The organism is Streptomyces sp. NPDC050617, from assembly GCF_040654795.1.
GTDB lineage: Bacteria > Actinomycetota > Actinomycetes > Streptomycetales > Streptomycetaceae > Streptomyces.
The window spans coordinates 552,776-608,555 of sequence record NZ_JBFAIS010000001.1; the positions used below are offsets into that span (position 1 = coordinate 552,776).

Consider the following 55,780-nt stretch of genomic DNA (forward strand, 5'->3'; position numbering starts at 1 on the left):
GCGCGCCGGGCCAGCAGTTCGTCGCGGCGCGGCGAGAAGCGGCGGTGCAGTTCGGCGACGAACGCGAGGGCCGCGTCCGTCAGCACCTCCTCCTGGCGCGGGAGGGGCTCGGCGTGGACGACGGCCGGCGGAGGCGGCGTTGACGCGGACATGAGCGGTCACTCCTTCGGCGAGCTTCGGCGCGCTTCGGCGAGCGGTGCCGGGCGGCCGCCGGGCTGCGGCCTGATGTCACGATACTTCTGACCAGTGGAGAGTAATTTTCTCATGGTGGAAGTTCAATGGTCTGTTGATGCTGCATCGTGGAGCGCCCCGGCGGCAACCGCGCGTCACTCCAGCAGCGCCAGATCCTCCGGCGTATCGATGTCGTCCGGCGTCGCGACGTCCGCACACTCGACGAGAACGATCTCCTCGGCATGGGCCCGCAGATACGCGCGTGCCCCGCGGTCGCCCGTCGCACTCGCCGCCACCTCCGCCCAGCGCGCCGCGCCGAACAGCACCGGGTGCCCCCGCCGTCCGTCGTAGGAGGCGGCCACCAGGTCCGCACCCGCCCGGTGCGCCGCCAGCACCCGCGCCACCGCCGCGGCCCCCATCCCCGGCTGGTCCACCAGCATCACCAGTACCGCCGACGCGCCGCACCCCTCCAGCGAACGGAGCCCGGCGCGCAGCGACGACCCCATGCCCTGCGCCCAGTCGGGGTTGACCAGCGGCTCGTGCCCGGTCAGCGCGGCCAGGTCGGTACGGGCCCGTACCCGCTCGGCCGCCGCGCCCAGCACCACCCGCACCGGCGCGCAGCCGCCTGCCAGGAGCTCCCGCGCCGCCCGTTCCACCAGCGGCCTGCCGCGGTGCTCCAGCAGCGCCTTCGGCCGGCCCCCGAGCCTGCGCCCGCCGCCCGCCGCCAGCAGCAGCCCGGCCACGGGTGTCCGCTCGTCCTCAGTCGTACGTGCCATGGACCCTGCATACCGCATGCCGGCGCCCGTACGCTCGTACGCCCGTACGGACCCGCTTTCCGTACGGGCCCCGACGGGGGCGCCGCCAACAGCTTCGCGCCGAAGTCCGGCGGCTGTGATCACGCTGCGTGGGGCCGTCCGTCACCGTCCGGCGCGGTGTGGCACATGGCATGCCGGTGGCAAGCCATGGCCTTCGCTTCACTCTCGGGCGGTCCTCCTGCGGTCTGATTTTCGCTCAGAGTGTGGCGTGTCGCACGCAAAGTGGCGTTAACTGATCCGCGGTCACGTGCACGCTCCAATCAACTCTCGGAACGTGCGCGGGAGTCGACGAGCACGAAGGGGAGGACTGTGCCGGTAAGTCATCGGACGGGGCAGGGCGTGCCTTCGGGCGCCACGCGGGCGGAGGGCGCCGTAATCGTGGAGCAGAGGCGGAGGGGCGGTGCCGTCGCGGACCCGAGGGTGCGGGGGCTGGGCGCCGCCGTATCGCGGCTGCGGCGTGAACTCGCCGTACATCCGGCCGAGTTGTCGGACCGGGCCGTGGCCGAGGACGAACTGGCCGTGCTGGCCGCGATGGCCCGCTCGGGCGACCTGGAACAGCCCCGGCTGCACCGCTCCCTGCTCCTGGTGGCGGGAGCCCTGGGCTCGGTGAGCGCCTTGGGCCCGGCCCTGCGGGACGTCCGCGACGCGGTCGACCTGTGCGGTCGGCACACCGGTCCGCAACAGGGCGGCTGACGGGCGGACGGCGGGCGGGTGGCGGGTGGTTGACGGACGGTTGTTGGGCGGCTGCCGGTCGGCTGTCAGTGACAGCCCGTCAGGATCGTGCCGAGCCGGCCCGTGAGGCGTGGCCCGGGAGGTGCGGTCCGTGAGGCGCGGCCTGTCATGTATGGCCCGTGAGGCGCGGGCCGTCACGCGCGGCCTGCGCCGTTCCGTGTCGGGCCGTCAGCCCTGCTCCGTGCTCGTCAGCTCCGTGGCGAGCTCGCTCGCCACCTTCTGAAGGAGCGGCACGATCGTCTCCGTGGCGGCGTCCGTCACGCGGCCCGCCGGACCCGAGATCGAGATGGCGGTCGCAGTGGGGGAGCCGGGCACGGGGACCGCCAGGCACCGGACGCCGACTTCCTGTTCGTTGTCGTCGACCGCGTACCCGGTTTCGCGGACGCGGCCGAGCGCTTCGAGGAAGCCCTCGGGCGTCGTGATCGTCTTCTCCGTCGCGGCCGGCATGCCGGTACGGGCGAGGAGCGCGCGCACCTCGTCGTCGGTGGCGTGCGCGAGGAGCGCCTTGCCGACGCCGGTGGAGTGGGGCAGCACCCGCCGCCCGACCTCGGTGAACATCCGCATCGAATGCTTCGACGGCGCCTGTGCGACGTACACGACCTCGTCCCCGTCGAGAAGTGCCATATTGGCGGTCTCGCCGGTGCCCTCCACCAGCCGCGCCAGATACGGGCGGGCCCACGTGCCGAGCAGCCGGGACGCGCTCTCGCCGAGCCGGATCAGGCGCGGGCCGAGGGCGTAGCGGCGGTTGGGCTGCTGGCGTACGTAGCCGCAGGCGACGAGCGTGCGCATCAGCCGGTGGATCGTCGGCAGCGGCAGGCCGCTGCTGGTCGCCAGCTCGCTCAGCCCGACCTCGCCGCCGGCGTCTGCCATCCGCTCCAGCAGATCGAAGGCGCGCTCCAGCGACTGCACGCCTCCGGTGGGCGCGGTTTTGGGCTCGGCGGACGAGGGCACGAGACGGGTCCTTCCGGGACGGGTGACAGCAGCCTACCGGGCCTGGGCGATCTCCGTACCGGCCGTGCGGAAGCCATTGTGGCCGGTCAGGGCCCGTGTGCCGGTCGGGGTCTTGACGGGTTCGGGCGCCGACTGGAGACTGCGCCCCAAGCGGACTTCTTCAACAGAACGTTGAAGAATGCTGGGTCGAGAATGACGTCGGGAGACGTACAAGATCGATGCGCGAGTGCAAGATCGACGCACGAGGCCGGCGCACAAGCGCGAGACCGACGCACGATGCCGGCGCACAAGCACAAGGCCGACGCACGAGGCCGGCTTACAAGCGCAAGGCCGGCGGTCGAGACAGGCACACAAGCGCAAGGCCGGCGGTCGAGACAGGCGCACACGGCAGACGTACGAGACAGGGGACCGGATGCCCGAAACGGAACTGCTGCTCCGCTCACAACGTGTCGTCACCCCCGACGGAACGCGGGCCGCGGCCGTCGCCGTCGCCGGCGGTCGGATCACGGACGTACTGCCCTACGACGCCCCCGCCCCGCCCCGCGCCCGTACCGAGGACCTCGGCGACGCCGCCCTCCTCCCCGGCCTCGTCGACACCCATGTGCATGTGAACGACCCCGGCCGCGCCGAGTGGGAAGGGTTCCGGACCGCCACCCGCGCCGCCGCCGCGGGCGGCGTCACCACCCTCATCGACATGCCCCTCAACAGCGTCCCGCCCACCACCACCCCCCGGCACCTCACGGTCAAACAGCGGGCCGCGGCCCACGCGGTCCACGTCGACGTCGGCTTCTGGGGCGGCGCGATCCCCGGCAACACGGGGCAACTGCGCCCTCTCCACGACGCGGGCGTCTTCGGCTTCAAATGCTTCCTCTCGCCCTCCGGCGTCGAGGAGTTCCCCGAACTCGACCGGCGCGGACTCGCCGCCGCCATGACCGAGATCGCGGACTTCGGCGGCCTGCTCATCGTGCACGCCGAGGCCCCCGACCGGCTCGACCGGGCGCCGCGGCGCGCCGGGCGGCGCTACGCCGACTTCCTCGCCTCCCGGCCGCGCGCCGCCGAGAACGACGCTGTCGCCGCCCTCGTCACGCTCGCCGCCCGGCTCGACGCCCGGGTGCACGTACTGCACCTGTCCTCCGGCGACGCGCTGCCGCTGATCGCCGGGGCGAAACGCGCCGGAGTCCGGCTGACCGCCGAGACCTGCCCGCACTTCCTGACCCTCGCGGCGGAGGAAGTCCCGGACGGGGCAACGGAGTTCAAGTGCTGCCCGCCCATCCGCGAAGCGGCCAACCAGGACGCGCTGTGGGCCGGGCTCGTCGACGGCACGATCGACTGCGTCGTCTCCGACCACTCGCCCTGCACCCCGGAGCTCAAACACCCCGACACCGGCGACTTCGCCACCGCCTGGGGCGGCATCTCCTCCCTCCAACTCGGCCTGCCCGCCGTCTGGACCGCCGCCCGGCGGCGCGGCCACACCCTGGACGACGTCGCGCGCTGGATGTCCACGGCCCCCGCCCGGCTCGCCGGGCTGCGCGGCAAGGGCGCCATCGAGGCGGGCCGCGACGCGGACTTCGCGGTCCTGGCGCCCGAGGCCGCCTTCACCGTCGACCCCGCCGCGCTCCACCACCGCAACCGGATCACCGCCTACGCCGGGCGCACCCTGCACGGCGTCGTACGGTCCACCTGGCTGCGCGGCCACAAGATCGCCGACGGCGGGACGCCCACCGCGCCCACCGGCCGGCTCCTCGAAAGGACGCAGCACGTATGAGCACCGGCAATGGCTCCGGCAAAGGCTCCGGCACGGGCGCTGACGCGGGCATCGGCGCGAGCGCCGACGCAGCCACCGGCTTGAACGCCGGCATACCCCGCTACACCGGCGACGCCTCCCCCTACCGCGGCGGCGACCCCTACGCCGACTACCGCACCCCCGCCGCGTTCCCCTTCACCGACCTGCCCGACCTCGCCGACCGGCTGCTGGGCGCGGGCGTCATCGCCGCCAACGACGAGTTCTTCGCCGAACGCGAGAACCTCCTCAAGCCCGAAACCCCGCGCTTCGCCCCCGAGCACTTCGGCCACAAGGGCAAGGTCATGGACGGCTGGGAGACCCGCCGCCGCCGAGGCGCCGCCGCCGAGGACCCGCACCCCGCCGACGAGGACCACGACTGGGCGCTGATCCGGCTCGGCGTCCCCGGCGTCGTACGCGGCCTCGTCGTCGACACCGCCCACTTCCGCGGCAACTATCCGGCCGCCGTCAGCGTCGAAGGCGCCGCCGTCGAGGGCGCGCCGTCCCCCGCCGAACTCCTCGCCGACGGCATCGAGTGGACCGTGCTCGTCCCGCGCACCCCGGTCGGCGGCCACGCCGCCAACGGCTTCGCCGTCGACGCCGCGCGGCGCTTCACCCACCTGCGGCTGCGGCAGTACCCCGACGGCGGCGTCGCCCGGCTGCGCGTCCACGGCGAACCCGCCCCCGACCCCGGCTGGCTCGCCGCCCTGGGCACCTTCGACGTGGCGGCGCTGGAGAACGGCGGGCGCGCCGAGGACGCCTCGGACCGCTTCTACTCCCCGCCGCTGAACCCCGTCCGCCCCGGCCGCGCCCGCCGGATGGACGACGGCTGGGAGACGCGCCGCCGCCGCGACTCGGGCCACGACTGGGTGCGTTACCGCCTCGCCGCGCGGTCCCTGATCCGGGCCGTCGAGATCGACACGGCCTATCTCAAGGGCAACGCCGCGGGCTGGGCCGCCCTGTACGTACTCGATGCCACCACCGGCGCCGACCCCGCCGACCACACCACCGGGTGGACCGAGATCCTGCCCCGTACCCGGCTCCAGCCCGACACCGCGCACCGCTTCCCGCTCACGGACGTCCCGGCCCCCACCGCCACCCATCTGCGCATCGACATCTTCCCGGACGGCGGCATCGCCCGGCTGCGCGTCCACGGCGCCCTCACCGCCGACGGGGCCCGCCACCTGACGGTCCGTCATCGTGAACTCGGCGGATAGATGGCGAAGCCGGCTCCTCCCCCCCTCGGAGCGGCCCAGCAGCCCCCGCTCGTAGTCGGCCGCCGCCCTTCCGCGGCCGGCCGCCGCCGTCACCATGACGTCACAGCCCCGCGAGCGTGTTCCAGAACATCAGCTCGTACGCCTGCAGGAGCCGGCCGTAGCGGTGCGCCAGCCGCTCCGTGACCCGGCCCGCGTCGAGCCCCGACCGCACGGCCGACAGGCACTGCTCGGCGGCCTTCGGATCGGGCTCGGCGAAGAAGTCGAAGAACCCGCACGCCTCGGCGTCGAAGCCGTAGTGCTCGCGCAGCGCGTCGCGCATGGTCGCGCAGTAGTCGCCCCACGCGGCGAAGTTCACGGCCAGCGCGATCACCACGTCCGCCGGCTCGGCGTGCAGCGCGAGCCACGCCGCGTACGCCGGGTACGCCTGGCAGCCCGCCCGCGGCTCGTACGCCCGTACCGCCGCGTCGTCCAGCCCGCAGGCGGCGGTCAGCGACCCCAGCCGCTCCAGGGCCACGGTCTCGCCCTGCGCCAGGGCGTCGAAGAACGGCACCACGGACGGGTCGGCCGTCGACCGCAGCGCCAGCTGATGGAAGCTGCGCCGGTCGCTGGTGATGATGTGGTGCTGCTCCAGGGCGAAGGCGGCGACGGCCTCGCGCGGCGCCTTGCCCTCGGCGACCAGCGGCACGAAGCGGTTCGCCGCGGTGTCCGGGGACAGCTCCCGCACCGCCTCCGCCACCACTTCTTCAGCTGTACGGACCATCGCTCCGCCTTCCTGCGCTGTGGACGGCAACCGGTCCTCAGGCTCCCAGAAGCCACTGACAATCCTCAGTACACCGGGCGAAAAAGCCGAAAGCTGTCGCGGCAGGGGAGTGAAGACCTTCTCTGTGAAGCCCCCTGCCACGACGGCGTCCGAGGCGGCACCGCTCAGTCCGCGGTGGAACCGCTCAGTCCGTGGCTGAATCGATCGCTCAGTGCGCGGCGGCCCCCTTGAAGCCGGCCGCGTCGTACTCCGCGACGGCCTTGTCCACGAAGGCGTCGAGGACCTTGTCGCCGACGACCACCGGGATCCGCTTCCCGTTCATGTCGACATAGACGAACGACTTGGCCGTCTCGACCTGCCCCGACAGCCGCTGCCGCAGCCGCTGTGCCGCGGCCTTGTCCCCGTCGCGTACCGCCTCGACCATGGCCAGCGCCGTACGGGCGGCCGTGCCCCATGCCTTCGTCGAGTCCAGCCACGGCCCGGAGTCGTCGATGAACCCGCGGTCCGACAGCCGGGCGCGGAGCACGTCGGGCGCCGACCGCAGCGCGCGCAGCGTCGCGTCCAGCCGCCACGCGCCGCCGCCCTGCCAGAACTTCCGGAACGCGGCGTCCAGCCCCGGTGACTGCTGCGGGTTGAGGCGGGAGCCGTAGTTGGCGTCGGCGAAGGCCCGCAGCGCCCGCTCGGTCCGCGCGTCACCGCCGGCGAGCTCGCGCAGCGCACCGTCCCACGAGGTGCGGGCGTCGTACGCCTGGTCGTTCCACGCGTAGTCCGCGACGGTGTAGAGCCCGATCTTCGAGGCCGCGGGCTGGACCATCGGGTTGGCGGTGATCCCGGCGAGGTCCCCCGCCAGCCCCTTCTCGCGCCCGTTGAACGGACCGAGCAGCAGATGGTCGGAGACATAGTCGTTGACCGGGTAGTTGTCCCAGGTCAGGATCTGATGCCCGAACAGGCTCCGGGCGGTCTTCGCCTGCGCGCGGGTCATCGTCGGCGCGATCACCCCGACGCCGGTCCACTCGACCAGGACGTCCTTGTCGAGCTGGTCGGCGATCGCCTTCTTGTACGGGGACGGCTTGATGTCGTAGTACTCCGTCGGCACCATCTGAAGGGGCTTCGCCCCCTTGTGCGCGGCGATGAAGTCGTGGTTGACGCGGTTGAGCAGATGCGCTTGGGCCGCCCCGGCCGCGCCCCCGCCCGTACCGAACTTCTTCTCGTCGGCGGCGCAGTTCCACTTCGTGTAGCTGATGTCGTCGAGCGGCACGGCGAACGTTCGCACCCCGATCTTCCACAGCGTCTCGAACTTGGCCGTGAGCGCCTTCGCCTCGGCGTCCGAGCTGTAGCAGACGGACAGGCCGGGGGAGAGGGCGTAGGTGAACTCCACATGGTCGGCGCGCGCCCGGTCCACCAGCTCCTTCAGCTCGGCCAGCTGCGCCGCCGGGTAGGGGTCGCGCCACTTCGCCCGCAGATACGGGTCGTCCTTGGGCGAGTACGCGTAGATGTTCATCTTGTGCGCGGCGTCGAAGTCGAGCTGCTCCAGGCGGGCCTGATGCGACCAGGGGGTGCCGTAGAACCCCTCGATGACCCCGCGCAGCGGCGTCGCCGGCCAGTCCCGGACCGTGACGCCCTGGACGTGGGCGTACGGGCGGCGGGTCTGCGGGAGCAGCTGGCGCAGCGACTGCGCGGCGTAGAACGTGCCGGTGGCGTCGGCCCCGGCCAGCGCGATGCGGCCGTCGCCGACGGCGAGCGCGTACCCCTCGGCGGGCAGCCCGGCCGTGCCGCGCGCCCCCAGGCTCCGCAGCGCCTTCGCCGCCGCCGGACCGTCCACGTACACGGCGAGGCGTCCGGGACGGGCCGTGGTCCGCTGCTCGACGCGGTGCGCGCCGGCCTGTTCGAGGGCGCGCCGTACGAGGCGGACTGCGGCCGGGTCGGCCTTGGGGCCGGTGATCAGGTCGACGGTGCGGGTGATCGTGACGCCGCCGCGGCGGGCGTGTACGGACTGGGGCGTGGGCGTGATCTTGTGCGCGGCAGAAGCGGCTGAGGTGGCGGGGTTGATCGATGCGGTTGATGCGGATGATGCGGTTGAGGCGGCCGGCGCGGGGGTCGCGCTCCCGCCGCCGCGGTCCGCCGCGCCGGCGGACGCGAGGGGCAGGGCGGCGAGGGAGAGAGCGAGGGCGGCGACCGCCGTCGGGCGCGTTCTGAGCATCCTGTGGTCCTCTCGGGTGAACGAGGCTTCCTATGACGCGTACGCATCAGACTCGGTGACTCGGTGCATGATTCATCGACATCACGCCGTGTGGCAATGGCTGTGCACGCCGTACGCGCCGATGTCGCCGGGCCGCGGAACCAAAACCGCCGCACCGGGCGTTTGAGCCGTTGGGAGGAGGCGCTCCGCTCGGGGCCCCGCGGACGGCTCGTCGCGTCCCCTCGGCGTCCGCCCCCTCCACGTGCTCGTACTCCTCTTCATGACCCGTCAGGAGAACCCGCTGTGACCTTGCGGCAAGAGATCGTCGGCAACGCCATGCAGATGGCCGTCTGCACCCTGGAACCCGGCCAGACCGTCTACTGCGAGGCCGGAAAGTTCCTCTTCAAGACGGCGAACGTGACCATGGAGACCCGGTTGTCCGGTCCGGGCGGCGGCGGTCAGCAGGGCGGCGGCGCGGGCGCGGGCGGCGGCGGGATCGGCGGCATGCTGCGGGGCGCCATGGGCACCGCGATGCAGGTCGGCCAGCGCGCCCTCGCCGGCGAATCGCTCGCCTTCCAGTACTTCACCGCCACCGGCGGCGAGGGCACCGTGGGCTTCGCGGGCGTCCTCCCCGGCGAGATGCGCGCCCTCGAACTGGACGGGAACCGCGCCTGGTTCGCCGAGAAGGACGCTTTCGTCGCCGCCGAGTCGACCGTGGAGTTCGGCATCGCCTTCCAGGGCGGACGGCAGGGTATGAGCGGCGGCGAGGGCTTCATCCTGGAGAAGTTCACCGGCCGCGGCACCGTCGTCATCTGCGGCGCCGGAAACTTCATCGACCTCAACCCGGCCGATTTCGGCGGCAAGATCGAGGTCGACACCGGCTGCATCGTCGCCTTCGAGGAAGGCATCCACTACGGCGTGCAGCGCATCGGCGGACTCAACCGCCAAGGGCTGATGAACGCCGTCTTCGGCGGCGAGGGCCTCTCCCTCGCCACACTGGAGGGCGACGGCCGCGTCATCCTCCAGTCCCTGACCATCGAGGGCCTCGCCAACGCCCTCAAGAAGGCGCAGGGCGGCGACAAGCAGGGACCGACCGGGGGACTGTTCTCCACGCACGCGGGCTAGAGCCGCCCCCCCCACACGGACGTGGCTCAGTGCGACCGCGCCCCGGCCAGATAGAAGATCAGGAAGAAGAAGCCGACGATGAAGTGGACCGCCACCAGGTAGATGAAGACCCGGATGGTGAAGGCCATCGGGGCCCGGTCCTCCTCGACCATCGTCTCGGCCGGCGACTGTACGGACCCGCCGACGGGCGTGGCGTTCTCAGCGGACTCGGCGGGCTGGGAGGGCTGGGCGCTCTCGGCGGGCTGGGCGTTCTCGGCGGGGGCGGTGCTCCCGGTGGGCCCGTCCGGAGCGGAGCTCTGAGCGGACTCGGCGACTCCGGCGGACTCGGCGTCCCCGGTCATCGAGCCGCTGGCCATCGGGCCTCCGGCCGTCGGACCGCTGGCCGTCGGGCCTCCGGTCGTCGGGCCTCCGGTCGTCGGACCACCGACCGTCGGGCCCCCGGCCCTCGCGCCCCCGGCCGCAGCGGCCGTTCCCGAGTCGGCGGCCTTCGGGGCCGCCCCGGACCCCGGAGCACGCTCCGTCTCCAGGTCCCGCGTGGCATCGCTCATGGCATTCCCCTCCTGGCCTGCGCGACGTCGCCGAGGCACAGCTCGGCCACCCCGCTCTGCATCAGCGTGTGAACGAACAGCAGCTCCGCACCGCCCGGCGAGGCGGCCGCGATCCGGTGCGGGGTCAGCGAATCGAAGTGCGCCGCGTCGCCGGGGCCCAGCGCGTAGACCGTCTCGCCGAGCGTCAGCCGCAGTCGGCCCTCGGTGACGTACAGCCACTCCTCGCCGGGATGCACCCTGACCAGCGACTCCTGCCGGCCCTCGCCCTGCGGCACCCGGAGCCGCAGGGCCTGCATCGCCCGGCCCGAGCCGCCGGCCCGCCAGTACGTCCAGCCGGCCGCCTCCTGCGGCTCCATCCGGTCGGCCCGCACGATGGGGTCCCGCTCCGGCGGGACTTCGCCCAGCAGGTCGGATACCGTTGTCCCGTACGTACGTGCCAACGCCAGCAGCATCGGCAGGGACGGCGTCCGCTGCCCCGTCTCCAGCCGGGACAGGTGCGCGGGCGACAGCCCCACCCGCTGGGCCGCGCGCTCCAGCGTCATACTGCTCCGCTTGCGCAGCGCGCGGAGCTGAGGGGCGACGGCGGGCACGTCGTCGGCGGGGGCTCCGGCCTCGGTGTCGGACTGGATGGTCATGTGTCCGGTATAGCCCCGCCGTGCCTCAGCGGCAAAAGTATTGCCTCAGAGGCAAAAGTGCCGAAGGGAATCAGCCGGGCAGCCCCCAGGGCGCCGAACCGCCGTTCGCCGGCACGTCGCGCGGGCCCGGACGCACGCGGCTGCCGTGCTCGCCGACCAGCACCGTCTCGCCCCGCCGGAGCTCCACCGCGATGCGGCCCGCGCCGACCCGCCGCCAGCGCGCCCGGCGGCCGTCCTCGTGGCGTACGTCCAGGTCACCCCGCATCCCGTGGTCCAGCACGAGCGGGGACCCGGCCTCGCTGTGCACCCGCACCCAGCGCGTACGGCCGCGGCTGCGGTCGGCGTCCACGAGGAACGCGCCCTGGGCGCGCAGCGACGCGAACGACGCGTCCGCCCAGCGCTCCGAGACGGACGGGAACACCTTGACCACGCCGCCATGGCTCTGCACCGCCATGTCCAGCAGCGACTGCGCGGCGGTCAGCGGGGTCTCCAGCGCGAAGTTCTTGCCCTCCCGGTACATCGTGTTCGGCAGCAGCTCGGTGTCCGCGACGACATTGCGGTCGGTGAAGAACGTCAGGAAGTCCAGGGCCTGTTCGGGTGCGTCCATCACCGAGCACATCGACGAGGCCGCCGCGAAGCTGTAGCCGTGCCACGCGTCGCGCATGCTCGTCCAGTGGTCGAACGTCGCCCGCATCACCGCGCGGTCGGCGCGCCGCTCCCAGACGGCCTCGCGCAGCGGGTAGAGCCAGAGCAGATGCGAGAAGTGCCGGTGCGAGCCGGCGAGCGGCACCCCCGCGCCGATCAGCACGCCGTCCTCGGGGTCCCGCGCGTACGGCACGAGCCGCTCGGCGATCGCGCGCCACTGCTTCGCGCGCGGGTCCGGGATGCGCAGCAGCCGCGCGGACCGGAGCAGGGTGGCGGCTCCCCAGCGGATGAGGGAGAGGTCGTACGTGCAGTCGGCGGCGTTCGCGTACTCCGGCGAGCGCGTCATCGGCAGGTGCAGCTTGCCGTCGGGGCCCTCGTGGAGGAAGCGCGCGTAGTAGTTCACGGCCTTCGCCAGGATCGGGAAGAGGACGTCGCGCAGCGCGCGGCGGTCCATGGAGTGCCGGTAGGCGAGCCAGACGTTGTGCAGGGCCCAGGTGAGATTGCCGAAGTTATCGGAGATGTGGTCCGTGCCGGGTACGCCCACGGTCCACGCGCCGGGGCGCAGCTGCCAGTCGGAGGGGTGGCCGAGCGCGTAACTGCGCCCGTCGCGGTACTCCTCGGGCACCGACAGTTCCAGGTTCTTCTCGAAGCGGCGGAACGCGCCGGTCACCGAGTCCAGTTCGAGGTGGTTGGAGCCGTACATCGGCCAACTGGCTATCTGCACATTGAGGTTCCACCACAGCGCGGTCCAGTTGTTGCCCACCGCCGGGAACCACGGGCCCCACTCCGACAGCGCCGGGCCCTCCGCGCGCGTCGCGGACGCCAGTTTGTAGAGCTGGATCAGGTAGAAGCTCTGGAGCCGCTTGTCGGGTACGGACAGGAAGCTGCGCCGGAAGTAGCGGTGCCACCAAGCACGGTGACTGGTGGTCAGGTCGTCCGGGTCGGCCGCGAGCGCGTCGGCGACCTCGCGCACGGCCCGGCGGGTCGTCTGCGCCGTGTCGCCGGGGAAGCGGTGCGCGAGGTGCGCGGCGAACAGCCGGCCCGTGCCGGTGCGCCGCTCGCGCCAGGCGGTCGTCCAGCCGCCGCCCGCCAGCAGCGGCTGCTCGGCGTAGTGGGTGGCGCCGGCCGTGCCGAGGCGCGGGTCGGGGTTGGGCGTGTACCCGGTGCGGTCGTCGGTGTTGCGGGTCGTGGCGGCGGTCAGCCAGGTGAACGTCCAGGCCGCGGCCTCCTCGCCGGGGCTCGGACGGGTGGAGATCAGCAGCGTGGAGCGGGAGTTGTGGACGAGCGCGGCGAACCGCAGGCTGCCGCGGGTGGTGGTGACCGTGCCGCGCAGCTCGGCGTCCCACAGGTCCAGCGTCCAGTCGACGGCGGTGATCTCACCGGCCAGGGTGAGGGTGAAGTAGCCGATGGGCAGGCGCGCGTAACCGGTGCCGGCCCGCCACCGGCCGCGCTCGTCCTGCGCCTGGGTGTGGCTGATCATCACCGTGAGCGTGCCGGGGCGCTCGCCCCGGTAGACCTGGCAGCCGAGGAATCCGTTGGCGAGGAACGGGCCCTCCCGCCAGTTTGCGGGCAGGGCCCGCCAGCGCATGGCGGCGGCGCGCACGGCGCTCTCGTGCACATCCTTGTACGAGCCTCCGGCGGCGTGGCCTTCGGCGCCCGGCGCGGCCCACGCGGTGTTCGGCGCGGCCGACGCGGTGCCCGATGTCGCCCACGCGGTGCCCGAACCCGTGGTCCCGACGCCCGCGGCGACGCCGAGGGCTGTGCCGAGGGCCGTGCCGACGAAGGATCTGCGAGGAAGTCCGGTCACGTATCTGCCTCCTGTTCGCACTGCTGAACCTTCCGGCATGGTGACGCCCGAGTGCGCCTCGCGCCTAGACCTCCGACGTCTCCGGTTTTCGTGTGAACGGATGGGAAACATCGATTACTTGGCATTGACATGTCCTGGTCTACGCGCGTCATGCTGGTGGGCATGCGAATCCCCCCACAGATCACCCGCATCGGCGCCGTCGCCGCCCTGGCCTCGGCCCTCTTCGTCTCCTCGCCCGCCATCGCGGCCACGTCGGCGGCCGGCCCCGCGACCGTCGCCGCCCCGGCGGCCCACTCCGCCGCCCTGAAGTCGGTCGGGACCGTCTGCTACAAGGCGCTGCCGAGCCAGGCCCACGACACCCTCGACCTGATCGAGTCCGGCGGGCCCTTCCCCTACCCGAAGGACGGCACGGTCTTCTCCAACCGCGAGGGGCTGCTGCCGAAGCAGTCCAACGGCTACTACCACGAGTACACCGTCATCACTCCGGGCTCGCCCGACCGGGGCGCACGCCGCATCGTCGCCGGCGAGAAGAAGCAGGAGGACTACTACACCTCCGACCATTACCGCAGCTTCAACGAGGTCGACTACAGCTGCTGACCGGCTGACCGGCTGACCGGCTGACGGGCTACCTGTCTGACGGCCTGACAGCTTCCGGCCGTCTGGTCGTCGGGTCGCCTGATCGCCCGTCACTCATTCGGCGGCCGCTTCGGATTCCGTTCGCGAAGCGGCCGCCGTCGCGTGTCGTGCGGCGCACGGCCTCGGTGTCGCGCCGTGTGCCGTGCCGAGCGCCGCGCCGGGTGAGCTGGGGGCGTTCCGCGACTCTTGACGCTTCATAAGCTCATGCATTAAATCAAGGCGTGAATTAAGCCCTCGACGCGGCGCAGCGCATCGAATGACCTGTCAGATGCATCCTGTCAGGTGCATGGCGAAGTGATCGGGGGCGTCGCCGCCCTGCCGAGGAGCCCGCCGTGACATTCCGACACGCAACTCCCACCCCACCCCGCCGGAGACGGGCACGCTTGCTCGCGGCCGTACCGGCGGCGGTGGCTATGGCCTGCGCGGCTCTGCTGCCGTCGCCCGCCGCGACAGGCGCGCCCGAGACGCCGTCGCCCGCCGCGCAGTCCTTCGCCTCCGGCTCCCTCGGTCAGCCGCCCGGCACCCCTGACCCCGGCTCCCTCGGTCAGCCGCCCGGCACCCCCGACCCCGGCTCCCTCGGTCAGCCGCCCGGCACCCCCGACCTCGGCCCGAATGTGAGCGTCTTCGACCCCTCGATGCCGCGGGCGGCCGTACAGGCCAAGCTCGACGGGGTCTTCTCGCGGCAGGAGAGCAGCCAGTTCGGCGGCGCGCGCCAGGCGCTGCTGTTCAAGCCCGGTACGTACGACGTGGACGCGAACGTCGGTTTCTACACCCAGGTCGCCGGGCTGGGCCTGTCGCCCGACGACGTCACGATCAAGGGCGCGGTGCACGCGGAGGCCGACTGGTTCCAGGGCAACGCCACCCAGAACTTCTGGCGCGGCGCCGAGAACCTGTCCGTCACCCCGGCCTCGGGCGCCGACCGCTGGGCCGTGTCGCAGGCCGCCCCGTACCGCCGTATGCATGTCCGCGGCGACCTGCGGCTGGACGACGGCGGGTGGGCGAGCGGCGGGTTCATGGCCGACTCCAAGGTCGACGGGAAGGTGCTGCCCGGCACCCAGCAGCAGTGGATCTCCCGCAACACCGAGTGGGGGAAATGGGCCGGCGCCAACTGGAACATGGTCTTCGTCGGCGCGAAGAACGCACCCGCCGGTAACTTCCCCAGCCCCGCGTACACCAGGGTGGAGCGCACCCCCGCCGTCCGTGAGAAGCCCTTCCTCTACATCGACAAGGCCGGCGCCTACCAGGTCTTCGTGCCCGCGCTGCGCACGAACACGCAGGGCATCACCTGGGCGGGCGGCACGCAGGCGGGCGCGTCGCTGCCGCTCAGCCGGTTCCACATCGTCAAGCCGCGCGCCACCGCCGCCGAGATCGACGCGGCGCTCGCCCGGGGCAAGGACCTGCTGATCACGCCCGGCGTCTACCACCTCGACCGGACGCTGAAGGTCACCCGGCCCGACACGGTGATGCTGGGGCTGGGCCTCGCGACCCTCGTCCCCGACCACGGCGTGACCGCGATGTCCGTCGGCGACGTCGACGGGGTGAAGATCGCGGGCCTGCTCATCGACGCGGGCCCGACCGAGTCGCCCGTCCTGATGGAGGTCGGCCCGCCCGGCTCCGCCGCCCGCCACACCGCCGACCCGACGTCGCTGCACGACGTGTTCTTCCGTGTCGGCGGCGCGGGCGTCGGCAGGGCGGCCAGGAGCCTGGTCGTGAACAGCTCCGATGTCATCGGCGACCACCTGTGGCTGTGGCGCGCCGACCACGGCGACGGCGTCGGCTGGAACACCAACACCGCCGCGAACGGCCTCATCGTGAACGGCGCCGACGTCACCATGTACGGGCTGTTCGTCGAGCACTACCAGAAGCACCAGACCGTCTGGAACGGCGACGGCGGACGCACGTACTTCTTCCAGAACGAGATGCCGTACGACCCTCCGAACCAGGCCGCGTGGACGAACGGGGCCGCCAAGGGCTACGCCGCCTACAAGGTGGCCGATTCCGTCACCCGCCATGAGGCGTGGGGGCTGGGCAGTTACTGCTTCTTCAACGTGAACCCCGCCGTGGCCGCGGAGCACGCGTTCGAGGCGCCGCGGGCGTCGGGGGTCCGGTTCCACGACATGGTGACGGTGTCGCTGGGCGGCACCGGAACGATCCACCACATCGTCAACGACACCGGCGGGCCGTCGAATTCGTCGCGCAACGTGGCGACCCTCGTCAACTACCCCTGAAGGTAGTGGTTTTACGCGGCTCATTTGATGGCGCCGGCGGTGAGGCCGGTGACGAGGTAGCGCTGGAGGAGCAGGAATCCGGCGACCACCGGCACGCTGACGACCAGTGAGGCGGCCATCACCTGGTTCCAGTAGACGTCGGTCTGGGTCGCGTAGCCCTGAAGCCCGACGGCGAGCGTGCGGGTGGTGTCGTTCGTCATGACCGAGGCGAAGAGGACCTCGCCCCAGGCCGTCATGAACGCGTAGACGCAGACGGCGACGATGCCGGGCACCGCCGCCGGGACGACGACGCGCAGCAGTGCGCCGAGCGGCCCGCAGCCGTCGACCAGCGCCGCCTCGTCGAGGTCGCGGGGGATCGAGTCGAAGTACCCGATGAGCATCCAGATGGCGAAGGGCAGCGAGAAGGTCAGATAGGTCAGGACGAGCCCGCCGCGCGACCCGTACAGCGCGATCCCCGTGGTGTTGCCGATGCCGACGAAGATCAGGAAGAGCGGCAGCAGGAAGAGGATGCCCGGGAACATCTGGGTGGAGAGCACCGTGACGGAGAAGAAGCGGCGGCCTGCGAAGCGGTAGCGGCTTATCGCGTAGGCGGCGAAGACCGCGACGACCACCGCGCACAGCGTCGAAGACACCGCCACGACAAGGGAGTTGAAGAAATAGCGGGCGAGCGGGACGGTGTGCCAGATGTCGACGTACGGGCGCGGGGTGAAGCCGCTCGGAATCCAACTGAACGCGCCCTGAACGTCCTTGAGCGGCTTGAGCGAGCTGCTCAGCATCACATAGACGGGGGTGAGCGCGAAGACGGCGAGCAGCGTGAGCACGATCCGCCGGGTCCACAGGAACGAGCGGGGCGGCGCGTTGGGCGACCGGCGCCGGGCCGCGTCGCGGACGGCATCGGGGGAGCGCCGCCGCCGCACGGCGCTCCGCGACTGATACTGCACGGTGTCACCCATCGGTTTCCTTTCTGCCGCGCGCGGTGGCCAGCAGATAGCCGGCCGTCACCACGAGGAGGAACAGCAGGAGCAGTACGGACATGGCCGCGCCGGAGCCGAAGTTCCATGTGACGAACGACGACTGGTAGATGTGGATGGAGACCAGGTCCGCGGGTTCGGGAGCGGACTTGCCGAAGAGCACGTACGGCGTGTTGAAGTCGTTGAAGGTCCACAGGAACAGCACGAGGACCAGGACCTGGTTGACGGGCCGCAGCGAGGGCAGGGTGATCCGCCGGATCTGCTGCCAGACGCCCGCGCCGTCCATGGCGGCGGCCTCGTACAGCTCGCGCGGGATGTTCTGGAGCCCGGCCGTCAGGATGAGGAACGCGAACGGCCAGGACCGCCATACGGACACGGTCACCAGCGCGGCGAAGCTGTTGTCGCCGATCAGCCAGAACGGCGGGCTGCCCAGGATGCCGAGCTGGTCGTGCAGCACGTGGTTCACCAGGCCCGTATCGCGCTGGAACATGAACGACCAGGTGATGACGGCCGCGTAGACGGGCAGCGCGTACGGGATGAGGAAGGCCGTGCGCAGCAGGCCGCGGCCGCGGAATCGGTCCTGCATCAGGACGGCCGCCGCCGTGCCGAGCAGCCACGCCAGGCCCACGGCGAGGACGGTGAAGCAGCAGGTGACCCAGAAGGAGTGCAGCAGGGCCGCGCCGACGGGGGCGTCGAAGTCGACGGCGACGCGGAAGTTGCCGAGGCCGGCCCAGGGGGCGGTGGTCCAGTCGCGCAGATACTGCTGGGTGAGGGCCTTGAACGCCATGGCGACGCCGACGGCCATGGGGACGAGGTGGACGAGGAGTTCGAGGGCGAGGGCGGGCAGCAGGAGGAGGTAGGGGAGGCCGACGCGGCGCAGCCGGGCGACGACGGGGCGGCTCCGGGCCCGGCCCGCGCCCTGATGACCGGTCCGGCTCCCGGCCCGGCCCGCGGCCCGGCCCGCGGCCCGGCCCGCGGCCTGGCTCGCGGCCCGGTTCTTGAGGCCCTTCACCGCGGGGGCATCTGCTGCTGGGCCTTCGCGAGGCGCTCCTTGACGCTCGCCTCGCCGACCTCGTGGCCGGCGGCGGCGTCCGCGAGCAGCTCCTTCATCGCCGTGCCCACGAGCGTCTCGAACTGGCTCTCCTCGGGCACCATGGGCAGCGGCGCCGCGCTTTTGGCCAGCGTCTCGCGGAGCACGGTGAGATCGGGCGTGGCGAACGCCTTGTCCCGCTGGGCCTCTTTGACCGGGGGCAGCGCGCCGAAACTGCTGTTGAGTCTCTTCTGCTCCTCGACCGAGGTCATGAACTTCACGAATTTCAGCGCGCCGTCGTGGTTGTCGGTGTTCTTGAACACGGCGAGATTGATGCCGGCGACCATCGAGTTGACGCCCTTTCCGCCGGTGGCGCCTTTGGTCTGTACGGGCACGGGAGCCACTCCGTAATCCTTCGGTGTCATGTTGTGCGCCTTGAGGGCGCCGGCCGCGGACTGCCACATCAGCATGGCCGCCTTTCCGGCGGCGAAATCCCGTACGCACCGCTGGGTGGCGTATTCGGCATTGCCCGGCGCCACGATCCGGTCCGTGGCGAGGAGATCGACGAACTGCCGTACGGCCGCCACCGCTCCCGGCGAATCGAAGCGGGGCCTGCCCGAGCTGTCGAAGAAATCCGCGCCGTGCTGTTTGCCGAGTACGAAGGCGTGGTGGGAGTTCTCGGAGTAGCTGGCGCCCTCGATCGCGAGCCCCCACCGGCCGCGGCCGGTTAGCTTCTTTCCGGCGGCCACCAATTCGTCCCAGGTGGCGGGCGGTTTGTCGATGCCGGCCTGCTTGAAGAGCTTCTTGTTGTAGTAGAGGCCGTAGGCGAGGGAGTAGAGGGGCACGGCCGCCGGGTCCTTGCCCGCCGCGCCGGTGGCGGCGAGCGCCGAGGGCACGAATCTGTCCTTTCCGCCGATGGCCTGGAACGCCGCGTCGTCGAAGGGCAGCAGCGCGCCCCCGGCCTGGAGCGAGGCCGACCAGGTGTTGCCGATATTGAGGACGTCGGGGCCCTGGCCGGAAATGGTGGCGGCGAGTACGCGGTTCAGGAGATCGCTCCAGGGGATCACTTCGAGTTTGACGGTGATGCCCGTGCGCCGCTGGAATTTCTTGAGCTCCGGGCCCAGCACCCGCTTGTCCTCCTCCACCGTCGCGCCCTGATTGCTGGCCCAGTACGTCAGCTGCTCGGGATTGTCGTTGCTGCTGCCGCCGCCTCCCGCGGACCCGCCGCCGCAGCCGGCGGCGGTTCCGGCGAGCGCGGCGGCGAGGGCGGTGGCGGCGGTGGCCCGGATTCTGCGCATGGTCGGTGGCCCCTTTCGAGGGTGACTGGGTCCGGTGTCCGATGGCATCGCTTGGCATCGCTTTTTCAAGAGCCGCATTCCGTGAGCCGAATGGTTCTGTGCGTCTTTCGTGTCCCTTTCGTGCCTTAATTCAAACCGTGAGTTAAGTAGTGAGAGAAGGTCGCGTCAAGACTCCGCGCAGCGATATGTTCAGGCCAGGGAGGAAGTCACGATGAGTGAACGCAACCAGCGGACGGTCCGGGACCTGCGCCGCGGCAGCAGGTCCGCCGTGCTGCGCCGGCTGTACTTCGAGGGCCCGCTGAGCAGACAGGAGCTCGGACCGGCCACCGGCCTCAGCTCCGGTTCGATCACCAACGTCGTCGGCGAACTCCTCGCGGACGGCCTCGTCGAGGAGGCCGGCTCCGTCGGCTCGGACGGCGGTCGCCCCCGTACGCTCCTGCGCGTCGCGCCCCGCAGCGGCTGCCTGGTCGGCGTGGACGTGGGGGAGACCCGGATCCGCGTGGGCCTCTTCGACCTGACTCTCCGTGAGATATCCCGCACGGACCGGCCCCTGGACGTCCCGGGCCGCCCCCGTGGCCCCGGCCATGACGTCGGCCTGATCGTCCAGCTGATCCTGGACGGTCTCTCCACGGTCCTCGGCGATGTCCCGGCGCATGCGGGGGCGGTGCTCGGGGTCGGCATCGGCGTGCCCGGCATCGTCGAGTACGGGACGGCCGATTACGGGTCCGCCGAGTACCGGACCGCCGAGGAGCGCTCCGCCGAGCTTCGCGCGGGCATTCCGCTCGCCCGCGACGGCGGCCGTACGGCGGGGAGTTCGCGCGACTCCGGCCCCGTACGAGACGGCGACCTCGTACGTAACCCCGGCCTCGTACGCGGCCCCGACCCCGTACGTAGCCTCGGCCCCGTACGTAACCCCGGCCCCGGCCCCGTACGCGAGTCGGGCTACGCGCCCCCCGGCGCCGTGGTGCACGGCCAGACGATCGGCTGGGACGCCGTCCCCCTCGAAGCGCTGCTGCGCCGCTCCACCGACCTCCCCCTGCACATCGACAACGGCGCGAAGACCCTCGGTCAGGCCGAGCTGTGGTTCGGCGCGGGACGGGGCGCGCGCAACGCGGTCATCGCGCTGCTCGGCTCCGGCGTCGGCGCGTGCGTGGTCATGGACGGCAGCCCGCTCGCCGGCGCGACCAGCGGCGCGGGCGAGTGGGGCCACACGACGCTCCAGGTCGGCGGGCGGCGCTGCCGGTGCGGCGCGCGCGGCTGCCTGGAGGCGTACGCCGGGGCCGCGGCGATCCTGGACCGCTGGCGCGAGGCGGGCGGCGGGCCGCCCGGCGGCTACGGCGGCCATACGGAGGAGAGCGCGCTCGCCGAACTCCTCGCCGCCGCGGACGCCGACGACCTCACGGCCGTCCGGCTGCTGGAGGAGACCGCCGAGTACCTCGGCGCGGGCATCGCCGATCTGGTCAACCTCTTCAACCCCGAGCGCATCGTGCTCGGCGGCTGGGCCGGGCTGCTGCTCGGCCCCCGGCTGCTGCCCGATGTACGGGCGGCAGCCGCCGCCTACGCCCTGCGCCACCCCTACGAGCGGGCCGCCATCGAACTCGGCCGGGCCGGGCCCGACGCCGTCACCATGGGTGCCGCTACGCTCCCCCTCGCACGCCTGCTCGCAACCGGCGGCTCCCCCCGGGGTCCGATTGTCGGCGCCTCCGGATAACGTTTCGCAAGAAACGGCGATCGGGGAGGCACTCGGTGACATCAGTGGCATCGGTGACAAACGCGCCCGAGGCGGTCACCTGCGGAGAGGCGATGCTGCTCATGCTCGCCGAGCCCGGTGTTCCGCTGGAACGGGCCGTACGGTTTCGGCGCTCGGTGGCGGGCGCGGAGTCCAATGTGGCGACGGGCCTGGCCCGGCTGGGGCACCGCACACGCTGGATCGGCAGGCTGGGTACGGACCCGGCGGGCGAGGCGGTCCTGCGCGAACTGCGCGCCGACGGCGTGGACGTCGGCCACGTCGACCTGGACGCGTCGGCCCCCACGGGCATGCTGCTGCGCGACAGCCACCCGCACCGCGCCATAGACGTGCAGTACTACCGGGCGGGCTCGGCGGCCTCCCAGCTCGCGCCCGAGCACATCCGCCCCGAAGCGCTCGAAGGCGCCCGACTGCTGCACATATCCGGCATCACCCCCATGCTCTCGCCGACCGCCGCAGCCGCCACCCAGCGCCTCATCGAGCTGGCGCGCGCCGCCGGGGCCCTGGTCTCCTTCGACCCCAACGTGCGGCGCAAGCTGGGCGGGGCGGCCCAGTGGGCGCAGATCGTCGGGCCGCTGCTGGCCGAGGCCGACCTGGTGCTGGCGGGCGACGGCGAACTGGAGACGCTCACCGGCCGCTCCGCCGACGAGGCCGCCGCCGACCTGCTGACGGGCCGGGCCCGTACGGTCGTCATCAAGCGCGCCGACCACTCGGCGACCGCCGTCACCGCCGAGGGCCGCTGGGACCGGCCGCCCTACGAAGTACCGGTCGCCGACCCGGTGGGCGCGGGCGACGCCTTCGCCGCGGGCTATCTCTCCGGGGTGCTGCGCGGGCTGCCCGAGCCCCGCGCGCTCGCCGAGGCCGCCTGCGTCGCCGCGCTCTGCGTGCAGACCGCCACCGACACCGAGGGGCTGCCCACCGCGGCCGACCGGGACCGGGCGCTCGCCGCCTTCACCGACGGCACGGACGCGGTGCACCGCTGACCATGGACCTTCGTCCCACGCCCCCGTCCCTCGACGGCCGGCCGCGCCCGCGCGGGCAACGGCCACCGACCACCGTAGAAACCCAGATCAAGAAGGGCGGCGAAACTGCCGTGTACCGCTGGGAGATCACCCGGGCCGCGCTCGCGCAACGGGTCTTCGCCATCATCCGCAGTGACAGCTACGACCACGCGACGGCGACGGCAGACACCCTGCTCTCCGCGGGCATCACCAGTCTGGAGATCTCGCTGACGACCCCGTTCGCGCTGGAGTCCATCACCACCCTGACCCGCGAGGTCGGCGACGACGTCATGATCGGCGCGGGTACGGTGCTGGACGCGCCCGCCGCCCGGATGGCCATCGACGCGGGGGCCCGCTTCCTGGTCTCCCCGGGCCTGGACGCCGAGGTCATCCGCACCGGCCACCGGTACGGCATCCCCGTCTTCCCCGGCGTCGCCACGCCCACCGAGATCATCACCGCCATGGAGCTGGGCGCGGACGCCCTCAAGCTGTTCCCCGCCTCCGGGTACAGCCCCCGCTGGATCAAGGACGTACGGGCCGCGCTGCCGCAGGCCGCGCTGCTGCCCACCGGCGGCGTGACCCTGGAGAACGCCCCGGAGTGGATAGCCGCCGGGGCCGTGGCCTGCGGCATGGGCAGCGCCCTCTCCGAAGGCGACCGCGACGCCGTGGCCAAGCGCGCGTCGGACCTGCTGGCCCGCCTGGCGGACGTCGAGATTCCGTAAGGGGCCGGGGCGGCCGGGTTCAGAGGGCCGGCCGGGGGACGGCCGGGATCAAAGGGCCGGGGACGACAGGAACCAAGGGGCCGGGGGCGGCTGCGGGCCCCTCCGGTCCTTCGGCCCGCCGCTCTACCACGGCACGGGCTCGCCGTGCCGGTCCAGGAATTGCAGGCCGGGGGCGCCGGCCTGGGCTTCGAGGACGTCGACCACGGCCGGGATGCTCTCCTTGGGGTCGAGCGGCGCGTCGAAGCCGCCGAGCTCGGTCCGGTTGTGACCGGGGTCGATGAGCAGCTTGGTGTGCCCGTCGTCGGCGTGCCGGGTGGCGTAGCTGCGCATCAGCTGGTTGAGCGCGGCCTTGCTGGCCTTGTAGAGCTCGTAGCCGTCCTCGGTGTTCCGCGAGACGCTGCCCTGCTCGGAGGACATGACCGCCACCGTCCCGCCGGGCACGACGAGGCCGCGCAGGGACTCCAGGACGCGCAGCGGGCTCAGCGCGTTGGTGATCATCACCTCGGTGAACATGTCGGTCGGCACCTGGTCGATCGACAGGTTCCCCCGGTTCACCGCCCCGTTGACGAAGAGCAGGTCGAACCGGCGGTCCGCCAGGCGCTCGCGCACCGCGGCCACCTGCTCGGGGTCGTTCATCTCCAGTGATTCGACGGTCAGCCGGCCGTTCGACGCGTCGGCGTCGGCGCGCAGCGCGCCGCCGTCCGTGCGCGCCGTGGCGACGACCTGCCAGTCGCGCCGGGCGAGCTCGTCGACGAGGACGAGCCCCAGCCCCCGGGAGGCGCCGATGACGAGGGCTTGGCGGTGATCGGGCGTGGTGGACACATGCGCTCCCAAGCGACGAGTGGTGGTGCGATTTAGAGTAGACGAGACGTCGCGTCTAGACAATGCCGCGGGAGGAATCCGCCGCCGGGTAGGGTGTCCCGCATGCCCGATACCAGCTCACAGCCCCGCAGGCCGCGGTCCGGCAGCCGTCGCGACGAGGCCGCGCGGCTGGCTGTGCTGCACGCCGCGGACGATCTGCTCGACGAGCACGGCTTCGGCGGCCTGACCGTCGAGGCGATCGCGCGGCGCGCCGGCGTCGCCAAGCAGACGATCTACCGCTGGTGGCCGTCGAAGGTCGAGATCCTCCTCGACACGCTCATCGCGGACAGCGAGAAGAGCCTGCCCGTGCCGACGGAGCGGCCCACGGCCGAGACCGTCCGCGGCTATCTGCGCGGCTTCGCGCGCTTCCTCACCCGCGACCCGGCGGGCAAGGTCCTGCTCGCACTGCTCGCCGAGGCGCAGCACCACCCCGCGACGGCGAAGAGCTTCCACGAGCGGTACCTCGGTCCGCGCCGGGACCAGGAGCGCGCCATGCTCGCGCACGCCATCGACGCCGGCGAGCTCTCGCCCGGCCTCGGGCCCGACGCCGCGCTCGACGCCCTCGTCGGCCCGATCGTCTACCGCGCCCTGACGGGGGCGAGCATCCCCGACGACCTGGTGGACACCCTTTTCGAGGACCTGCTCGGCCCGCGCGCGAACTGAGCTCCCGCTTCCGCTCGTTACGGAACAGGCGGCGGTACGGGCTCATGTCCGCCAAGGAAGGCACGGGCGCGACGGATTCCTAGGAGCCGTTCCGCGCGGCCTCTTCCGCCACGGCCACCGCCGTACGGACCAGCGCCGCCGTGGCCGTCGAGCGGGACTGCTGGGGCCAGGCGATGGACAGGACCGCGGGCGGCGTGTTCGGGACCGGGCGGTAGACGACGCCGGGGCGGGGGTAGCGGGCGGCGACGGAGGTGGGCAGCAGGGGAGTGGGGCCGCCCAGGGCCACGAGGGTGAGCAGTTGCGCGAGGTCGCGGCCCGCGGAGCGGGTCTCGTGGACGAACCGGGGCAGGTCCTCGGGGAGCAGGCCGAGGTCGGCGAGGGCCAGGTGGTCCCGGCCGGCTAGCGGGTGGGTGGCGGCGATGGCCGCGACGCACTGCTCGGCGGTCAACTGCTCGGAGTCCAGGCCCGTACGGTCGAACGGCTCGTGGACCAGGGCCGCGTCGGCTTCCCCGCGGCGCAGGAGCCGCGCGTGTTCGTGCCAGCCGCAGAGCCGGACGGCGACCGGTACGGCCTCGGGCTCCGTCGCGAAGCGCGCGAGGATCGGCGCCAGCAGTCCCGCGTCCCCGTCGGCCTTCATGGCCAGGATCAGCTTCGGCTCGGCCGCTGCCGCCCGCTGGGTCCGCCGTTCGGCCGCCTGGAGGGCGTCCAGGGCGATCCTCGCCTCCGTGAGCAGCACCGTTCCGGGCGGGGTCAGCGCCACGCTGTGGGTGTTCCGCTCGAAGAGCGTGACGCCCATCTCCGTCTCCAATTGGCGGATGGCGCGGGAGAGGGGCGGCGGGGAGATGCCGAGCCGCTCGGCGGCGCGGGCGAAGTTGAGCTCCTCGGCGACGGCGACGAAGTAGCGCAGCGGTCGGGACTCCACGCCCTCACCTCCCTGTTCGGCCCGTCGGTACGTGGCGGCGGCACGGTATTGCCCTGAGGGTAACAAGCCGGAGCGGGCGGGTCCTTCAGTTCGGGCCGCCCGCACAGCAAGCTCGACCACATCCCGTCAGGCACGCGCCCGTACCGGCTTCCGGCACGAGCGCTCGTCGGCGCGGGCATCACCCAGTCCGGCGCTCCTCGGCAGTCCCGGCATTCTCAGTGGAGTAGTTCATGATCGTCGTCACCACCCCGACCGGCCAGATCGGCCGGGAGGTCCTCGACCGCCTCCTCGACACCGAGGGCGGCACCCATGTCGGCGGCGCCAACGCCAATGCCGAAGGCGGCGGCGCGGCCGGCATCCGGGTGATCGCCCGCGACCCCGCCCGCCTGCCCGCCCGCGTGCGCGCGAACGTCGAGGTCGTACAGGGGTCGCACGCCGACCCCGACACGCTGGAGAAGGCGTGCCAGGGCGCCGACCGCCTGTTCTGGCTGGTCCCGCCGACCCCGGGCGTCCCGAACGTGGAGGGCCACTTCCGCGACTTCACCGAGCCGCTGCGCGAGGTGACCGGCGCGCGGGGCGGCGTCGAGCGGATCGTCGGCGTCTCCACCCTGGGCCGCGGCACGGCGAAGAACGCCGGCATCATCTCGGCCTCGCTCGCCATGGACGAGGCGATAGCGGGGATGGGCGTGCACTACCGGGCGCTCTGCGCGCCGTTCCTGATGGAGAACCTGCTGGGCCAGGCGGGGTTGATCCGCGACGCGGGCCTGGTCGCCCTGCCGGGCAGCGGTGTCCTGCGCACCTGCACCACCCGCGACATCGCCGCCGCGGCGGTCCGGCTGCTGCTCGACGACTTCTGGACCGGTTTCGAGGACGTACCGCTGGCCGGACCCGACGACCTGACGCCCGAGGACATGGCCGGGATCGTCTCCGAGGTGCTGGGCCGCCCGGTCCGCCTCCAGCCGGTCGACGGCGCGGCCTACCGGGCGCGGCTGCTGGAGGCCGGGGCGAGCGAGGACTGGGCGCGGGGCGCCGCCGACATGATGACGGCCCTCAACGAACAGGGCTTCTACGGAGCCGCCCAGCCGAGCACCCCCGGGACCACGCCCACCGGATTCCGCCAGTGGTGCGAGGAGGTGCTCAAGCCGGCGGTCCTCGGCTAACCGCTCCCCTCTCGCGAGCCTTGCGAGGGGAATCCGGGATCTCCAAGGGCAGTTCCGGTCGTATCAGCCGGAACTGCCCGCTCCGCAAGCAGAATTGAGGAAACTGGGGAACGATCGTGATCTGTCCGGGCGTTACCCCGGTGATATCCCGTCGAATGGGGGTCCCCGTGACAACCGAAGCATTCGAGATCATCGACCTGTCAGCGATGGGCGAGGACTTCGTGCGCAATCCGTACCCCGTCTACGCGGAGCTGCGCGAGCGCGGTTCCGTACACCGCGTGACGCTCGCCGACGACATTCCGGCCTGGCTCGTCGTCGGCTACGACGAGGTGCGCGCCACGCTCGGCGACGACCGCCTGTCCAAGCGGCTGGAGAACGCCTCCGAGCACGCCAACATCGGCTTCGAGCCGCTCGGCGCCCATATGCTCAACACCGACCAGCCGGACCACACCCGGCTGCGCAAGCTGGTGGTACGGACGTTCACCCCGCGCCGCGTGGCGGCGATGGAGCCGCGCGTGCAGCAGCTCACCGACGAACTCCTCGACGCGATGCTCGCCGACGGCGCGCGCGGCGCGGACCTCGTCGACGCGCTCGCCTTCCCGCTGCCGATGAGCGTCATCTGCGAACTGCTCGGCGTGCCCTACGCGGACCGTGAGGAGTTCCGCGCGTGGTCGAACTTCGTGGTCGGGCCCGCCCCGTACGCGGAGAAGATGACGGCGATGGAAGAGGTCCGCGCGTACCTCGGCCGCCTGATCGTCACGAAGCGCGACGAGACCGGCGACGATCTGCTGAGCGGCCTGATCCGCACCATCGACGAGAACGGGGACCGGCTCTCCCACGACGAACTGCTCGCCATGGCCTGGCTGCTGCTGGTCGCCGGGCACGAGACCACCGTCAACCTGATCTCCAACGGCGTCCTCGCGCTGCTCCGCCACCCCGATCAACTGGCGGACCTGCGGGCCGACTTCTCGCTCCTGGACAACGCTGTCGAGGAGATGCTGCGCTACGACGGCCCGGTGGAGACCTCCACGTTCCGTTTCACCGTTGAGCCGATCGAGATCGGCGGCACCCTGATACCGGGCGGCGGCGAGGTGGTCCTGGCGACGATCGCCGACGCCGACGCGGACTCGGGGCGCTTCGCCGAGCCCGACCGGTTCGACATCCACCGCGACGCGCGGGGCCACCTGGCCTTCGGCCACGGCATCCACTACTGCCTCGGCGCCCCGCTCGCCCGGCTGGAGGCGCGCGTCGCCGTCCGCTCGCTCCTGGAACGCTGCCCCGACCTCGCGCTCGACGCCCACCCGGCCGCGCTGGCCTACCGCGAGGGCATGCTCATCCGGGGCCCGCACCGGCTGCCGGTCACCTTCTGACCCCGGGGCGCGCCTCGCGGCGTGCCCCGGGCCGTAGTACGCGACACGTCCTTCTCCGCGGCGCGCCGCTCTGCCACCCTGAGCGCGTCGACGATTACGCACATCGGCCATCGCCCTCGCCGGCACCGGCCGGTGTGCGTACGAGCGCCAAGGAGAAGCCGTTCTCCTTCTCGGAGAAGGCGTATGCGCTGCCGCGCGGGGACGAGCAGTTCAAGCACTATGTCGACCAGTGGGTCCACTTGACCGCCGACGACATCACGTTCGCCAAGTTCCGGGACGAGTGGATGAAGTGACGGCAGCCGCACCGCCAGGCCGCCGCACTCTCAGGTCGCCAGGTCGCCAGGTCGCCAGGTCGCCGCGGACGGGGCCCGTACGGCCGGTGCGCCCGGGTCAGTGCACGCGCACGGTCTGCGGGGCGGAGGCGGGCCCCGCCTTCGGGCGCTTGTCGTGCGGCCCGGACAGGACGTAGAGCACGCCCCGGAACTGGAAGGTCCCCCGGTGCCGCCCCGTGAGCCGGGCGTCGACGCGGGCCCGGTGCGCGGTGACCTTTCCGCACTTCACGTTCCGCCAGCGGCCGTGGTAGCCCGAGCGCCCCTGCACACAGGCCCGCAGATACCGGCCGCGCCCGCCGCTCTCCGAACCGCTGACGCGGACTCCGAACATGTGCCCCACCCGCACCATGTGCTGGGATATCCGGATCTCGGCGCCGCCCTTGGCGAACGCCGGGGCGGCGGGGAGCGTCACCGCGAGGATCGCGCCGAGCGCGCCCACGACGGCGAGGCGCACCGCGCGCCCTCGTATGCCGTTCATCGAGCCAGTCCTTCCGGGTCGCCCGGTCCGGGCCGGGCGGCCTCGGACGCGATCATTAGACACCCCGCCCGACCGCCGTCCCAAGGCATCGGATCACCCGGCCCCATTTGTCCGGACAATCAGACCTCAGGACTTCCCGTCATCAGTTCATCCGGCTAGGCTCCCCGCGTGGCGAAGGACCGACCCCTCCAGTTCAGCGTGGACCGCAGCAGCCCGGTGCCGCTCTACTTCCAGCTCTCCCAGCAGCTCGAAGCGGCGATCGAACACGGCGAGCTGGCGCCGGGCAGCCTGCTCGGCAACGAGATCGAGCTGGCGGGACGGCTCGGCCTGTCCCGGCCCACCGTCCGGCAGGCCATCCAGTCCCTGGTCGACAAGGGCCTCCTCGTCCGCCGCCGCGGCGTCGGCACCCAGGTCGTGCACAGCCAGGTCAAGCGCCCCCTGGAGCTGAGCAGCCTCTACGACGACCTCGAAGCGGCGGGCCAGCGGCCCGCCACCCGCGTGCTGCGCCACACCGCCGAGCACGCCACCGCGGAGGTCGCGGCGGCGCTCGGCGTCCCCGAGGGCGCCGAGGTCGTCCTCGTCGAGCGGCTGCGCCTCGCGCACGGCGAACCCATGGCGCATCTCCGCAACCACCTGCCCGCCGGGCTGCTCGACCTCGACGGCGCCGCACTGGAGGCGACCGGCCTCTACCGCCTCATGCGTGCCGCCGGCATCACGCTGCACAGCGCCCGGCAGTCGGTCGGGGCCCGCGCCGCCACCGCCGAGGAGGGGGAGCGGCTGGGCGAGCCGGCGGGCGCGCCGCTGCTGACGATGGAGCGTACGACCTTCGACGACACGGGGCGGGCGGTCGAGTTCGGCTCGCACGTCTACCGGGCCTCGCGCTACGCCTTCGAGTTCCAGCTGCTCGTACGGCCGTGAGTCCTCGGTCGTGAGTCCTCGGCCGTGACCGCTCGGCCGTACCTCGGCGCGTACGCCCGTACGGCCCGGCGGTCAGAATGTTCTGACAAAGTCTTGACGCGGCGGTCCGTGCGCCGTTAGAACACCTCCAGCCGCCATCGGGCGGCCGCGGCGGAAGGCGGACCACGATGCGTAGGACCCGTACGGCAGCGGCTCCCGGTACGCGCGCCGGCGGCCCCGCCGCGGACCGCGCGACCTCCCCGATGGCGGGAAAGCGCTCCCTGCGGGCTCCGCCCCGTCACCGGTACGGACGTGCCGGCGCTGGAGGAGTTCGCCGCTCGCGGGACCCGCTGGCCCCTCGGCGAACACGGGTAACGGATACTTGGGCGGCCGGGCCCGAATCCTGATCGGGCCCGGCCGCACCGTGACAGACAGTGAGAAGGGCAAGTCCTCGTGGCAAGGGTTCGGACAGGGGTACGTGCGTTCAGCGCCGTGCTGGCAGCGGTGCTCGGCGCGACCCTGGCAGGGTGCAGCAGTACGGGCGGCAAACGGGCGGAGGAGCGGGCCGCCAAGGCCGCCCAGGGACGGGCCGCCGTGGACACGCCGCGCTGGACCTTCGCGATGGTCACCCACTCGGGCGACGGCGACACCTTCTGGGACATCGTGCAGAACGGTGCGAAGCAGGCCGCTGCCAAGGACAACATCAAGTTCCTCTACTCCCACAACAAAGAGGCGAACCAGCAGGCCCAGCTCGTGCAGGCCGCCATCGACCAGAAGGTCGACGGGCTGATCGTCACCCTCGCCAAGCCCGACGCGCTCAAGGACGTCGTGGCCAAGGCGGAGAAGGCCGGCATCCCCGTGATCACGGTGAACTCCGGCTCCGAGGAGTCCAAGCGGTTCGGGGCGCTGACGCACATCGGCCAGGACGAGACGATCGCGGGCGAGGCCGTCGGCGAGGAGCTGAACGAGCGCGGCAAGAAGAAGGCCGTCTGCGTCCTGCACGAGCAGGGCAACGTCGGCCACGAGCAGCGCTGCGCGGGCGCGAAGAAGACCTTCAAGGGCGACCTCACCAACCTCTACGTCGACGGCACGAACATGCCCGACGTCCAGGCGTCCATCGAGGCCAAGCTCCAGTCCGACAAGGACGTCGACGCCGTCGTCACCCTCGGCGCGCCCTTCGCCCCCACCGCCGCCAAGGCCGCCGAGCAGGCCGGCAGCAAGGCCGAGGTCGACACCTTCGACCTCAACGCCAAGGTCGCCCGGTCCCTCTCGGACGGCTCCCTCGGCTTCGCCGTCGACCAGCAGCCGTACCTCCAGGGGTACGAGGCCGTCGACGTGCTGTGGCTCTACAAGTACAACGCCGACGTCCTCGGCGGCGGCAAGCCGGTCCTCACCGGCCCCCAGGTCATCACCAAGGACGACGCCGCCGACCTGGAGAAGTACACGAAGCGGGGGACCCGATGAGCGCCCCGCCGACCGACACGCCACCGGCCGCGGGGGACGAGAGACTGGTGCACCGCTCGCCGGCGCGCCGCCTGATGGGCCGCCCCGAACTGGGCTCGGTCGTCGGCGCGATCGCCGTCTTCGTCTTTTTCGCGATCGTCGCCGACACCTTCCTCCAGGCGTCCAGCCTCAGCACCGTGCTGTACGCGTCCTCGACGATCGGCATCATGGCGGTGCCGGTGGCGCTGCTGATGATCGGCGGCGAGTTCGACCTGTCGACGGGCGTGATGGTCACCTCGTCGGCGCTGATCTCGTCGATGTTCAGCTACCAGATGACGGCCAACGTCTGGGTCGGCGTCGGGGTGTCCCTGCTGGTCACCCTCGCCATCGGGTTCTTCAACGGCTTCATGCTCACCCGCACCAAGCTGCCCAGCTTCATCATCACGCTCGGCACCTTCCTGATGCTCACGGGCCTCAATCTGGGGTTCACCAAGCTGATCAGCGGCACGGTCTCCACCAAGTCCATCGGCGACATGGAGGGCTTCTCCTCGGCCCGCGCCCTCTTCGCCTCGCACTTCTCGCTGGGCGACGTGGACCTCCAGGTCACCATCGTGTGGTGGCTCGCGCTGGTGGCGCTGGCCACCTGGGTGCTGCTGCGTACCCGCGTCGGCAACTGGATCTTCGCGGTCGGCGGCGGCGCGGACGCGGCCCGCGCGGTCGGCGTCCCCGTCAACCGCACCAAGATCGGCCTCTATATGGCGGTCGCCTTCGCCGCCTGGGTCTCCGGCCAGCACCTGCTCTTCTCCTACGACGTGGTGCAGTCCGGCGAGGGCGTCGGCAACGAGTTCCTCTACATCATCGCGGCCGTCATCGGCGGCTGCCTGATGACCGGCGGCTACGGCTCGGCCATCGGCTCCGCGGTCGGCGCGTTCATCTTCGGCATGACCAGCAAGGGCATCGTGTACGCGCAGTGGAACCCGGACTGGTTCAAGTTCTTCCTCGGAGGGATGCTCCTCCTGGCGACCCTGCTGAACGCATGGGTCCGCAAGCGTGCGGAGGCAAGCAAGTGACGGCTCTCGTCGAGCTCACCGACGTCAGCAAGTTCTACGGGAACATCCGCGCCCTGGAAGGGGTGTCCCTGGAGGTCCACGCGGGCGAGATCACCTGCGTACTGGGCGACAACGGGGCCGGCAAGTCCACTCTCATCAAGATCATCGCGGGGCTGCACCGGCACGACGCGGGCGCCTTCGAGATCGAGGGCGAACCGGCCGGCCTCGGCTCCCCGCGCGAGGCCCTGGACCGCGGCATCGCCACCGTCTACCAGGACCTCGCCGTCGTCCCCCTGATGCCGGTCTGGCGGAACTTCTTCCTCGGCTCCGAGCCCACCAAGGGCGTCGGCCCCTTCAAGCGCCTCGACGTCCGGCGGATGCGCGAGACCACCCGCGCCGAACTGCTGCGCATGGGCATCGACCTGCGCGACGTCGACCAGCCGATCGGCACCCTCTCCGGCGGCGAGCGGCAGTGCGTGGCCATCGCCCGCGCCGTCTACTTCGGCGCCAAGGTGCTCGTACTCGACGAGCCCACCGCGGCGCTCGGCGTCAAGCAGTCCGGGGTGGTGCTCAAGTACGTCGCCGCGGCCCGCGACGCCGGGCTCGGCGTGGTCCTCATCACGCACAACCCGCACCACGCGTATCTCGTCGGCGACCGGTTCGTGCTGCTCAAGCGCGGCGCGATGGCCGGCAGCCACGCCAAGTCCGAGATCGGCCTGGACGAGCTCACCCGGCAGATGGCGGGCGGCAGCGAGCTGGAGCAGCTCAGTCACGAGCTCGCGCGGGCGCCCGGTCCGGACGTCATCGGGGGGCGCGCGGTGGAGGAGCCGGACGAGGGGGAAGCCGGGGAGGACGCACCGCCGTCCGGCGAAGGGCGCGAGCGGCCGTCCGGCGCCTCCGCGGCGGACCGCGACCAGGAGTGACCGCGCGCCGCGCACCGCGTGTGAGGCACAATCGGCCACGGCGGGCCGAGCCCGCCACGCCCGACCGCAGGACCGAGGCGACGCGCCTCCCGAGACACCCGCAGGGACGACGACTCGTGCGACCACGCACCCCAGGCGAACGCACCGGCCGCGCGGTACGTGCGGCCCGCACCGGCCGCGCCGCGAGCGCGGCCCGCAGAGCGGCCGGCGCAGGACTCGGCGAAGGGGCCAGGCGATGAGCATGTACCGCGAGCGGGTGCACCGGGGCTCGGCCCGGGCGACCGTGCTCAAGACCGTCGGGACGCGCGAGCGGCGCTCGCACCTGACCGCGCCCCGGGTGCCGACCGTCGGCATCGACATCGGCGGCACCAAGGTGATGGCCGGGGTCGTCGACGCGGACGGCAACATCCTGGAGCAGGTGCGCACCGAGACCCCGGACAAGTCCAAGAGCCCCAAGGTCGTCGAGGACACCATCACGGAGCTGGTCCTGGACCTCTCCGACCGGCACGACGTGCATGCCGTCGGCATCGGCGCGGCCGGCTGGGTCGACGCGCACCGCTCCCGCGTGCTGTTCGCCCCCCACCTGTCCTGGCGCGACGAGCCGCTGCGCGACCGGCTCGCGGGGCGGCTGGCGGTGCCGGTGATGGTCGACAACGACGCCAACACGGCCGCGTGGGCCGAGTGGCGGTTCGGCGCCGGCCGCGGCGAGGACCACCTCGTCATGATCACGCTGGGTACCGGCATCGGCGGCGCGATCCTGGAGGACGGCCAGGTCAAGCGGGGCAAGTACGGGGTCGCGGGCGAGTTCGGCCATATGCAGGTCGTACCGGGCGGCCACCGCTGCCCGTGCGGCAACCGCGGCTGCTGGGAGCAGTACAGCTCCGGCAACGCCCTGGTCCGCGAGGCCCGCGAGCTGGCCGCCGCCGACTCCCCGGTCGCGCACACCATCATCGAGCGGGTCGGCGGCCACGTCCACGAGATCACCGGGCCGCTCATCACCGAGCTGGCCCGGCAGGGCGACGCCATGTGCGTCGAGCTGCTCCAGGACATCGGCCAGTGGCTCGGCGTCGGCATCGCCAACCTCGCCGCCGCCCTCGACCCCTCCTGCTTCGTCATCGGCGGCGGCGTCAGCGCCGCCGACGACCTGCTGATCGGCCCGGCGCGGGACGCCTTCCGCCGCCACCTCACCGGCCGCGGCTACCGGCCGGAGGCCCGTATCGTCAAGGCCCAGCTGGGCCCCGAGGCGGGCATGGTGGGCGCCGCCGACCTGGCGCGGCTCGTCGCCCGCCGCTTCCGGCGCGCGAACCGCCGCCGCGTGGAGCGGTACGAGCGGGCCGGGGTCACGGTGCGGCTCGCGCCGCGCGGGCAGGCGGGCCGGGGATGATCGCCGCCGACCGCACCGCCGCCTCCGACCCGCCGCACGACTCCGCCGGCGGCGGGGGCGGTGGGGGCGGCGGTTCCACGGGCCCCGCCCGCCGTCCGCCGCGCCGCTGGCTCAAGCCCCTCATCGTCTTCCTGCTGATCGCGATCCCGGCCGGCTACCTCTATATCTCGGCGATGCAGAGCCGCGGCGGCGGCGACGCCAAGCAGGAGCAGGCGGCCAAGAAGGGCCTGGAGGAGGGCTGGCCCTCCCGGCTTCAGCGCCGCGTGTACGGCGTCTGGATCCCCCCGTACTCCGCGGACGTGGCCAGTTACGAGACCAACTCCTGGAAGCACAGCTCGCTCTACCTCCAGTTCACGACCTCCGCCGAGGGGTTCGAGACCTTCCTGAACAAGGTCGGCAGCGCGCCGGACGAGCTCAAGGAGGGCGAGGTCACCATCGACGACGACCAGGCGGACGAGGTCGGCTGGACGTTCCGGGGAACCCACAAGTGGAGCGGCACCGTCCACACTCAGAAGAAGCCGCTTCCGACCCTCCAGATCACGGCGAACCTGGACGACCCGGAGCACCCGAGAGTCTTCACGGTCTCGACCAGCACACCGTGAACCGGTCCGGGGCGGGCGAAGCGGCCCGGCCGTTGTGACAGATATATGAGAGATGAGAGCGTGCGGAGCGTGAGCGAGACGACGACCGAAGCCCTGCAGTACCGGTGCGACGGGCCGGAGCAGGCCCCGGTCCTGATCATGGGACCCTCCCTCGGAACCACGTGGCATATGTGGGATCGGCAGATCCCGGAGCTGACGCGGCACTGGCGCGTGATCCGGTTCGACCTGCCCGGCCACGGCGGCGCGCCCGCGCACCCCGCCACCGCCATCGGGGACCTCACCGACCGGCTGCTGGTCACCCTCGACCAGCTGGGCGTCGACAGATTCGGCTACGTCGGCTGCTCGATCGGCGGGGCCGTCGGCGCCGACCTCGCCCTGCGCCACCCGCACCGCCTCGCCTCGCTCGCCCTCGTCGCCTCCTCCGCCCGGTTCGGCACCGCCGACGCCTGGCGGCAGCGCGGCGTCGTCGTCCGTACGAACGGGCTCGACCCGATCGCCCGCTCCTCGCCCGAGCGCTGGTTCACCCCCGGCTTCGCCGCGGCCCAGCCCGCGATCGTGGAATGGGCCGTCCAGATGGTCCGCACCACCGACCCCGGCTGCTACATCGCCGCCTGCGAGGCCCTCGCCTCCTTCGACGTCCGCGCGGAGCTCGGCCGCGTCGGCGTGCCCACCCTCGTCCTCGTCGGCGCGGAGGACCAGGTCAGCCCGCCGGCCGACGCCCGCGTGCTGGTCGCCGGGATACCCGACGCCAGGCTCGCCCTGGTCCCCGGCACCTCGCACCTCGCCCCCGTCGAGCAGCCCGCCGCCGTCACCGACCTGCTGGTCCGGCACTTCACCACCTCCTGGCAGAGCGGCTACGAGCAGACCGGCCCCCACGCGATCACCCCGCCCGTGCCCAAGCCGCAGCTCACGCCCCCGCCGCCGCCCACCACGGCGCCCGCCGTGCCCAGCGGACCCGTCGCCGCCATCGCCTCCGCCGAACAGCCCGTCGCGACCGGCGGCCCCGCCGCCGAGGCGTACGAAGCGGGCATGAAGGTACGGCGCGAAGTGCTCGGCGACGCCCACGTGGACCGCGCCGAAGCGGCCAAGGACGACTTCACCGGCGACTTCCAGGACTTCATCACCCGCTACGCGTGGGGTGAGGTGTGGAGCCGCCCCGGACTCGACCGGCACACCCGCAGCGTGATCACCCTCACGGCGCTGGCCGCCCGCGGCCACCTCGACGAGCTGGCCTTCCACACCCGCGCCGCGCTCCGCAACGGCCTCACCCCGGAAGAGATCAAGGAAGTGCTGCTGCAGACCGCCGTGTACTGCGGGGTGCCGGCCGCCAACTCCGCCTTCGCCGTGGCACAGCGCGTGATCCGGGAGGAGACCAGCCCGCACGCGTAGCAGGATGGAGGCATGAACCTCACCAAGCACAGCCACGCCTGCGTCCGGCTGGAGAAGGACGGCCGGACCCTCGTCATCGACCCCGGAGGCTTCAGCGAGCAGGACGCGGCCGTCGGCGCGGACGCCGTGCTGGTCACCCACGAGCACCCGGACCACTTCGACGAGGGGCGGCTCCGGGCCGCCCTGGACGCCAACCCGGCCGCCGAGATCTGGACGCTGCGCAGCGTCGCCGAACAGGTCTCCGCGGCCTTTCCGGGCCGCGTCCACACCGTCGGCGAGGGCGACGCCTTCACCGCCGCCGGCTTCGACGTCCAGGTCCACGGGCAGCTGCACGCCGTCATCCACCCCGACATTCCGCGCATCACCAACGTCGGCTATCTCGTGGACGGTTCCGTCTTCCACCCCGGCGACGCGCTGACCCTCCCCGGACAGCCCGTCGACACCCTGCTGATCCCGGTGATGGCCCCGTGGAACAAGGTCGGCGAGATCATCGACTACGTCCGCGAGATCGGGCCGCGGCGCGCCCTCGACGTCCACGACGCGCTGCTCACCGGCCTCGCCCGGCCCGTCTACGACCGGATGCTCGGCCCGGACGGGCCCGGCGTCGCCGGGGCGGACCACCTCCGGCTCGACCCGGGCGAGTGCGTCGGGCTGTGACCTGAGCGGCCCCCGTGACCTGGGCGGCGATCCGCACCGGCACCGCCGGACGGTCACTGTCGGACCCGGGCGGTAGGTTTGCGGACATGCGCATCGCCACATGGAACGTCAACTCGATCACCGCCCGGCTGCCCCGGCTGCTGGCCTGGCTGGAGAGCAGCGGCACCGATGTGCTGTGCGTCCAGGAGACCAAGTGCGCCGAGGAGCAGTTCCCCTTCGACGCCCTCCGCGAGATCGGCTACGAGGCCGCGGTCAACGCGACCGGCCGGTGGAACGGCGTGGCCCTGCTGTCCAGGGTCGGCCTCGACGACGTGGTCGTCGGCCTGCCCGGCGGCCCGGAGTACGACGGCGCGCAGGAGCCCCGCGCCGTCTCGGCCACCTGCGGCCCCGCCCGCGTCTGGTCGGTCTACGTGCCCAACGGCCGCGAGGTCGACCACGCGCACTACGCCTACAAGCTCCGCTGGTTCGAGGCGCTGAAGGCGGCCGTCGCCGACGACGCCGCGGGGGAGCGGCCCTTCGCCGTCCTCGGCGACTTCAACGTCGCGCCCACCGACGACGACGTCTGGGACCCGGCCCTCTTCGAGGGGGCGACCCACGTCACCCCCGCGGAGCGCGACGCGCTCGCCGCCCTCCGCGCGACCGGCCTGTCCGACGTGGTGCCGCGCCCGCTCAAGTACGACCGCCCGTACACGTACTGGGACTACCGCGCCCTCGGCTTCCCGAAGAACAAGGGCATGCGCATCGACCTCGTCTACGGCAACGCCGGCTTCGCCAAGGCCGTCTCCGACTCCTACGTCGACCGGGAGGAGCGCAAGGGCAAGGGCGCCTCGGACCACGCCCCCGTCGTCGTCGACCTGGACCTGTGAGCGACGGGACGCCCCGCCCCGCCGCTCGCCCCGCTCACCCCACCAGGGACCGCAGCTCGACCGCGTCGGCGAGCGCCCGCATCCCCGCGTCGTTGGGGTGCAGATGGTCGCCGCTGTCGTAGGCGGGCAGCATCCGCTCGGGCCGGGCCGGGTCGCGGATCACGGCGTCGAAGTCCAGCACGGCGTCGAAGCGGCCCCCGCCCGAGCGGATGAAGGCGTTGACCTGCTCGCGCTTCGTGTTCGCCGCGGGCGTGCAGTACGTCTCGCCCGCGCACGGCGCGATCGTGGCCATCACCACGCGCAGGCCCCGCGCGTGCGCCCGCGCCGTGACGGCCCGCAGCCCCGCGACGACCTCCTCGGCCGGGGTGCCCGCGCGCACGTCGTTGACGCCCTCGAAGACGAGGACCGTACGGGCCGAGGTCTGGCCCAGCACATCGCGGTCCAGCCGGTGCTGCGCGCTCACCCCGCTGGCGATCGTGGAGACGCCGTCCCCCGGATAGCGGTCGGTCACCACGCGGTTCCCGGAGATGGACTCGTTGAGCACGCCCAGCCGCGGCACCGCGTGCTGCGCCGCGAGCCGGTTCCACAGCAGATCCGGCCAGCGCCGGTTGGCGTCGGGCGTCGAGTTCGCGCCGTCGGTGATCGAGTCGCCGAGCGTCACCACCGACCCCGGCCCGCCCCCGACGTCCACCCCGGTCAGCAGCGGCCAGGTGGTGAGCGACTGGCCGTACGAGCTGGCGGCGCGTTCGCCCGTGCGGTCCCCGCTGCCGTCGGCGCTCAGATAGGAGCGCTGTAGGGCCAGGGTGTGGGTCGGCAGCGCGCTCACCGTCCCCGGCAGGTGCACGCTCACCAGCAGATCGGCCCCGGCGGGCACCCGGAACCCCACCGGATCGCTGAACTGCTCGGCCCCCGCCGGGACTTCGACGCCCGCCCGGCCGCCGAACCGCAGGGGAACGGGCCGCCCGGCCGCCGCCGCGCCGCTCGCCCGGAGCGCCACGCTCGCGTGCCCGATCGCCAGCGGCCGCCCCGCGAAGGTGTTGGCCAGCCGGATCCGGGCCCGCGGCCCGCCCGCGCCGGCGTGCACGACGAGCCGCAGCGTCCGGTCCCGCCACGGCCCGACCGCGGTGTACCCGGACGCGGACGCCGCCCAGCTCCCCGTCCACCCCTTGGGCTCCGCCCGTACCGCCACCGCGAAGACATGCAGACCGGGCGCCTCGGGCAGCACCACGGACGCGAGCTCCCGGCCGCGCGCCACCGGCACGGTCACCACGGACAGCCGTGTCTTCTCGACGCGCTGCCCGGCGGGGGAGTTGAGGTGCGGCAGCGCGACCGCCTTCGTCGCGAGCGGGCCGGTCCGCCAGTCGGGCGCGGCCAGCGCGTACGTACCGCGCGAGCCGTCCCGATAGCGCACCGTGCCGCTGCCGGCCGCCGTGCCGCCCGTACCGGCGATGAGGAAGGAGACGGCGTCGCCGCGCCCGGTCAGCCGCACGCGCTGCCCGTCGGCGCGCACATTGTCCGGCGTCCCGGCGGCGGACCGCGGCAGCCGCAGCCGGGCCCCGTCGAAGCCGAGGGTGCGCCCCGGCGTCCAGCCCGCGGCGGCCAGGTCCTGGGCGGAGAGCGAATTGCCGTCGCCGTCGAAGTCCGCCGCGCCGGGCCGGGCGTCGTCGCTGACGGCCGTATTGTCGAAGAGCCGCTCCAGCGGGAGCGGCTCGGCGGGGCGTGGTGCGGCGAGGGCGGGCGCGGCCGGTACGGCCAGGGCCAGCGCGGCGCCCGCCGCGAGCAGCCCGGCCGCGAGCCCGGCCGCGGGTCTGTGCCGGCCGTCCCCGCCGCGCGCCGCGCGGAACATGTGTACGAGCATGTGTGCTGCCTCCCGTGTCCCGTCGACGCGCGTACCGGTCCGTACGGCCCGTGCGCGCGCCGGTCCATGAAGCCGTGCGTGAAAAGGGGGAGCTTCAGAGGCCCCGGTGGCGGACCCTGCTATGGCGGGATGAAGGTAAAGAGGCGTCCAGGCGACGTCAAGGAGGCCCAATGGGCCAAGAGGGTATGCCGCGCGCCTGTGGTGAGGCCGTCCGCGCGGGTGGGAACCTGTGCGGTATGAACATTCCCTTCTTGGACAACTGGCGCAAGCGGCACGGACCGGAGCGCGCGACGGCGCCGGCCGAGGCGCTCGACATGGATCCGGAAGGCATCGCCGAACTGCTCTCGGAGTGCGAACTGCTGCGCGCCCAGGCCCAGTCGGCGGGGGTAGCGCTGGACGACTCGGCCGCCTCGCTCGCGGCGCTGGACCAGTTGCAGCCGCGCTGGCGCGAGGACCCGGAGCTGCTGCCGTGGCTCGGCAACGACGCCGGGCTGTATCTGGGCACGGTCGTCGTCCGCACGGTCGCCGGCGCGGGCTGGCACATCCGGCCCGACGGCCAGCCCGTCGTCCTGCTCGGCAACGGCCGGGAGATCGATGTGGTCGAGGCGGGCCAGGGGTGGGCGGCCGACGGCGCGCCGGAGCTGTCCCAGCTGTACGCGGAGATCGCGGAGAGCTGACGGGCGGCCGCGAGCTGACGGGCGGCCTCGGGGCCGGGGCCGGGGCCGGCGGCGAGCCTGGCCCGCCTCCCGCTAGCTGACGAACGGGATCGAGTACTCCAGCCGCCACCGGTCCGCCCGCACCACGATGTCGGCGGTCTCCACGGCCCGGTCGTCGGAGTCGAAGTGGGTGCGCTCGACGACCGTCACGCACTGCCCGACCGCACAGCCCAGCGCCTCCGCCTCACGGCTCGTGGCCGGCCGCGACCCGACCAGATCCTGCGCCCGTACGACCCGGATCCCGATGGCGGCCAGCCGCCCGCGCACCCCGCGCCGCGCGTACGGGCCGCGCTCCGGATGTGCGACGTCCGTGCCCTCGGTGACCGACAGCGGCTCCCAGCTCGTGGCGAGCTGCACGGGGCGCCGGTTGGCGAGGTACTCGTACTGGGTGCAGAGCACCCCGGTGTCCGGCGCCAGCCCCAGCCGGACGGCGATCCGGTCCGGCGCGGCCATCTCGGCGGAGGTGGCCTCCCAGGTCAGCGCGGTGTCCGCGGCGCTGCTCCCGAAGGCCGTCCGGCCGAGCGGCGGGCACCCGTCGGCGTCGCGCTCGCGCTCCGGGTCGTACCCCCGGATCACCGTGGCGAAGGGGGAGTCGACGGCTCCCGTGGAGCGCAGCAGCGCGCCGAGCGGCGCCCGGTCCCTGACGAACACCCCACGCCCGAACTGTCCTTCCGCGTATCCGGCGGCCTTGAGCACGCGCACCGCGCGGTCCACGGTCTGGTCGCTCGCCTCGTACGCGCGCTTGAGCTCGGAGCGGGAGGGGATGCGGTCGCCGACGTTCAGGGAGCCTTCGTCGATCCGCTGCCGGAGGTCGTCGGCGATGCGCTGGTAGACGGGCCTGAGGTCACACACCTGGGGTCCTTTCGCACGAAGTGCCCCTCAGGCTAGGTACCCAGGCCCGCTCTGCGTACCTAGGTCAAAAGTCGGTTAATCCCCGCCATGTGCGTGTCGTCCGGGAAGTCCCGTATTCGGGTGGATAGTTTGCGTTGACCGCGACACGGTTGAGAGTGGGTAGAGCTGGGTATGGCCGTCGATCCATTGATCGAGCTGCGTGATGTGAACAAGCACTTCGGCTCGTTGCACGTCCTGCGGGACATCAACCTCACCGTCGGCCGCGGGGAGGTGGTGGTCGTCATCGGCCCCTCCGGCTCCGGCAAGTCGACCCTGTGCCGGACCATCAACCGCCTGGAGCCCGTCGAGTCCGGCGCCATCCTCCTCGACGGGAAGCCGCTGCCCGAGGAGGGCAAGAGCCTCGCGCGGCTCCGCGCCGAGGTGGGCATGGTCTTCCAGTCCTTCAACCTCTTCGCCCACAAGAGCGTGCTGGCGAACGTCTCCCTGGCCCAGATCAAGGTCAGGGGCCGCAAGAAGGAACAGGCCGACCGGCGCTCGCGCGAACTGCTGGAGCGCGTCGGGCTCGCCTCCCACGCCGACAAGTACCCGGCCCAGCTCTCCGGCGGCCAGCAGCAGCGCGTCGCCATCGCCCGCGCCCTCGCGATGGACCCCAAGGCGCTGCTCTTCGACGAGCCGACCTCCGCGCTCGACCCGGAGATGATCAACGAGGTGCTGGAGGTCATGCGGCAACTCGCCCGCGACGGCATGACGATGGTCGTCGTCACCCACGAGATGGGGTTCGCCCGCTCCGCCGCCAACCGGGTCGTGTTCATGGCCGACGGGAGCATCGTCGAGGACCGCGCGCCGGAGGAGTTCTTCACCGCGCCGGAGAGCGACCGCGCCAAGGACTTCCTGTCCAAGATCCTCAAGCACTGAGCGGGGGAGCAGAGATGAAACCGGCTTCCCGCCCCACGACCCGCCCCCGCCGGGCCGCGGCGGCCCTCGCACTCGCCGCACTGGCCCTGTCCGCCGCGGCCTGCGGCAAGTCCGGCAGCCCGCCCGTCAAGGGCCCGCCGGCCGGAGCCCTGCCCGTCTACCGGGTGGCCGACGGCTTCCGGCTGCCCGGCTCCACCACCTGGCAGCGCGCCCGCGCCCGCGGCCACCTCGTCGTCGGCGCCAAGGAGGACCAGCCCTATCTGGGCGAGAAGGACCCCGCCGACGGCCGCTACTCCGGCTTCGACGTCGAGATCGCCAAGATGATGTCGGCCTCCCTCGGCCTCGACCCGAAGACGATCCGGTTCAAGACCATCGCCTCCGCCAACCGCGAGACCGCGCTCCAGAACGGCCAGATCGACTACTACGTGGGCACCTACACCGTGAACGCCCTGCGCAAGAAGCAGGTCGGGTTCGCCGGCCCGTACTACATGGCCGGCCAGGGGCTGCTCGTACGGACCGACGAGAAGGACATCCGCGGCCCCCGCGACCTCGACGGCAAGAAGGTCTGCTCGGCCGCGGGCTCCACACCGCTCCAGCGCCTGGAGGCCGACTATCCCAAGGCCGACGCCGTCGCCTATGACACGTACTCGATCTGCGTCGACAACCTGCTGACCTATCAGGTGGACGCGGTCACCACCGACGACAGCATCCTGATGGGCTACGCGGCCAAGGTGCCCGACGAGCTGAGGCTCGCGGGCAGGCCGTTCTCGAAGGAGCCGTACGGCATCGGCGTCCCGCGCGGCGACACCGCGCTGCGCCTCGCGCTCGACGACGCCATCGAGGCGCACGAGAAGAACGGCGACTGGAAGAAGGCGTACGACGCGACCCTCGGCCTGTCCGGGGTCCCCGCCCCGAAGCCGCCCGCCGTCGACCGCTACCCGGCGAGCTGAGGCAAGGACCGCCATGGACGTACTCACCGAAAACTTCTCCCTGTACGGCAAGGGCCTGCTCGGCACCGTCGAACTCACCGTCTACGCCGGGCTCCTCTCGCTCGTGCTCGGCTTCGTGATGGCCTCCTTCCGGGTCGCGCCGGTCGGCTCGCTGCGCGCCTTCGGGACCGTATGGGTGGCCGTGCTGCGCAACACCCCCCTGACGCTGCTGTTCTTCGCGGTCCTGCTGGGGCTGCCGAGGTTCGGGCTCGTCCTGCCCTTCCAGCTCTTCGCCGTCCTCGCGCTCGGCTGCTACACCTCCGCCTTCATCTGCGAGGCGGTCCGCTCCGGCATCAACACGGTGCCCGTCGGGCAGGGCGAGGCGGCGCGCAGCCTCGGCATGACCTTCGGGCAGACGCTCGGCGACGTGGTGCTGCCGCAGGCGTTCCGCTCCGTCATCCCGCCGATCGGCTCGACGCTGATCGCCCTCGCCAAGAACTCGGCGATCGCCGGATCGTTCAGCGTCACCGAGCTCCTCGGCACGTACAAGACCCTCAACGAGCTGGGCTACAGCATCATCTGGTCCTTCGTCTGGATCGCCGTCGGCTATCTGATCGTGACCCTGTCCATCAGCGCGATCTTCAACGTGCTGGAGAAGCGCTGGGGAGTGGCCCGATGAGCGACACCGTGCTGTACGACGTGCCGGGCCCCCGGACCCGGCGCCGCCACCGCGTCTACGGGCTGCTCGCGACCGCCGCGATCCTCGCCCTGGTCGGCTGGGCCCTCTACCTCCTCTTCGACACCGACCAGTTCACCTCCCGCAAGTGGACGCCGTTCATCTACCAGGGCATCCAGGAGATGCTGCTGCGCGGCCTCGCCAACACGCTCAAGGCGTTCGCGTACGCCGCCGTGCTCGCCCTGGCGCTCGCCGCCGTGCTCGCGGCGGGACGGCTCTCCGAGCACCGGCCGGTGCGCTGGACGGCGACGCTGCTGGTCGAGTTCTTCCGCGCGATGCCCGTGCTGGTGATGATCTTCTTCGTCTTCGTGGCGCTCAAGGTGCAGCCGCTGCCCGCCCTGGTCACGGGGCTGACGCTGTACAACGGCTCGGTGCTCGCCGAGGTGTTCCGTACGGGCGTGCACTCCGTCGACCGCGGGCAGCGCGAGGCGGCCTACGCGCTCGGGATGCGCAAGACGCAGGTGATGACGCACGTCCTGGTGCCGCAGGCGGTACGGGCGATGCTGCCGACGATCATCAGCCAGCTGGTGGTGGCCCTCAAGGACACCTCGCTCGGCTACCTCATCACCTACGAGGAATTCCTCCACGCCGGCAAGCTGATCGCCTCCAATCTCGACTACGACCTGCCGTTCATCCCCGTCGTCATGGTGATCTCGCCGATCTACATCGGGATGTGCATGCTGCTGTCGTGGTTCGCCAACTGGGTCGCCAGGCGGCAGCAGCGCAACCTCAAGACGGAGGCGGTCGAGGTGAACGCCGCCGAACCGGGCACGCTGCTGCCGGGCGCCCCGCAGCAGTAGCGGGGCTGCGGCACGTTCGCGCCGTTCAGGCGGGCTTGAACCAGGTCCCCAGCGCCTTGTGCAGGCCGTCGTCCGTGGCGCCCTGCCAGGCCACGTAGCAGTCGGGCCGCAGGAGAAGCGCGGTATCGAGCTCCGGGACGGTCACGGCGTCGACGTACGGGGCCCAGGGGCCCGCGTCCAGGTCGCCGGTCGGGTCCAGGAGGAGCGGGCGGGCCGTACGGGTCAGCTCGCGCAGACCCGGCAGGTCCGGCGCCCAGCGGCCGACGAGCGGACCGGCCGCCGGACCCATGTCGTACCCGGCGTCCGCGCCGGACAGCAGGTCCGCGATGTGCTGCCGGACCGAGGGGTGGTCGAGCAGTTCCCCGAAGAGTTCGCGCAGCGCGGTCACATCGCCGCCCGGCCGGGTGAGCAGCGACTGCGCCTGCGTGTGCATGGCGACCCGCCGCGCCACCGGGGACCGCTCCGACTCATAGGTGTCCAGCAGCCCCGCGGGCGCGTGGCCGCGCACCTCCGCCGCCAGCTTCCAGCCGAGGTTCACCGCGTCCTGGAGGCCCATGTTGAGCCCCGGACCGCCGATCGCCGAGTGCACGTGCGCGGCGTCCCCGAGCAGCAGGACGCGGCCCGCGCGGTACCGCGCCGCGATCCTGGTGTTGCCGCCGAACAGCCGCCGGATCAGATGCGGGCCGGGGCCGGCCGGCTGGGCGATCGGCACGTCCACGCCGAGGACGCGGGAGGCGGCGGCCCGCAGCGCGTCGAACGACGTCTCGCCCTCGGCCGGCTGGTCCCACTCCACCGCGCTGACCTTCGGAACGTCATGGGGGAAGGGCGCCCAGGTGAACAGGCCGTTCTCCGCGCGGAGATGCTGGAACGGCGGTACGACGCCGAAGCCGGGAACGGTCAGCCCGCCGTCGTCCCCGATCAGCTCCGGGTCCACGCTCACATGCCCGGAGTGCGAGACCGAGTCGTCCTCGGTGATGCCGGGGAACTCGATGCCGGTGAGCTTGCGGACCGTGCTGCGCCCGCCGTCGGCCCCGACCAGGAACGCCGCCTCGATCGGCTCCCGGTCCCGTATCCCGATCCGTACGGAGTGCTCGTCCTGCGTCAGGCCGGTGACCTCGTGGCCGCGGCGGATTTCGACGCCCAGTTCGGCGGCGCGCTCGGCGAGCATCTTCTCGATCCGGCGCTGCGGCACCGGCAGGACGTAGAGCGAGTTGTCCGGCAGGTCGTGCAGTGCGAGCGGGAACGCGCCGAAGACGAAGCCGGGCGCCGGCTCGGGCACGGCGCCCGGCTCGGTCAGCCGCTCGTACAGGCCGCGCCGGTCGAGCATCCGGATGACCTGGCCGACCAGGCCGTTCGCGCGCTGTTCGTCGACCGGTTCGGCGAGGCGCTCCAGGACGAGCGGGCGCACGCCGGCCAGGGCGAGTTCGCAGGCGAGCATCAGGCCGTTGGGGCCGGCGCCCGCGATGACGACATCGATCATGGTCGAACTCCTTTTCCGGGCAGGGAACATCGGCCCGGCGGTCCGCCGGGCTGTTCCTCCGCGAGGGATGGCTAGGGGGCGGGCAGTCCCGCCGCGATCCGGGCGAGGGCGTCCGCGAGCAGACTGCCCACCGGCACCGGCGGGTCGGTGCGGAGATGGTGTGCCATGGCGGCGTTGATCGCGGCGACGACCGCGGACGCGACGAGGTGCGGGTACAGGTCCTGCCGCGGGTCGGTGCCCGTACGGTCGGCCACGGCCGCGGCGATCTCCGCCTCGGCGACGGCCCCGGCCCGCAGCATCTCGCCCTGCAGCGCCGGTTCGGCGAGCATCGCGCGCACGCCTGCCGTCCACTGCGCCACGTCGGGCACGGGGTGGGCGGCCGACAGCGCGTCCGGCGCGAACCGCTCGGCCACCGCGCGGGGGATCGCGTCCCACAGCGGCTCCGCCGGGCGCTCGCGCAGCGCCTCCGCGATGCCGAGGCAGCGGTCGAGATGGCGGGCGACGATCGCCTCGCCCTTGCTGGAGTAGTAGTTGTTGAACGTGCGCGGCGAGACCCCCGCCGCTTCGGCGATGTCCTCCACCTTGACCTCGTCCAGCCCGCGCTCGACGACCAGTCGCAGCGCCGCCCAGCTGAGCGCGGCGCGTGTCTCGGCCTTTTTCCGTTCTCTCAGCCCCATGGAACGACCGTAGCAAAACTTGCGCGCCGCGCAAAGATGCGTGGCGCGCAAGTTTCAGGCCGGGGTGCGACGGGCCGCGCGATATTCGCTACGGCTCCGGGCTCGGCGCCTCCTACCATCACCGGATGACGGACCCTTCCTACCCCGCCAAGCCCCGCCCCGGAGATCCGGTCGCGGTGCTGTCCCCCTCCGCCGGACTGCCCGGCGTCTTCCCCCGGCCCTACGAACTGGGCCTGCGCAGACTGCGCGAGGACTTCGGGCTGGAGCCGGTGGAGTACCCGACGACCCGCACGATGGGCGCGACGCCCGAGGAGCGGGCCGCCGACCTCCACGCGGCCTTCGCGGACCCCGACATCAAGGCGGTGATCTCCAGCGTCGGCGGCGACGACCAGCTGACCGTCCTGCCGCACCTCGACCGCGACCTGATCCGCGCCCACCCCAAGCCGTTCTTCGGCTACAGCGACAACACCAACCTGCTGCTGTTCCTGCGGAACTCGGGCATCGTCGGCTACCACGGCGGCTCGGTGATGGTCGAGCTCGGACGCCCCGGCGCGCTGCACCCGACCACCGCGGACTCGCTCAGGGCGGCGCTGTTCACCTCGGGCCCGTACGAACTCACCCCGGCGAGCGCGTCCGGAGACGTCAACCGGCGCTGGGAGGACCCCCGCACCTTCGAGTCCGAACCGGAGATGGAACCCGCCGACGGCTGGTCCTGGCACAACGGCGACCGGGTCGTCGAGGGCCTCGGCTGGGGCGGCAACCTGGAGATCCTCGCCTGGATGCTGATGGCCGACCGCGAGGTGCTGCCGGCCGCGGCGTACGCCGGCGACGTGCTCTTCCTCGAAACGTCCGAGGAGATGCCTTCTGCCGAAGAGGTCTACCGGATTCTGCGGAACATGGGCGAACGCGGACTGCTCCGGCAGTTCCCCGCGGTGCTGGTGGGCAGGGCCAAGAGCTGGTCGTTCGGGAAGCGGCTCGCCGGCGAGGAGAAGGCGGGGTACCGCCGGGGGCAGCGCGAAGCCGTCCTGCGGGCCTTCCGGGCGTACGCGCCCGACGCCATGCTGGTCTTCGACGTCGATCTCGGCCACACCGACCCGCAGTTCGTGATCCCCGTCGGGGGGCGTATTCGCGTCGACGGCCCGGCGCGCCGGATCACGGTCGCCTACTGAACGTGGAGAACGGGCTCAGACATCCGTGATGTGCACGCGCTCGCCCTGCTGCCCGTAAATGGCGATGGTCTCCGCCGGCATGTCGTCCCGGGCGTTGCCGATCCAGTGCGCGGCGGTGGTGTCGAATTCCGCCGCTTCGCCCGCCCTGAGCTCCGTCCGGGTGCCGGTCAGGACGAGTTGGACCGTTCCGTGGAGGACGTAGAACCATTCCCGGCCGGGATGCGTATGGAATTTCGGCGGTGGGAGCTGCGACGCCGGGGGATAGACCACCTTGTACGCCTGCACGCCGCCCGTTTTCACGCCCAGCGGCACGAAGGTCAGCCCGTGCTTGCGGAGCGGGCGCAAATGCACCCGCGGATCGCCGACGGCCGGTGCGGCGACGAGTTCGTCGAGCGGGACGGCGTAGGCGCGGGCGAGCGGCAGGAGCTGTTCCAGTGTGGGGCGGATATGGCCGCGTTCGAGCCGGGAGATGGTGCTCGGGGTGAGTCCCGTGCGCTCGGCCAGATCGGCGAGGGTGATGCCGAGGGCTGTGCGGAATCCCCGCAGCCGTGGGCCGACGCTCCGCAGTATCGCTTGGTCCTCGCTCACCGGCCGGCTCCTCCGCTCGCGCCCCTTCGGGGCAGTGGTTTGCAATCCTGCAAAAAACCGTGCCAGGCCGCAATGGCACGCCCGAGTATCGCGGCATGACACTGAAGCGAAGCCGGCGGGGCCCCGCCCGCCGACGCCTCCTCCTCGGAGCCGGCGCACTGACCGCCTCACTCGCCGCGGGCTCCATCGTCGGGTGGAACACGCTCGACGGGGCCGCCGCCGCGCCCCCTCCCGCCGTCGCCTCGACGGCCGGGGCGCCCACCGCGTACGACGCCGCGACGAGACACGACGCGCGGTTCAACGCCGCGTTTCAGCACAAGTTCGCGACGGTGAACGGGGTGCGCATGCACTACGTCACCGGCGGCAAGGGCCCGGCGCTGGTGCTGCTCCACGGCTGGCCGCAGACCTGGTACGAGTGGCGGAAGGTGATGCCGGAACTCGCCGAGCACCACACCGTGTACGCCCTCGATCTCCCCGGGCTCGGCGACAGTCAGGGAAGCCCGAAGAGCTTCGACAAGAAGACCCTCGCGCACTATGTCCACGGGCTGCTGAACGACCGGATAGGGCTCGACCGATTCGACCTCGTCGCGCACGATCTCGGCGGCGGAGTCGGATTCCAGTATGCCGCCCAGTTTCCCCGGCAGGTGAAGTCGTACGTGCACATGGACTATCCGCTTCCCGGGCGGAAGCTTCCCGCCGCTCAATACCGGACCTTCTCCTGGCATATGGCCTTCAACAGCCAGCCGGGGATTCCCGAGAAACTCGTCGACAGCCGCCGCGATGTGCGGGAGTACATCACCGCGTTCTCCGCTCAAGTCGCCTATGGCGGCTCGTCGTTCGGCGGCAAGCGGACGACCTCCCCGTTCAGCCGGGCGGAAATCGAGGAGTACGCCCGTACGTACAGCCGCCCGCCCGTCCTGCACGGGGGATTCGAGCTCTACCGGAGCCTGGACCAGGACGAGCGCGACAACGCCGCGGCCGCTCCCGTGGACGTTCCTACCCTCCTCCTCACGGCGAAGGGTTCGCTGGCCGCCACCCGGCCGACCCTGGAGCCGACGCTGCGCAACATCACCCGCGCGGTCGAGATCCCCGAGGCCGGGCACTGGCTCGCGGAGGAGAACCCCGAGGCGGTGGCGCGGGAGATCCTCTCGTTCACTGCGAAGTGACCCCGCCGCAGCGCGCCAGGGCGGCCGCGGGCCGCACGGCCCTCAGTCGCGGACCGGCACGGACAGCCTCGACGGGTCGTCCTTCGGCGAGGAGAAGGTGAGCCTCGCGCCGAGCGGGTTGTGCGAGATGTACAGCGGATCGACGGTGTCGACGACGAGCGCGAGGCGGTGCCCGGCCGGGACGTCGTACGCCGTGGAGAACAGCTCCAGATCGACGCCGAAGGGCGTGCCCGGCGTCCTGCCGTGGAAGGTGTACGGGGCGTTGGCGACCAGCTTGCCGATGCCGAGCGGGCCCACGTCGTAGAGGTAGGCGATGGCCGTACCGCTCTCCTTGTTGCTGGTCAGCGTGGTGTGCAGGGTCACCGTGCCGCGCACCCGGCGCTCGGTCGCGTACCGCTCGGACTGCCACACGGCGGCGACCTGGCGCGGCAGCAGCGGCACCGAGACCATCGGCGGGGTCTTGAGGAACTGGTCGAGGGCGTTGGACAGCAGGACGACGCCGCCGTCGGCGCCCGAGTCGATGCCGGTGGCGATGGTGTGGTCGCCGGACAGCGGCAGGTCGATCCGCTTCTGCTGGACGGCCGCCCAGCTCGGGTACCCCTCGTACCCTTCCGCGGAGCGGGACTTGAGCTGTACGGGCTGCTCGCGGTCGACGCCGTTGTCCGCGCCCTTGAGGTAGTGGTCGAACCAGCGGTGGGCGTTGGTCCAGGTGTCGTTGGGCAGCCCCAGCAGGCCCGGGCCCTCGGCCGTGGCGTGGTCGCCGGGCCGCAGTTCGAGGCGCTTGGGCCCGGTCAGCCGCTCGTAGAACTTCGCGTACTGGTTGGGCGGGAAGATCGTGTCGCCCCACGCGTTGCCCAGCATGATGGCCGCGCCATTGGCGTTGATCTTGTCGAGGTAGGCGGCGGGGGAGCGCTTCCTCCCCCAGTCGATCATTTCCTGTTCCTTGTCGAGGCGGGAGCCGAGGAAGTTCTTCAGCGTGCGGGTGAGTTCGGCGCTCAGGCGGCCGGTGAGCGCGCCCGCGCCGCCGAGCAGGGCCGCGGCCTGCCGGTGCTGGGTGCGCCCGCTGTAGATGGAGTCGATCAGGTCGGCCCAGCCGCTCATCGCGACGACGGCCTTGACCCGCTTGTCGAACCCGGCGGACAGCAGGCTGATGCCCGCCCCGTACGAGACGCCCGCCATGCCGATCCGGCCGGCGTCGGCGGGGGTGTGGGCCAGCGCCCAGTCGATGACCTTGGAGGAGTCGGCGACGTCCGGCGGCCCGGCCGTCTCGATCTTCCCGCCGGACAGCCAGAAGCCGCGCGAGGTGTAACTGACCACGACGTAGCCCGCGTCGGCGAGCTTCTGGGCCTGGGCGATGTATTCGATCTGCGGCATGCCCCAGCTGGTGGGCAGCACGATCAGCGGGTAGCGCCGGGAGGCGTCGGCGGAGGCGCCGCCCGGCGTGAAGACATTGCCCTTGAGCGTGATGCCGCCGGAGCCCGGAATGTCGTGGAACTTCAGCCGCGCGGCCGCGGACCCGGCGGCCGGTGCGGACTGGGCGGTTGTCGTTACTGGCGCCGCCGCCGCTCCCGGAGCCGTGCCGAGGCCGCCCGCCGCGAGGACGGCGGCGGACACGGCGCCGGCGGCCGCCGCGCGCAGGGAGTGCCGGGGGTGGGGGATGCGAGGGGACGCCATGAGCCGCTCCAGACTTCGCATGACTGTGGGGGTGTCGAAGTGACTGGAGAGTAACGAGAGGTGCTTACCGGAGGTAACCCATTCTTGAGTTACGGACTGGTAACGCTCAGTGTCGCGTGACGCGCCGGGCTGACGGGCCGCTCACTCGTCACCGCCGAGCCACAGGTCCGGCCCGAAGACCTCGTAGTGGACGTCGGCCGGACGCACCCCGGCGGACAGCAGTTGGGCGCGGGCCGCGCGCAGGAAGGGCAGCGGGCCGCAGAGATAGGCGACGGTGCCCGCGGGGATGTCCAGCGCGCCGAGGTCGGCCAGACCCGTGCGGTCCGCGGGCCAGTCGCCCTTGGGGTCCTCGTACCAGACGTCCGCGGTGGCGGCGGGCAGTACGGCGGTGAGGCGGCTCAACTCGTCGCGGAAGGCGTGGGTGTGCTGGCTGTGGTCCGCGTGCACGACGAGCACGCGGCGCGTGGAGCCCGTGGCGGCGAGGTGCGTGAGCATGCCGATCATCGGGGTGCAGCCGATTCCCGCGGAGGCGAGCAGGACGGGCGAGTCGCCGTCGGCCAGCACGACGTCGCCGAAGGGGGCGCTGATCAGCAGCGTCTCGCCCGGCCCGACGTGGTCGTGGAGGTGGTTGGAGACCTCGCCGTCCGGCGAACCGGTGGCGCGCTTGACCGAGAACTGGAGCCCGCCCTCGGGCTCGCCGGACAGGCTGTACTGGCGTATCTGCCGCGCGCCGTCGGGGAGCCGCACCTGCACGGAGACGTACTGGCCGGGCCGGGCGACGGGCGCCGGGCCCCCGCCGAGGGGCCGTACGACATAGGTCGCGACCTCGTCGGTCTCCCGGACGCGGGCGGCGACCCGGTAGCGCCGCCAGGTGTCGCCGTCCGGCGCGCCGGCCTCCGCGTACAGCTGGGACTCGATGCTGATCAGGGCGTTCGCCATCAGCCAGTACACCTCGTCCCAGGCCGCGACGACCTCGTCGGTGACCGCGTCGCCGAGTACGTCGGCGATGGCCTCGAAGAGGTGGTGGCGCACGATCGGGTACTGGTCGGCGGTGATGCCGAGTGAGGCGTGCTTGTGCGCGATGCGCGAGAGCAGGGCGTCCGGGCGGGTGTCGGGGTGGGCGACGAGGGAGGTGGCGAAGGCGGCGAAGGCCCCCGCGAGGGCCTGGCGCTGGGCGCCGTTGGCCTGGTTCCCGCGGTTGAAGAGGTCGCGCAGCAGCTCGGGGTGGGCGGTGAAGAGCTTGTCGTAGAAGAGCGGGGTGATCTCTGAGATGGCGCCTCCGACCGCGGGCAGGGTGGCGCGGACGGTCTCGGCCGACGTGGGTGACAACATCAGCGGCTCCAAACTTGCATCTTGAATTCGTATTTTGAGTGGTGCGAAACGACCGCGGCGCGGGGCACGGGAATCAGCTGCCGGGGCGGGGGCTCAGGCTGAGCAGCACCGGGCCGGTCGGCTCGCCGACCAGATCCTCGATGCTGAGCGGGTCGAGCGCGGCGAAGAACGCCTCCTGGGCCCGGCGCAGCGCCGAGCGCAGCCGGCAGGCCGCGCGCAGCGGACAGGGCGGATCGTCCTCGCAGCCGACGACGTCGCCGACGCCCTCCAGCTCGCGGACGAGGCCGCCCACCGAGCCCGTGCGGCCGGCGAGCGTGAGGGTGAGTCCGCCGCCGCGCCCTCGGCGGGCCTCGACGACCCCGAGGTGCTGCAACCTGCTGACCACCTTCGCGGCGTGTGTGTACGGCACTCCGACGGCCCCGGCCACCTCGCGGGTGGTCGGGGCCTCGGCGTCGTCCGCCACCGCCAGGCGCATGGCGATGCGCAGGGCGATGTCGGTGCTCTTGGTCAGTCGCACGTTCGTAGCTTAGCTAATTGGTTTTTTGGACTCCAATATGGGGGGCGGCATTCGGCCGCCCTGCCCGTACGGGGCCCGGTGCCGGCCGCTGTGCGCCGCGGGCGCTCAGGCCGAGGCCGTCCGCCGAGCCGCCTTGATGTCGCGGCCGGGCCGCGGCGCGCGGCCGGTCCGGTTCTCCACCCACTCGGCCAGCCGGGACAGCAGCCAGTTCAGCACGATGAAGATGACCGCGACCTCGAAGTACACCTGGAGGAAGTCGTTCTCCAGGTACGAGCCCAGCACATTGCCCTGGTGCATCAGCTCGGGGTAGCTGACCACATAGCCCAGGGTGGTGTCCTTCAGCGCGCGCACCGCCTGCCCGATGATGGTCGGCAGCAGCGCCCGTACGGCCTGGGGCAGCACGATGAGCCGCATGACCTGCCCGTGCCGCAGCCCGATCGCGTACCCGGCCTCGCTCTGGCCGCGCGGCAGCGCGAGCACACCGGCCCGGAAGATCTCGGCGAAGTTGCCGATGCCGTGCAGCACGATGGGGATGACGAGCTGCCAGAACGGCGGCAGGCGCAGGCCCAGCGAGGGCAGCCCGAGCAGGAAGAAGTACACGACGAACAGCAGCGGCAGCGAGCGCAGCAGCTCCACCACCGCGCCCGCGGGCAGCGATACGAACCGCCGCCGGGAGAGCCGCAGCAGGCCCATCACCGCGCCCAGCGGCAGCCCGATGGCGATCGACACCACGCCGGCCAGCAGGGTGTCGCCCAGCGCGCTGAACAGGAACCGCTGGATCGACGTCTGGGTCAGCGGCTGCCACCGGGCCCAGTCCAACTGCCCGTGCCGGCCCAGCTGGACCAGGACGACGGCGGCGAACAGCGCGATCAGGGCGGCGGCCGCGGCCGAGCCGATGCGCCGCTGCCGCCGGCCGCGTGCGCCGGGCGGCTCGAAGAGCACGCCCGCCGCGCCGCCGAGTGGCCTGCGGCCGGTCCGGTCCGGGCGCGGCGAGCGCCGCTCCCGCGCGGCCTTTCCGGCGACGGCGACGGCGGCGGAGGCGGCGGCCGGGGCGGGGCCCGGCGGCTGGGGCTGCGGGCGGGTCTGGGTCATCGCTGCTGTGCTCTCTTCCGTGTGACGTGCCGTCCCGCTGGCGCCCCGTGCCGCCGCCCCGCTCATCGGTGGATCCTCAGCCGGCGCTCCAGCCCGCCGGTGATGAGCCCGCCCGCGAGGGTCAGCGCCACGTAGAGCACGGTCGCCGAGGCGAACAGGGCGAGCGGCTCGACGTACTCGACGTTCAGCTGCCGGATGACCCCGGACAGCTCGTTGACGCCCGCGACCGAGCCCACCGCCGTGCCCAGCGCGGTGGCGATGAACATGTTGCCCAGCGGCTGCACCATCGAGCGCAGCGCCTGCGGGAGGACGACCAGGCGCAGGCACTGGGAGGTGGTCAGCCCCACCGCGCGGGCCGCCTCGACCTGGCCGGCCGGCACGGTCTCCATGCCGGAGCGCAGGATCTCGCAGACGTAGCTGGCGATGTAGGCGGCCAGCCCCACGGTCACGGAGGTGTTCAGGGACAGCGTGAGCCCGAGCTGGGGGAGCACGAACACGGTCACCACCACGACCAGCAGCAGCGGCAGGTTGCGCACCGTGTGCACGTAGAAGGCGGCCGCCGAGCGCAGTACGCCCAGCGGCGCCACCCGGCACAGGCCGAGCAGGCCGCCGAGGACGAGGGCGGCGGCGAAGCTGATGAGGGTGAGCAGGAGGGTCCGCCCGAACCCGGCCAGGATCTCCCCGAAGTGGTCGGCGACGACGTTCACGGCCGGCCTCTCAGGAGCCGCTGGACGCGGTGGGCGAGGCCGGGGCGGACGGGTCGCCGCCCGCGTTCCCCGGCGTGGGGGGCTCGGGGACCGGCTGCTTGGTCAGCGGGCTGACGTTGTCCTGCCAGGACTGCTTCCACAGCCCCTGCTTCTCGACGGTGCGCAGGAAGCCGTCCACGATCTCGCGGAACTTGGGGTCGTTCTTGGGCAGCCCGATGCCGTACGAGGCGGAGCCGAAGGTGAAGGGCAGCACCTCCAGGGCGGTGTCCTTCTTCGCGCGGGCCACGATGACCGCCTGGTTGTTGATGAAGGCGTCGCCGCGGCCGTCGCGCAGCGCCTGGAGGCACTGGCTGATGGTCTGGAAGATGACCGGCGTCGCGTGCGGCGCGACCTTCTTCAGGGATTCCACGGACGGGCCGGCCGTCGTGATCACCTTGCGGCCGTCGAGGTCGGCGGGTTTGTCGATGCCCTTCATCCCCTTGCGGACCAGGACGGCCTGGCCGAGGTTCATGTACGGGCCGCCGAACGCGACCTTGCGCATCCGCTCCGGCGTGATCTTGTACGTGGACACGACCGCG

General features: G+C 72.3%; 53 protein-coding genes and 1 pseudogene (2 of these 54 cut by a window edge). 29 read left to right on the forward strand and 25 right to left on the reverse strand.

Annotation, left to right across the window (positions count from 1 at the left end):
• Together aceB and AB0I49_RS02335 are read right to left on the reverse strand one after the other, a co-directional pair.
• Positions 1–152 carry the 5' portion of a malate synthase A gene (aceB, locus tag AB0I49_RS02330; RefSeq protein WP_363224860.1) on the reverse strand. Its footprint begins 1,474 nt before the window's first position, so 152 of the gene's 1,626 nt are visible here — the first part of the coding sequence; it begins with the start codon at positions 150–152; its stop codon lies off the left edge, out of view.
• Between the two features lie 174 nt (positions 153–326).
• Positions 327–947, reverse strand: coding sequence for a nucleotidyltransferase family protein (locus AB0I49_RS02335; RefSeq protein ID WP_363224861.1), 621 nt, complete (start codon positions 945–947; stop codon positions 327–329).
• 417 nt (positions 948–1,364) lie between these two features.
• Between AB0I49_RS02335 and AB0I49_RS02340 the strand changes: the two genes are divergently transcribed.
• Positions 1,365–1,679, forward strand: coding sequence for a DUF5955 family protein (locus AB0I49_RS02340; protein WP_363224862.1), 315 nt, complete (start codon positions 1,365–1,367; stop codon positions 1,677–1,679).
• 207 nt (positions 1,680–1,886) lie between these two features.
• Here AB0I49_RS02340 and AB0I49_RS02345 read toward each other — a convergent pair whose 3' ends face one another.
• Positions 1,887–2,669, reverse strand: coding sequence for an IclR family transcriptional regulator (locus tag AB0I49_RS02345; protein WP_363224863.1), 783 nt, complete (start codon positions 2,667–2,669; stop codon positions 1,887–1,889).
• Between the two features lie 412 nt (positions 2,670–3,081).
• On the opposite strand from AB0I49_RS02345, the gene allB reads away from it, so the two are divergent.
• Both allB and alc read left to right on the forward strand, forming a co-directional pair.
• Positions 3,082–4,434: an allantoinase AllB gene (gene allB / locus AB0I49_RS02350; RefSeq protein WP_363224864.1), complete on the forward strand. Its 1,353-nt coding sequence runs from the start codon at positions 3,082–3,084 to the stop codon at positions 4,432–4,434.
• A gap of 80 nt (positions 4,435–4,514) precedes the next feature.
• Complete coding sequence (alc, locus tag AB0I49_RS02355) at positions 4,515–5,666, forward strand: allantoicase (RefSeq protein ID WP_363224965.1); 1,152 nt, start codon at positions 4,515–4,517, stop codon at positions 5,664–5,666.
• 100 nt (positions 5,667–5,766) lie between these two features.
• Here the strand turns inward: alc and AB0I49_RS02360 are convergent, their stop codons facing one another.
• Both AB0I49_RS02360 and AB0I49_RS02365 read right to left on the reverse strand, forming a co-directional pair.
• A complete protein-coding gene (locus tag AB0I49_RS02360) occupies positions 5,767–6,426 on the reverse strand; it encodes a transcriptional regulator (RefSeq protein ID WP_363224865.1) in 660 nt (219 codons plus the stop codon).
• A 208-nt stretch (positions 6,427–6,634) separates the two neighbouring features.
• Positions 6,635–8,626, reverse strand: coding sequence for a beta-N-acetylglucosaminidase domain-containing protein (locus tag AB0I49_RS02365; protein ID WP_363224866.1), 1,992 nt, complete (start codon positions 8,624–8,626; stop codon positions 6,635–6,637).
• A gap of 282 nt (positions 8,627–8,908) precedes the next feature.
• Here AB0I49_RS02365 and AB0I49_RS02370 point away from each other — a divergent pair, with 282 nt between their 5' ends.
• On the forward strand, positions 8,909–9,730 hold the full coding sequence (locus AB0I49_RS02370; protein WP_363224867.1) for an AIM24 family protein: 822 nt from the start codon (positions 8,909–8,911) through the stop codon (positions 9,728–9,730).
• A 26-nt stretch (positions 9,731–9,756) separates the two neighbouring features.
• Here the strand turns inward: AB0I49_RS02370 and AB0I49_RS02375 are convergent, their stop codons facing one another.
• The 3 genes from AB0I49_RS02375 to AB0I49_RS02385 form a co-directional block, all read right to left on the reverse strand.
• Complete coding sequence (locus AB0I49_RS02375; RefSeq protein ID WP_363224868.1) at positions 9,757–10,278, reverse strand: DUF6126 family protein; 522 nt, start codon at positions 10,276–10,278, stop codon at positions 9,757–9,759.
• Positions 10,275–10,913, reverse strand: a complete 639-nt coding sequence (locus AB0I49_RS02380) for an XRE family transcriptional regulator (protein ID WP_363224869.1) — start codon at positions 10,911–10,913, stop codon at positions 10,275–10,277. The genes AB0I49_RS02375 and AB0I49_RS02380 overlap by 4 nt, the downstream gene beginning before the upstream one ends.
• A gap of 70 nt (positions 10,914–10,983) precedes the next feature.
• Positions 10,984–13,365: a glycoside hydrolase family 95-like protein gene (locus tag AB0I49_RS02385; RefSeq protein WP_363224870.1), complete on the reverse strand. Its 2,382-nt coding sequence runs from the start codon at positions 13,363–13,365 to the stop codon at positions 10,984–10,986.
• A 162-nt stretch (positions 13,366–13,527) separates the two neighbouring features.
• Here AB0I49_RS02385 and AB0I49_RS02390 point away from each other — a divergent pair, with 162 nt between their 5' ends.
• Complete coding sequence (locus AB0I49_RS02390; protein ID WP_363224871.1) at positions 13,528–13,962, forward strand: ribonuclease; 435 nt, start codon at positions 13,528–13,530, stop codon at positions 13,960–13,962.
• 452 nt (positions 13,963–14,414) lie between these two features.
• Positions 14,415–16,229, forward strand: a complete 1,815-nt coding sequence (locus tag AB0I49_RS02395) for a coagulation factor 5/8 type domain-containing protein (protein WP_363224872.1) — start codon at positions 14,415–14,417, stop codon at positions 16,227–16,229.
• Positions 16,230–16,249: 20 nt separating this feature from the next.
• On the opposite strand, the gene AB0I49_RS02400 is transcribed toward AB0I49_RS02395, so the two are convergent.
• Genes AB0I49_RS02400 through AB0I49_RS02410 form a run of 3 tightly spaced genes read right to left on the reverse strand, consistent with a single transcriptional unit; the run spans position 16,250 to position 19,528 of the window.
• Positions 16,250–17,182, reverse strand: coding sequence for a carbohydrate ABC transporter permease (locus tag AB0I49_RS02400; RefSeq protein WP_363224873.1), 933 nt, complete (start codon positions 17,180–17,182; stop codon positions 16,250–16,252).
• Positions 17,175–18,212, reverse strand: coding sequence for a sugar ABC transporter permease (locus AB0I49_RS02405; RefSeq protein ID WP_363224874.1), 1,038 nt, complete (start codon positions 18,210–18,212; stop codon positions 17,175–17,177). Before AB0I49_RS02405 ends, AB0I49_RS02400 begins: the two co-directional genes overlap by 8 nt.
• Complete coding sequence (locus tag AB0I49_RS02410) at positions 18,209–19,528, reverse strand: sugar ABC transporter substrate-binding protein (protein ID WP_363224875.1); 1,320 nt, start codon at positions 19,526–19,528, stop codon at positions 18,209–18,211. The genes AB0I49_RS02405 and AB0I49_RS02410 overlap by 4 nt, the downstream gene beginning before the upstream one ends.
• Positions 19,529–19,739: 211 nt before the next feature.
• Here AB0I49_RS02410 and AB0I49_RS02415 point away from each other — a divergent pair, with 211 nt between their 5' ends.
• The 3 genes from AB0I49_RS02415 (at position 19,740) to AB0I49_RS02425 (ending at position 22,998) form a co-directional block, all read left to right on the forward strand.
• Positions 19,740–21,239: an ROK family transcriptional regulator gene (locus AB0I49_RS02415; RefSeq protein WP_363224877.1), complete on the forward strand. Its 1,500-nt coding sequence runs from the start codon at positions 19,740–19,742 to the stop codon at positions 21,237–21,239.
• Positions 21,240–21,331: 92 nt separating this feature from the next.
• Positions 21,332–22,258, forward strand: a complete 927-nt coding sequence (locus AB0I49_RS02420) for a sugar kinase (protein WP_363224966.1) — start codon at positions 21,332–21,334, stop codon at positions 22,256–22,258.
• A 110-nt stretch (positions 22,259–22,368) separates the two neighbouring features.
• Positions 22,369–22,998 (forward strand): bifunctional 4-hydroxy-2-oxoglutarate aldolase/2-dehydro-3-deoxy-phosphogluconate aldolase, encoded by a 630-nt coding sequence (locus AB0I49_RS02425; RefSeq protein WP_363224967.1) that lies wholly within the window; start codon positions 22,369–22,371, stop codon positions 22,996–22,998.
• Positions 22,999–23,121: 123 nt separating this feature from the next.
• Here AB0I49_RS02425 and AB0I49_RS02430 read toward each other — a convergent pair whose 3' ends face one another.
• A complete protein-coding gene (locus AB0I49_RS02430; protein ID WP_363224879.1) occupies positions 23,122–23,820 on the reverse strand; it encodes an SDR family NAD(P)-dependent oxidoreductase in 699 nt (232 codons plus the stop codon).
• A 102-nt stretch (positions 23,821–23,922) separates the two neighbouring features.
• On the opposite strand from AB0I49_RS02430, the gene AB0I49_RS02435 reads away from it, so the two are divergent.
• Positions 23,923–24,522 carry a TetR/AcrR family transcriptional regulator gene (locus AB0I49_RS02435; protein ID WP_363224880.1) on the forward strand — a complete coding sequence of 200 codons (600 nt, stop codon included), beginning with the start codon at positions 23,923–23,925 and terminating at the stop codon, positions 24,520–24,522.
• Positions 24,523–24,601: 79 nt separating this feature from the next.
• Here the strand turns inward: AB0I49_RS02435 and AB0I49_RS02440 are convergent, their stop codons facing one another.
• A complete protein-coding gene (locus tag AB0I49_RS02440) occupies positions 24,602–25,444 on the reverse strand; it encodes a LysR family transcriptional regulator (protein ID WP_363224881.1) in 843 nt (280 codons plus the stop codon).
• A 230-nt stretch (positions 25,445–25,674) separates the two neighbouring features.
• On the opposite strand from AB0I49_RS02440, the gene AB0I49_RS02445 reads away from it, so the two are divergent.
• The 3 genes and pseudogenes from AB0I49_RS02445 to AB0I49_RS02455 form a co-directional block, all read left to right on the forward strand.
• A complete protein-coding gene (locus AB0I49_RS02445; RefSeq protein WP_363224882.1) occupies positions 25,675–26,604 on the forward strand; it encodes an NAD(P)H-binding protein in 930 nt (309 codons plus the stop codon).
• A 167-nt stretch (positions 26,605–26,771) separates the two neighbouring features.
• A complete protein-coding gene (locus tag AB0I49_RS02450) occupies positions 26,772–27,974 on the forward strand; it encodes a cytochrome P450 (protein WP_363224883.1) in 1,203 nt (400 codons plus the stop codon).
• Positions 27,975–28,126: 152 nt separating this feature from the next.
• Positions 28,127–28,267, forward strand: a pseudogene (locus tag AB0I49_RS02455) (ABC transporter substrate-binding protein); the annotation flags it as partial.
• A 97-nt stretch (positions 28,268–28,364) separates the two neighbouring features.
• Here AB0I49_RS02455 and AB0I49_RS02460 read toward each other — a convergent pair.
• Positions 28,365–28,784, reverse strand: coding sequence for a hypothetical protein (locus tag AB0I49_RS02460; RefSeq protein WP_363224884.1), 420 nt, complete (start codon positions 28,782–28,784; stop codon positions 28,365–28,367).
• A gap of 168 nt (positions 28,785–28,952) precedes the next feature.
• On the opposite strand from AB0I49_RS02460, the gene AB0I49_RS02465 reads away from it, so the two are divergent.
• The 9 genes from AB0I49_RS02465 to AB0I49_RS02505 all read left to right on the forward strand — a co-directional run bounded on the left by AB0I49_RS02465 (position 28,953) and on the right by AB0I49_RS02505 (position 37,994).
• Positions 28,953–29,702: a GntR family transcriptional regulator gene (locus tag AB0I49_RS02465; RefSeq protein ID WP_363224886.1), complete on the forward strand. Its 750-nt coding sequence runs from the start codon at positions 28,953–28,955 to the stop codon at positions 29,700–29,702.
• Positions 29,703–30,173: 471 nt separating this feature from the next.
• The gene (locus AB0I49_RS02470; RefSeq protein WP_363224888.1) at positions 30,174–31,145 is read left to right on the forward strand and encodes a sugar ABC transporter substrate-binding protein; all 972 of its coding nucleotides are present in this window, start codon (positions 30,174–30,176) and stop codon (positions 31,143–31,145) included.
• On the forward strand, positions 31,142–32,194 hold the full coding sequence (locus tag AB0I49_RS02475; RefSeq protein ID WP_363224889.1) for an ABC transporter permease: 1,053 nt from the start codon (positions 31,142–31,144) through the stop codon (positions 32,192–32,194). Before AB0I49_RS02470 ends, AB0I49_RS02475 begins: the two co-directional genes overlap by 4 nt.
• Complete coding sequence (locus AB0I49_RS02480) at positions 32,161–33,096, forward strand: ATP-binding cassette domain-containing protein (RefSeq protein WP_363224891.1); 936 nt, start codon at positions 32,161–32,163, stop codon at positions 33,094–33,096. The genes AB0I49_RS02475 and AB0I49_RS02480 overlap by 34 nt, the downstream gene beginning before the upstream one ends.
• A gap of 235 nt (positions 33,097–33,331) precedes the next feature.
• Positions 33,332–34,480 carry an ROK family glucokinase gene (locus AB0I49_RS02485; protein WP_363224892.1) on the forward strand — a complete coding sequence of 383 codons (1,149 nt, stop codon included), beginning with the start codon at positions 33,332–33,334 and terminating at the stop codon, positions 34,478–34,480.
• A complete protein-coding gene (locus tag AB0I49_RS02490; protein ID WP_363224893.1) occupies positions 34,477–35,082 on the forward strand; it encodes a hypothetical protein in 606 nt (201 codons plus the stop codon). Before AB0I49_RS02485 ends, AB0I49_RS02490 begins: the two co-directional genes overlap by 4 nt.
• Before the next feature lie 69 nt (positions 35,083–35,151).
• A complete protein-coding gene (pcaC, locus tag AB0I49_RS02495; RefSeq protein ID WP_363224895.1) occupies positions 35,152–36,471 on the forward strand; it encodes a 4-carboxymuconolactone decarboxylase in 1,320 nt (439 codons plus the stop codon).
• A gap of 12 nt (positions 36,472–36,483) precedes the next feature.
• The gene (locus tag AB0I49_RS02500) at positions 36,484–37,128 is read left to right on the forward strand and encodes an MBL fold metallo-hydrolase (protein ID WP_363224896.1); all 645 of its coding nucleotides are present in this window, start codon (positions 36,484–36,486) and stop codon (positions 37,126–37,128) included.
• Between the two features lie 86 nt (positions 37,129–37,214).
• Positions 37,215–37,994: an exodeoxyribonuclease III gene (locus AB0I49_RS02505; protein WP_363224897.1), complete on the forward strand. Its 780-nt coding sequence runs from the start codon at positions 37,215–37,217 to the stop codon at positions 37,992–37,994.
• Between the two features lie 34 nt (positions 37,995–38,028).
• Here AB0I49_RS02505 and AB0I49_RS02510 read toward each other — a convergent pair whose 3' ends face one another.
• On the reverse strand, positions 38,029–39,852 hold the full coding sequence (locus tag AB0I49_RS02510; protein WP_363224899.1) for an SGNH/GDSL hydrolase family protein: 1,824 nt from the start codon (positions 39,850–39,852) through the stop codon (positions 38,029–38,031).
• Positions 39,853–40,088: 236 nt separating this feature from the next.
• Here AB0I49_RS02510 and AB0I49_RS02515 point away from each other — a divergent pair, with 236 nt between their 5' ends.
• Positions 40,089–40,529, forward strand: coding sequence for a DUF6278 family protein (locus AB0I49_RS02515; protein ID WP_363224901.1), 441 nt, complete (start codon positions 40,089–40,091; stop codon positions 40,527–40,529).
• Positions 40,530–40,601: 72 nt separating this feature from the next.
• Here the strand turns inward: AB0I49_RS02515 and AB0I49_RS02520 are convergent, their stop codons facing one another.
• Positions 40,602–41,420, reverse strand: coding sequence for a GntR family transcriptional regulator (locus AB0I49_RS02520; RefSeq protein WP_363224902.1), 819 nt, complete (start codon positions 41,418–41,420; stop codon positions 40,602–40,604).
• A gap of 171 nt (positions 41,421–41,591) precedes the next feature.
• Here AB0I49_RS02520 and AB0I49_RS02525 point away from each other — a divergent pair, with 171 nt between their 5' ends.
• The 4 genes from AB0I49_RS02525 to AB0I49_RS02540 are packed head-to-tail and all read left to right on the forward strand — an operon-like array spanning position 41,592 to position 44,800.
• Positions 41,592–42,335 (forward strand): amino acid ABC transporter ATP-binding protein, encoded by a 744-nt coding sequence (locus tag AB0I49_RS02525; RefSeq protein WP_363224903.1) that lies wholly within the window; start codon positions 41,592–41,594, stop codon positions 42,333–42,335.
• A gap of 14 nt (positions 42,336–42,349) precedes the next feature.
• Complete coding sequence (locus tag AB0I49_RS02530; protein ID WP_363224904.1) at positions 42,350–43,285, forward strand: glutamate ABC transporter substrate-binding protein; 936 nt, start codon at positions 42,350–42,352, stop codon at positions 43,283–43,285.
• A 13-nt stretch (positions 43,286–43,298) separates the two neighbouring features.
• Positions 43,299–43,943 (forward strand): amino acid ABC transporter permease, encoded by a 645-nt coding sequence (locus tag AB0I49_RS02535; RefSeq protein WP_363224906.1) that lies wholly within the window; start codon positions 43,299–43,301, stop codon positions 43,941–43,943.
• A complete protein-coding gene (locus AB0I49_RS02540; protein WP_363224907.1) occupies positions 43,940–44,800 on the forward strand; it encodes an amino acid ABC transporter permease in 861 nt (286 codons plus the stop codon). Before AB0I49_RS02535 ends, AB0I49_RS02540 begins: the two co-directional genes overlap by 4 nt.
• A gap of 25 nt (positions 44,801–44,825) precedes the next feature.
• Here AB0I49_RS02540 and AB0I49_RS02545 read toward each other — a convergent pair whose 3' ends face one another.
• Together AB0I49_RS02545 and AB0I49_RS02550 are read right to left on the reverse strand one after the other, a co-directional pair.
• The gene (locus AB0I49_RS02545) at positions 44,826–46,280 is read right to left on the reverse strand and encodes an FAD-dependent monooxygenase (protein ID WP_363224908.1); all 1,455 of its coding nucleotides are present in this window, start codon (positions 46,278–46,280) and stop codon (positions 44,826–44,828) included.
• A gap of 71 nt (positions 46,281–46,351) precedes the next feature.
• On the reverse strand, positions 46,352–46,957 hold the full coding sequence (locus AB0I49_RS02550; RefSeq protein WP_363224909.1) for a TetR family transcriptional regulator: 606 nt from the start codon (positions 46,955–46,957) through the stop codon (positions 46,352–46,354).
• 125 nt (positions 46,958–47,082) lie between these two features.
• Here AB0I49_RS02550 and AB0I49_RS02555 point away from each other — a divergent pair, with 125 nt between their 5' ends.
• Positions 47,083–48,126, forward strand: a complete 1,044-nt coding sequence (locus AB0I49_RS02555) for a S66 peptidase family protein (protein WP_363224910.1) — start codon at positions 47,083–47,085, stop codon at positions 48,124–48,126.
• Positions 48,127–48,141: 15 nt separating this feature from the next.
• On the opposite strand, the gene AB0I49_RS02560 is transcribed toward AB0I49_RS02555, so the two are convergent.
• A complete protein-coding gene (locus AB0I49_RS02560) occupies positions 48,142–48,714 on the reverse strand; it encodes a helix-turn-helix transcriptional regulator (RefSeq protein ID WP_363224911.1) in 573 nt (190 codons plus the stop codon).
• Positions 48,715–48,809: 95 nt separating this feature from the next.
• Between AB0I49_RS02560 and AB0I49_RS02565 the strand changes: the two genes are divergently transcribed.
• Positions 48,810–49,880 carry an alpha/beta fold hydrolase gene (locus tag AB0I49_RS02565; RefSeq protein WP_363224912.1) on the forward strand — a complete coding sequence of 357 codons (1,071 nt, stop codon included), beginning with the start codon at positions 48,810–48,812 and terminating at the stop codon, positions 49,878–49,880.
• A gap of 42 nt (positions 49,881–49,922) precedes the next feature.
• Here AB0I49_RS02565 and AB0I49_RS02570 read toward each other — a convergent pair whose 3' ends face one another.
• From AB0I49_RS02570 to AB0I49_RS02595, 6 genes are all read right to left on the reverse strand, one after another.
• Positions 49,923–51,554: a CocE/NonD family hydrolase gene (locus AB0I49_RS02570; protein WP_363224913.1), complete on the reverse strand. Its 1,632-nt coding sequence runs from the start codon at positions 51,552–51,554 to the stop codon at positions 49,923–49,925.
• Between the two features lie 141 nt (positions 51,555–51,695).
• Positions 51,696–52,886 (reverse strand): globin domain-containing protein, encoded by a 1,191-nt coding sequence (locus tag AB0I49_RS02575; protein WP_363224914.1) that lies wholly within the window; start codon positions 52,884–52,886, stop codon positions 51,696–51,698.
• A 73-nt stretch (positions 52,887–52,959) separates the two neighbouring features.
• The gene (locus AB0I49_RS02580; protein WP_363224915.1) at positions 52,960–53,403 is read right to left on the reverse strand and encodes an Rrf2 family transcriptional regulator; all 444 of its coding nucleotides are present in this window, start codon (positions 53,401–53,403) and stop codon (positions 52,960–52,962) included.
• A gap of 105 nt (positions 53,404–53,508) precedes the next feature.
• On the reverse strand, positions 53,509–54,495 hold the full coding sequence (locus tag AB0I49_RS02585; RefSeq protein WP_363224916.1) for an amino acid ABC transporter permease: 987 nt from the start codon (positions 54,493–54,495) through the stop codon (positions 53,509–53,511).
• A 62-nt stretch (positions 54,496–54,557) separates the two neighbouring features.
• Positions 54,558–55,202, reverse strand: coding sequence for an ABC transporter permease subunit (locus AB0I49_RS02590; RefSeq protein ID WP_363224917.1), 645 nt, complete (start codon positions 55,200–55,202; stop codon positions 54,558–54,560).
• 10 nt (positions 55,203–55,212) lie between these two features.
• Positions 55,213–55,780, reverse strand: the 3' portion of a protein-coding gene (locus tag AB0I49_RS02595; protein ID WP_363224918.1) for a glutamate ABC transporter substrate-binding protein. 383 nt of this gene lie beyond the right edge of the window; 568 of the gene's 951 nt are visible here — the last part of the coding sequence; the start codon falls outside the window, past its right edge; its stop codon occupies positions 55,213–55,215.

Coding starts and splice junctions, on each gene's coding strand:
- AB0I49_RS02360 (WP_363224865.1), bottom strand. CDS start 6,426: ATGGTCCGTACAGCTGAAGAAGTGGTGGCGGAGGCGGTGCGGGAGCTG.
- AB0I49_RS02500 (WP_363224896.1), top strand. CDS start 36,484: ATGAACCTCACCAAGCACAGCCACGCCTGCGTCCGGCTGGAGAAGGAC.
- AB0I49_RS02490 (WP_363224893.1), top strand. CDS start 34,477: ATGATCGCCGCCGACCGCACCGCCGCCTCCGACCCGCCGCACGACTCC.
- AB0I49_RS02505 (WP_363224897.1), top strand. CDS start 37,215: ATGCGCATCGCCACATGGAACGTCAACTCGATCACCGCCCGGCTGCCC.
- AB0I49_RS02415 (WP_363224877.1), top strand. CDS start 19,740: ATGAGTGAACGCAACCAGCGGACGGTCCGGGACCTGCGCCGCGGCAGC.
- AB0I49_RS02390 (WP_363224871.1), top strand. CDS start 13,528: ATGCGAATCCCCCCACAGATCACCCGCATCGGCGCCGTCGCCGCCCTG.
- AB0I49_RS02460 (WP_363224884.1), bottom strand. CDS start 28,784: ATGAACGGCATACGAGGGCGCGCGGTGCGCCTCGCCGTCGTGGGCGCG.
- AB0I49_RS02410 (WP_363224875.1), bottom strand. CDS start 19,528: ATGCGCAGAATCCGGGCCACCGCCGCCACCGCCCTCGCCGCCGCGCTC.
- AB0I49_RS02435 (WP_363224880.1), top strand. CDS start 23,923: ATGCCCGATACCAGCTCACAGCCCCGCAGGCCGCGGTCCGGCAGCCGT.
- AB0I49_RS02585 (WP_363224916.1), bottom strand. CDS start 54,495: ATGACCCAGACCCGCCCGCAGCCCCAGCCGCCGGGCCCCGCCCCGGCC.
- AB0I49_RS02555 (WP_363224910.1), top strand. CDS start 47,083: ATGACGGACCCTTCCTACCCCGCCAAGCCCCGCCCCGGAGATCCGGTC.
- AB0I49_RS02365 (WP_363224866.1), bottom strand. CDS start 8,626: ATGCTCAGAACGCGCCCGACGGCGGTCGCCGCCCTCGCTCTCTCCCTC.
- allB (WP_363224864.1), top strand. CDS start 3,082: ATGCCCGAAACGGAACTGCTGCTCCGCTCACAACGTGTCGTCACCCCC.
- AB0I49_RS02515 (WP_363224901.1), top strand. CDS start 40,089: ATGAACATTCCCTTCTTGGACAACTGGCGCAAGCGGCACGGACCGGAG.
- AB0I49_RS02540 (WP_363224907.1), top strand. CDS start 43,940: ATGAGCGACACCGTGCTGTACGACGTGCCGGGCCCCCGGACCCGGCGC.
- AB0I49_RS02380 (WP_363224869.1), bottom strand. CDS start 10,913: ATGACCATCCAGTCCGACACCGAGGCCGGAGCCCCCGCCGACGACGTG.
- AB0I49_RS02475 (WP_363224889.1), top strand. CDS start 31,142: ATGAGCGCCCCGCCGACCGACACGCCACCGGCCGCGGGGGACGAGAGA.
- AB0I49_RS02525 (WP_363224903.1), top strand. CDS start 41,592: ATGGCCGTCGATCCATTGATCGAGCTGCGTGATGTGAACAAGCACTTC.
- AB0I49_RS02550 (WP_363224909.1), bottom strand. CDS start 46,957: ATGGGGCTGAGAGAACGGAAAAAGGCCGAGACACGCGCCGCGCTCAGC.
- AB0I49_RS02510 (WP_363224899.1), bottom strand. CDS start 39,852: ATGCTCGTACACATGTTCCGCGCGGCGCGCGGCGGGGACGGCCGGCAC.
- AB0I49_RS02375 (WP_363224868.1), bottom strand. CDS start 10,278: ATGAGCGATGCCACGCGGGACCTGGAGACGGAGCGTGCTCCGGGGTCC.
- AB0I49_RS02400 (WP_363224873.1), bottom strand. CDS start 17,182: ATGGGTGACACCGTGCAGTATCAGTCGCGGAGCGCCGTGCGGCGGCGG.
- AB0I49_RS02535 (WP_363224906.1), top strand. CDS start 43,299: ATGGACGTACTCACCGAAAACTTCTCCCTGTACGGCAAGGGCCTGCTC.
- AB0I49_RS02530 (WP_363224904.1), top strand. CDS start 42,350: ATGAAACCGGCTTCCCGCCCCACGACCCGCCCCCGCCGGGCCGCGGCG.
- AB0I49_RS02480 (WP_363224891.1), top strand. CDS start 32,161: ATGGGTCCGCAAGCGTGCGGAGGCAAGCAAGTGACGGCTCTCGTCGAG.
- AB0I49_RS02335 (WP_363224861.1), bottom strand. CDS start 947: ATGGCACGTACGACTGAGGACGAGCGGACACCCGTGGCCGGGCTGCTG.
- AB0I49_RS02395 (WP_363224872.1), top strand. CDS start 14,415: ATGGCCTGCGCGGCTCTGCTGCCGTCGCCCGCCGCGACAGGCGCGCCC.
- AB0I49_RS02565 (WP_363224912.1), top strand. CDS start 48,810: ATGACACTGAAGCGAAGCCGGCGGGGCCCCGCCCGCCGACGCCTCCTC.
- AB0I49_RS02545 (WP_363224908.1), bottom strand. CDS start 46,280: ATGATCGATGTCGTCATCGCGGGCGCCGGCCCCAACGGCCTGATGCTC.
- AB0I49_RS02445 (WP_363224882.1), top strand. CDS start 25,675: ATGATCGTCGTCACCACCCCGACCGGCCAGATCGGCCGGGAGGTCCTC.
- AB0I49_RS02485 (WP_363224892.1), top strand. CDS start 33,332: ATGAGCATGTACCGCGAGCGGGTGCACCGGGGCTCGGCCCGGGCGACC.
- AB0I49_RS02570 (WP_363224913.1), bottom strand. CDS start 51,554: ATGGCGTCCCCTCGCATCCCCCACCCCCGGCACTCCCTGCGCGCGGCG.
- AB0I49_RS02575 (WP_363224914.1), bottom strand. CDS start 52,886: ATGTTGTCACCCACGTCGGCCGAGACCGTCCGCGCCACCCTGCCCGCG.
- AB0I49_RS02420 (WP_363224966.1), top strand. CDS start 21,332: ATGCTGCTCATGCTCGCCGAGCCCGGTGTTCCGCTGGAACGGGCCGTA.